Origin of the sequence: Maribacter corallii (assembly GCF_047345415.1) — a bacterium.
Taxonomy (GTDB): domain Bacteria; phylum Bacteroidota; class Bacteroidia; order Flavobacteriales; family Flavobacteriaceae; genus Maribacter_C.
The window spans coordinates 575,509-633,179 of sequence record NZ_JBLFEP010000003.1 but is presented as its reverse complement, the minus strand read 5'-3'; the positions used below and the strand labels follow the sequence as shown (position 1 = coordinate 633,179).

General features: G+C 43.6%; 51 protein-coding genes (2 of these 51 only partly in view). 10 read left to right on the top strand and 41 right to left on the bottom strand.

Annotated features, from left to right (window positions below; genetic code table 11):
* From ACKWCA_RS12695 to ACKWCA_RS12680, 4 genes are all read right to left on the bottom strand, one after another.
* A protein-coding gene (locus tag ACKWCA_RS12695) for a TSUP family transporter (RefSeq protein WP_413978577.1) crosses the window boundary here: on the bottom strand, nucleotides 1–80 show its 5' portion. 778 nt of this gene lie to the left of the window's left edge; the window shows 80 of its 858 coding nt (coding positions 1–80); its start codon is at nucleotides 78–80; its stop codon lies beyond the left edge, outside the window.
* A gap of 75 nt (nucleotides 81–155) precedes the next feature.
* Nucleotides 156–1,745 (bottom strand): L-serine ammonia-lyase, iron-sulfur-dependent, subunit alpha, encoded by a 1,590-nt coding sequence (locus ACKWCA_RS12690; protein WP_413978576.1) that lies wholly within the window; start codon nucleotides 1,743–1,745, stop codon nucleotides 156–158.
* Between the two features lie 114 nt (nucleotides 1,746–1,859).
* Nucleotides 1,860–2,573 carry a LytR/AlgR family response regulator transcription factor gene (locus tag ACKWCA_RS12685; protein WP_413978575.1) on the bottom strand — a complete coding sequence of 238 codons (714 nt, stop codon included), beginning with the start codon at nucleotides 2,571–2,573 and terminating at the stop codon, nucleotides 1,860–1,862.
* A gap of 4 nt (nucleotides 2,574–2,577) precedes the next feature.
* The gene (locus ACKWCA_RS12680; protein WP_413978574.1) at nucleotides 2,578–3,735 is read right to left on the bottom strand and encodes a sensor histidine kinase; all 1,158 of its coding nucleotides are present in this window, start codon (nucleotides 3,733–3,735) and stop codon (nucleotides 2,578–2,580) included.
* A gap of 122 nt (nucleotides 3,736–3,857) precedes the next feature.
* Between ACKWCA_RS12680 and ACKWCA_RS12675 the strand changes: the two genes are divergently transcribed.
* Both ACKWCA_RS12675 and ACKWCA_RS12670 read left to right on the top strand, forming a co-directional pair.
* Nucleotides 3,858–4,820, top strand: coding sequence for an ankyrin repeat domain-containing protein (locus tag ACKWCA_RS12675; protein WP_413978573.1), 963 nt, complete (start codon nucleotides 3,858–3,860; stop codon nucleotides 4,818–4,820).
* Between the two features lies 1 nt (nucleotide 4,821).
* On the top strand, nucleotides 4,822–6,249 hold the full coding sequence (locus tag ACKWCA_RS12670) for a serine hydrolase domain-containing protein (protein ID WP_413978572.1): 1,428 nt from the start codon (nucleotides 4,822–4,824) through the stop codon (nucleotides 6,247–6,249).
* A 461-nt stretch (nucleotides 6,250–6,710) separates the two neighbouring features.
* On the opposite strand, the gene ACKWCA_RS12665 is transcribed toward ACKWCA_RS12670, so the two are convergent.
* From ACKWCA_RS12665 to ACKWCA_RS12555, 23 genes are all read right to left on the bottom strand, one after another.
* A complete protein-coding gene (locus tag ACKWCA_RS12665; RefSeq protein WP_413978571.1) occupies nucleotides 6,711–7,472 on the bottom strand; it encodes a LytR/AlgR family response regulator transcription factor in 762 nt (253 codons plus the stop codon).
* Nucleotides 7,453–8,487 (bottom strand): histidine kinase, encoded by a 1,035-nt coding sequence (locus tag ACKWCA_RS12660; protein WP_413978570.1) that lies wholly within the window; start codon nucleotides 8,485–8,487, stop codon nucleotides 7,453–7,455. Before ACKWCA_RS12660 ends, ACKWCA_RS12665 begins: the two co-directional genes overlap by 20 nt.
* Nucleotides 8,484–9,521, bottom strand: a complete 1,038-nt coding sequence (locus ACKWCA_RS12655) for a sensor histidine kinase (RefSeq protein WP_413978569.1) — start codon at nucleotides 9,519–9,521, stop codon at nucleotides 8,484–8,486. Before ACKWCA_RS12655 ends, ACKWCA_RS12660 begins: the two co-directional genes overlap by 4 nt.
* Nucleotides 9,522–9,725: 204 nt before the next feature.
* Nucleotides 9,726–11,183, bottom strand: a complete 1,458-nt coding sequence (locus ACKWCA_RS12650; protein ID WP_413978568.1) for a hypothetical protein — start codon at nucleotides 11,181–11,183, stop codon at nucleotides 9,726–9,728.
* Between the two features lie 168 nt (nucleotides 11,184–11,351).
* Entirely contained in the window at nucleotides 11,352–12,209 is an 858-nt protein-coding gene (locus tag ACKWCA_RS12645) for a phosphatidylserine decarboxylase (protein ID WP_413978567.1), read from the bottom strand.
* A 447-nt stretch (nucleotides 12,210–12,656) separates the two neighbouring features.
* Nucleotides 12,657–13,397, bottom strand: coding sequence for a LytR/AlgR family response regulator transcription factor (locus ACKWCA_RS12640; protein WP_413978566.1), 741 nt, complete (start codon nucleotides 13,395–13,397; stop codon nucleotides 12,657–12,659).
* Nucleotides 13,387–14,475, bottom strand: a complete 1,089-nt coding sequence (locus ACKWCA_RS12635; protein ID WP_413978565.1) for a sensor histidine kinase — start codon at nucleotides 14,473–14,475, stop codon at nucleotides 13,387–13,389. Before ACKWCA_RS12635 ends, ACKWCA_RS12640 begins: the two co-directional genes overlap by 11 nt.
* A 223-nt stretch (nucleotides 14,476–14,698) precedes the next feature.
* The gene (locus ACKWCA_RS12630) at nucleotides 14,699–15,880 is read right to left on the bottom strand and encodes a serine hydrolase domain-containing protein (protein WP_413978564.1); all 1,182 of its coding nucleotides are present in this window, start codon (nucleotides 15,878–15,880) and stop codon (nucleotides 14,699–14,701) included.
* 85 nt (nucleotides 15,881–15,965) lie between these two features.
* Nucleotides 15,966–16,994: a helix-turn-helix domain-containing protein gene (locus ACKWCA_RS12625; RefSeq protein ID WP_413978563.1), complete on the bottom strand. Its 1,029-nt coding sequence runs from the start codon at nucleotides 16,992–16,994 to the stop codon at nucleotides 15,966–15,968.
* 206 nt (nucleotides 16,995–17,200) lie between these two features.
* Nucleotides 17,201–17,419: a hypothetical protein gene (locus tag ACKWCA_RS12620; RefSeq protein WP_413978562.1), complete on the bottom strand. Its 219-nt coding sequence runs from the start codon at nucleotides 17,417–17,419 to the stop codon at nucleotides 17,201–17,203.
* Between the two features lie 367 nt (nucleotides 17,420–17,786).
* Nucleotides 17,787–18,632 carry an MORN repeat-containing protein gene (locus ACKWCA_RS12615; RefSeq protein WP_413978561.1) on the bottom strand — a complete coding sequence of 282 codons (846 nt, stop codon included), beginning with the start codon at nucleotides 18,630–18,632 and terminating at the stop codon, nucleotides 17,787–17,789.
* Nucleotides 18,633–18,665: 33 nt separating this feature from the next.
* Entirely contained in the window at nucleotides 18,666–19,496 is an 831-nt protein-coding gene (locus ACKWCA_RS12610) for a DUF2490 domain-containing protein (protein ID WP_413978560.1), read from the bottom strand.
* Nucleotides 19,497–19,498: 2 nt separating this feature from the next.
* Entirely contained in the window at nucleotides 19,499–21,448 is a 1,950-nt protein-coding gene (locus ACKWCA_RS12605) for a hypothetical protein (protein ID WP_413978559.1), read from the bottom strand.
* Between the two features lie 125 nt (nucleotides 21,449–21,573).
* Nucleotides 21,574–22,299, bottom strand: a complete 726-nt coding sequence (locus tag ACKWCA_RS12600) for a class I SAM-dependent methyltransferase (RefSeq protein WP_413978558.1) — start codon at nucleotides 22,297–22,299, stop codon at nucleotides 21,574–21,576.
* 5 nt (nucleotides 22,300–22,304) lie between these two features.
* Entirely contained in the window at nucleotides 22,305–24,182 is a 1,878-nt protein-coding gene (locus ACKWCA_RS12595) for a CocE/NonD family hydrolase (RefSeq protein ID WP_413978557.1), read from the bottom strand.
* Nucleotides 24,183–24,208: 26 nt separating this feature from the next.
* The gene (locus tag ACKWCA_RS12590) at nucleotides 24,209–27,220 is read right to left on the bottom strand and encodes a WD40/YVTN/BNR-like repeat-containing protein (RefSeq protein WP_413978556.1); all 3,012 of its coding nucleotides are present in this window, start codon (nucleotides 27,218–27,220) and stop codon (nucleotides 24,209–24,211) included.
* An 89-nt stretch (nucleotides 27,221–27,309) separates the two neighbouring features.
* Entirely contained in the window at nucleotides 27,310–29,007 is a 1,698-nt protein-coding gene (gene ggt / locus ACKWCA_RS12585; RefSeq protein WP_413978555.1) for a gamma-glutamyltransferase, read from the bottom strand.
* 37 nt (nucleotides 29,008–29,044) lie between these two features.
* Nucleotides 29,045–32,179 (bottom strand): WD40/YVTN/BNR-like repeat-containing protein, encoded by a 3,135-nt coding sequence (locus ACKWCA_RS12580; protein WP_413978554.1) that lies wholly within the window; start codon nucleotides 32,177–32,179, stop codon nucleotides 29,045–29,047.
* A 29-nt stretch (nucleotides 32,180–32,208) separates the two neighbouring features.
* Nucleotides 32,209–35,247, bottom strand: coding sequence for a VPS10 domain-containing protein (locus ACKWCA_RS12575; protein ID WP_413978553.1), 3,039 nt, complete (start codon nucleotides 35,245–35,247; stop codon nucleotides 32,209–32,211).
* 188 nt (nucleotides 35,248–35,435) lie between these two features.
* On the bottom strand, nucleotides 35,436–36,629 hold the full coding sequence (locus ACKWCA_RS12570) for a PQQ-dependent sugar dehydrogenase (protein WP_413978552.1): 1,194 nt from the start codon (nucleotides 36,627–36,629) through the stop codon (nucleotides 35,436–35,438).
* A gap of 61 nt (nucleotides 36,630–36,690) precedes the next feature.
* Entirely contained in the window at nucleotides 36,691–37,842 is a 1,152-nt protein-coding gene (locus ACKWCA_RS12565) for an endonuclease/exonuclease/phosphatase family protein (protein ID WP_413978551.1), read from the bottom strand.
* A 197-nt stretch (nucleotides 37,843–38,039) separates the two neighbouring features.
* Nucleotides 38,040–39,242: a hypothetical protein gene (locus ACKWCA_RS12560; protein WP_413978550.1), complete on the bottom strand. Its 1,203-nt coding sequence runs from the start codon at nucleotides 39,240–39,242 to the stop codon at nucleotides 38,040–38,042.
* A 5-nt stretch (nucleotides 39,243–39,247) separates the two neighbouring features.
* Nucleotides 39,248–39,754 carry a TlpA family protein disulfide reductase gene (locus ACKWCA_RS12555; protein WP_413978549.1) on the bottom strand — a complete coding sequence of 169 codons (507 nt, stop codon included), beginning with the start codon at nucleotides 39,752–39,754 and terminating at the stop codon, nucleotides 39,248–39,250.
* Between the two features lie 159 nt (nucleotides 39,755–39,913).
* Here ACKWCA_RS12555 and ACKWCA_RS12550 point away from each other — a divergent pair, with 159 nt between their 5' ends.
* Entirely contained in the window at nucleotides 39,914–41,104 is a 1,191-nt protein-coding gene (locus tag ACKWCA_RS12550; RefSeq protein WP_413978548.1) for a multidrug effflux MFS transporter, read from the top strand.
* Between the two features lies 1 nt (nucleotide 41,105).
* Here the strand turns inward: ACKWCA_RS12550 and ACKWCA_RS12545 are convergent, their stop codons facing one another.
* The gene (locus ACKWCA_RS12545) at nucleotides 41,106–41,951 is read right to left on the bottom strand and encodes a DMT family transporter (RefSeq protein WP_413978547.1); all 846 of its coding nucleotides are present in this window, start codon (nucleotides 41,949–41,951) and stop codon (nucleotides 41,106–41,108) included.
* 72 nt (nucleotides 41,952–42,023) lie between these two features.
* Entirely contained in the window at nucleotides 42,024–42,344 is a 321-nt protein-coding gene (locus ACKWCA_RS12540) for a hypothetical protein (RefSeq protein ID WP_413978546.1), read from the bottom strand.
* A gap of 193 nt (nucleotides 42,345–42,537) precedes the next feature.
* Between ACKWCA_RS12540 and hpf the strand changes: the two genes are divergently transcribed.
* A complete protein-coding gene (hpf, locus tag ACKWCA_RS12535) occupies nucleotides 42,538–42,840 on the top strand; it encodes a ribosome hibernation-promoting factor, HPF/YfiA family (protein ID WP_413978545.1) in 303 nt (100 codons plus the stop codon).
* 6 nt (nucleotides 42,841–42,846) lie between these two features.
* On the opposite strand, the gene ACKWCA_RS12530 is transcribed toward hpf, so the two are convergent.
* Nucleotides 42,847–43,212 carry a hypothetical protein gene (locus ACKWCA_RS12530; protein WP_413978544.1) on the bottom strand — a complete coding sequence of 122 codons (366 nt, stop codon included), beginning with the start codon at nucleotides 43,210–43,212 and terminating at the stop codon, nucleotides 42,847–42,849.
* A 30-nt stretch (nucleotides 43,213–43,242) separates the two neighbouring features.
* On the opposite strand from ACKWCA_RS12530, the gene ACKWCA_RS12525 reads away from it, so the two are divergent.
* The 3 genes from ACKWCA_RS12525 to ACKWCA_RS12515 all read left to right on the top strand — a co-directional run bounded on the left by ACKWCA_RS12525 (nucleotide 43,243) and on the right by ACKWCA_RS12515 (nucleotide 45,067).
* Nucleotides 43,243–43,494: a hypothetical protein gene (locus ACKWCA_RS12525; RefSeq protein WP_413978543.1), complete on the top strand. Its 252-nt coding sequence runs from the start codon at nucleotides 43,243–43,245 to the stop codon at nucleotides 43,492–43,494.
* 37 nt (nucleotides 43,495–43,531) lie between these two features.
* Nucleotides 43,532–44,044 carry a YceI family protein gene (locus tag ACKWCA_RS12520; RefSeq protein ID WP_413978542.1) on the top strand — a complete coding sequence of 171 codons (513 nt, stop codon included), beginning with the start codon at nucleotides 43,532–43,534 and terminating at the stop codon, nucleotides 44,042–44,044.
* A 72-nt stretch (nucleotides 44,045–44,116) separates the two neighbouring features.
* Nucleotides 44,117–45,067 carry a TerC family protein gene (locus tag ACKWCA_RS12515; protein ID WP_413978541.1) on the top strand — a complete coding sequence of 317 codons (951 nt, stop codon included), beginning with the start codon at nucleotides 44,117–44,119 and terminating at the stop codon, nucleotides 45,065–45,067.
* On the opposite strand, the gene ACKWCA_RS12510 is transcribed toward ACKWCA_RS12515, so the two are convergent.
* From ACKWCA_RS12510 to ACKWCA_RS12460, 11 genes are all read right to left on the bottom strand, one after another.
* Nucleotides 45,064–45,492, bottom strand: coding sequence for a hypothetical protein (locus tag ACKWCA_RS12510; protein WP_413978540.1), 429 nt, complete (start codon nucleotides 45,490–45,492; stop codon nucleotides 45,064–45,066). The genes ACKWCA_RS12515 and ACKWCA_RS12510 overlap by 4 nt on opposite strands.
* A 123-nt stretch (nucleotides 45,493–45,615) precedes the next feature.
* On the bottom strand, nucleotides 45,616–45,882 hold the full coding sequence (locus ACKWCA_RS12505; protein WP_413978539.1) for a phosphopantetheine-binding protein: 267 nt from the start codon (nucleotides 45,880–45,882) through the stop codon (nucleotides 45,616–45,618).
* A gap of 23 nt (nucleotides 45,883–45,905) precedes the next feature.
* On the bottom strand, nucleotides 45,906–47,180 hold the full coding sequence (locus ACKWCA_RS12500) for a beta-ketoacyl-[acyl-carrier-protein] synthase family protein (RefSeq protein ID WP_413978538.1): 1,275 nt from the start codon (nucleotides 47,178–47,180) through the stop codon (nucleotides 45,906–45,908).
* The gene (locus tag ACKWCA_RS12495) at nucleotides 47,173–47,616 is read right to left on the bottom strand and encodes a 3-hydroxyacyl-ACP dehydratase FabZ family protein (protein WP_413978537.1); all 444 of its coding nucleotides are present in this window, start codon (nucleotides 47,614–47,616) and stop codon (nucleotides 47,173–47,175) included. The genes ACKWCA_RS12500 and ACKWCA_RS12495 overlap by 8 nt, the downstream gene beginning before the upstream one ends.
* A gap of 39 nt (nucleotides 47,617–47,655) precedes the next feature.
* The gene (locus ACKWCA_RS12490; RefSeq protein WP_413978536.1) at nucleotides 47,656–48,438 is read right to left on the bottom strand and encodes an SDR family oxidoreductase; all 783 of its coding nucleotides are present in this window, start codon (nucleotides 48,436–48,438) and stop codon (nucleotides 47,656–47,658) included.
* A 29-nt stretch (nucleotides 48,439–48,467) separates the two neighbouring features.
* Nucleotides 48,468–49,523, bottom strand: a complete 1,056-nt coding sequence (locus ACKWCA_RS12485; RefSeq protein ID WP_413978535.1) for a type III polyketide synthase — start codon at nucleotides 49,521–49,523, stop codon at nucleotides 48,468–48,470.
* The gene (locus tag ACKWCA_RS12480) at nucleotides 49,516–50,250 is read right to left on the bottom strand and encodes a methyltransferase domain-containing protein (RefSeq protein ID WP_413978534.1); all 735 of its coding nucleotides are present in this window, start codon (nucleotides 50,248–50,250) and stop codon (nucleotides 49,516–49,518) included. The genes ACKWCA_RS12485 and ACKWCA_RS12480 overlap by 8 nt, the downstream gene beginning before the upstream one ends.
* Nucleotides 50,247–51,371 carry an NAD(P)/FAD-dependent oxidoreductase gene (locus ACKWCA_RS12475; RefSeq protein ID WP_413978533.1) on the bottom strand — a complete coding sequence of 375 codons (1,125 nt, stop codon included), beginning with the start codon at nucleotides 51,369–51,371 and terminating at the stop codon, nucleotides 50,247–50,249. The genes ACKWCA_RS12480 and ACKWCA_RS12475 overlap by 4 nt, the downstream gene beginning before the upstream one ends.
* Nucleotides 51,372–51,443: 72 nt before the next feature.
* The gene (locus ACKWCA_RS12470) at nucleotides 51,444–52,139 is read right to left on the bottom strand and encodes an OmpA family protein (protein ID WP_413978532.1); all 696 of its coding nucleotides are present in this window, start codon (nucleotides 52,137–52,139) and stop codon (nucleotides 51,444–51,446) included.
* Between the two features lie 10 nt (nucleotides 52,140–52,149).
* The gene (locus ACKWCA_RS12465) at nucleotides 52,150–52,632 is read right to left on the bottom strand and encodes a lipocalin family protein (protein WP_413978531.1); all 483 of its coding nucleotides are present in this window, start codon (nucleotides 52,630–52,632) and stop codon (nucleotides 52,150–52,152) included.
* 137 nt (nucleotides 52,633–52,769) lie between these two features.
* A complete protein-coding gene (locus tag ACKWCA_RS12460) occupies nucleotides 52,770–54,746 on the bottom strand; it encodes an alpha-ketoacid dehydrogenase subunit alpha/beta (protein WP_413978530.1) in 1,977 nt (658 codons plus the stop codon).
* A gap of 127 nt (nucleotides 54,747–54,873) precedes the next feature.
* Between ACKWCA_RS12460 and ACKWCA_RS12455 the strand changes: the two genes are divergently transcribed.
* The 3 genes from ACKWCA_RS12455 to ACKWCA_RS12445 all read left to right on the top strand — a co-directional run.
* Nucleotides 54,874–55,824 carry an isopenicillin N synthase family dioxygenase gene (locus tag ACKWCA_RS12455; protein ID WP_413978529.1) on the top strand — a complete coding sequence of 317 codons (951 nt, stop codon included), beginning with the start codon at nucleotides 54,874–54,876 and terminating at the stop codon, nucleotides 55,822–55,824.
* Nucleotides 55,825–55,910: 86 nt separating this feature from the next.
* Nucleotides 55,911–57,125, top strand: a complete 1,215-nt coding sequence (locus ACKWCA_RS12450; protein ID WP_413978528.1) for a hypothetical protein — start codon at nucleotides 55,911–55,913, stop codon at nucleotides 57,123–57,125.
* 95 nt (nucleotides 57,126–57,220) lie between these two features.
* Nucleotides 57,221–57,671, top strand: partial view of a tRNA modification GTPase gene (locus tag ACKWCA_RS12445; RefSeq protein WP_413978527.1) — the 5' end (the start) only. 749 nt of this gene lie beyond the right edge of the window; only the first 451 of its 1,200 coding nucleotides appear in the window; it begins with the start codon at nucleotides 57,221–57,223; the stop codon falls past the right edge of the window.

The window sequence follows — 57,671 nt, the reverse complement described above, 5'->3', positions numbered from 1 at the left end:
TGTGACCAGAAGTCCCGGGCTAGAACAATGGAGAACCATAGGGCAAGTAAGGCTAGCGAAATCCATAGGGCAGTAATCATACGGGTTGGTTTTTGGTCACGAAATAAGAAAGAGAAAATTGGTCATACCTCATTACTATTTGGTATGGACGTTTGTTAGCACACTTTATAAAAGGTTTTGTTCGTCGTGTGTTCTCCTTTCGCCAGTTGGGCCTCGATCTTCTTTGCGGTTTTAGTGATAGCAAGTCCGCCTAATCCAGTACAGCAAAGCGTATTGGGCATGGCATCGCCTACCCGTTTCATGGTCTCTATGACCTCGTCTAATGGAATCAAGTGGTTGTAATCCGATAGCGCCATGTTGGCACAGGAGATTGCATTGGTCGCAGCCATTACGTTCCGATTCAAACAGGGAGCTTCTACCCGATCGGCAATCATGTCACAGACCATCCCTAAGCTTGACTGTAACGCCATGGAAGCCGCGGAAAGCGATTGCTGCAGTGAACCTCCCTTTAAGACGACAATACCTGCGGCTGCCATGCCGGATCCAGAGCCACATTCGGCCATACAGCCCCCGACCTCGGCGGCGAAAGTGGCATGAGCGGCAATGAACACTCCAATAAGTCCGGCTGCCAATAAGGCTTTTACCAATTCATCTTCGGATAGTTCCAATATTTTTCCAATACCGATAATCGCTCCAGGTAAGGCACCACAGGAACCAGCCGTGGGTGCTGCGACAATGACGCCCATGGAGCTCTTCACTTCCATCATGGCGGAGGTGTACAAAATCACTTGATTCAGTACCGCTCCCTCGACCAATTTTTTCCCATCCATTTTTTCCTGAAAGGTTAGAGACTGTGGACCTAAGATACGATCGGCATATTGCGTTCCCTTTAAACCCAATCTGATAGCATTTTGCATGATCTTTAAAATGGAACGCATTTTTTCAAAAACCTCTTCCTCACTGATTGCACCACGCATGCTTTCATAGGCCAGGGCCAACTCCCATAATTCAAAATTCTTATTACGATTATAGGTTAACATTTCATTACAGGTGATAAAAGGAACCTTCAAATCCTTTCGGGCCAAAACAGGAAGCACAGGATTCAATTTTTTTATACCAAGTACCGCTTCCATATCCAAAAGTGAAGTCTCTAGGTCATCTGGAATTTGCTGTCCTGATTTAATTTCAATAAAGGAAGGGTCGCCTTTGCGTAAACTTAGTTCATCGGCACTGAATGATTGTTCAATGTATGCCATAATGGAAGAAGGTGATGTACTATAGATCAAGGTTTGGTAAAAGTCCCCAGCCATGGAAACAGCCGCTCCATCGATTTCGATTACTTGGATCATACCGCCCCCAGTCGAAAGCGCGATGACCTTATGTGTCTCCCGACTATTCTTCAAAGTAATTTGATAGGTATTCGGATGTGTAGCGCCTATGGGATGTATATCTATTTTAATCTGAATACCCGCTTCCTCGATTGCAGATAGGTAGTTTGGCAAACGTTCATCGTCCGCCTCCCAGCCCATAAACCCTCCGAACAATCCCATGTCCGACCCTTGTCCTTTATGGGTAGTGGCCAACGATCCATTCGGATCGAACTCGATATATACTTCTTGAATGTCGCCGTCCATTAAATCACGACATAGCCTTCCAATACGAAGGGAAGCCGCACAATGTGAACTGGATGGGCCACGCATCACAGGGCCGATTACATCATTGAATATGCTTGGAAAATGTGCCATTTGCTAGATTTCTGTGTATACTAAATGTACGCATTAATCTGCTATAACATCAAAGTGATACGACATAAGGGTAAGCAAATACCGGATTTTGAATTCGGTATTGTTTTTTAGTAATCAGGATTTTCGCCCATTTAAAAAATGCAACACCGTCTCCTTATAACTAGCGCCTATAGGAAGTTCTATTGTATTGATTTCAACGTCTACCTTCGTAAAAGCGGTTACTTTTGTTGTATTTACTAAAAATGATCGGTGTATTCTTAAAAAGGTTACGGGTAGTTGTACTTCAAAATTGCTTATGGATTCCTTAGTGACCACGCTCTTATCGGATAGGTGGATCTTAATGTAGTCCTTCATACTTTCCACATATAGAATCTCGTCAAATTTAATCTTGATATACTTTTTGTTGGCATTGACATAGAGGTGGTCATTTCGTGGAACTTCAGGGGTCATATTTTTCATGGGAACAATCGGTAGTTGTACCATAGTCTTGAATTTATTGACCGCTTTGAGCAAGCGGACAAAGGAAATCGGTTTTAAGAGGTAATCGACCACGTCTAATTCATAACTCTCGATAGCATAATTACGATATGCAGTAGTGAATATGACCTTCGGTAGGTTCGGAACGGTCTTTAAAAAATCGATTCCGGTCAATAAGGGCATTTCAATATCTAGAAAAATGAGGTCTATCTTCTGACTTTGTAGCAAGCCTAAGGCTGCCACTGGGTTTTCAAAAGTAGCTGACAATTCAAATTCGGGGAGTTGCGCAAGATGTGTCTGAAGCACTTCTATGGCCAAAGGTTCATCGTCAATTATTACACAGGTGATCATGACGTCATGTATTTAAACTTATGGATAATCGAACGGTATAATCCGCCGGGGTTTCTACAATAGCTAGGTGGTGTGCATCAGGATACGCTAGGTCAAGTTGCCGTTTTAAATTGGCCTTGCCAATACCCTTTCCTTCGCGGATGGTATCCTTAATGATTTTGGGTTTGGTGTTGAAAATTTCAAAATACAATCGGCCGACTTCCGCCTGTAATGTGATGTTGATCTTGGCTTTTTCGACACTTCCGCTTACCCCGTGCTTAAAGGCATTTTCAACCAATGGCAAAAGCAAAAGCGGAGGTATTTGTAGCGTTTTATCCGGCGCCTCGCAAGTGAAGTTGACGTCTATTTTTCCTCCATAGCGCAAGGTTTCCAACTCGATGAATCCTTGAATAAGTTCGATTTCCTTTGAAATGGGTATCGCCGATTGATGACTTTGATACAAAATGAAATCTAGTAGCTCCGACAACTTTAAAACCACCACCGGAGCCAGGTCGGACTTCGAAAGGGTCAAAGCGTATAGATTGTTCAAGGTATTGAATAAAAAATGGGGCTGTATCTGACCTTTTAAAAATTGAAGTTCGTTGACGATCTTTTCCTTTTGTAGTTGTTCAGTGCGTTGCTTTTCCTCGAATCTCGATTTTACCGCTTTGATCAACATCATGATAAAGGCATATACATAGGTAGACGTAAAGTATACGGAAAATAGGAAGGCAGTATCTGTTAGTATTTCTGAAATGGATTCTTGAACGAAATCGGTGCGTACAAAAGGTTCCGCAATATGAACCACGCCTATTCTGCCCATCGCGGAGAAGACATAAATCGACAGTAGTAATGACAGCCCAAAACGAACATACTTCTTTTTATAGAGCAGGTGTGGCAATTGATAGTAGTTGAGCACATAGGCCGCCAATAATTGAGCCGGTAGAAAGGCAAGATAGGTAATGACATTGGGCCAGAAAGTGCCCGAGTTTAATGCAGCCAGAACGACAAATAGAAAGAAGAGGCCCAACCAAAACAAAAGGTGCGTCAACCATCTTTTTTGTAAAACCCGATCCAAGACCGATTCTTTTTTCATACCCGGCAAAAGTAGGTATTTCAACAAATTCTTCTTGCTGAAATCTATGAATGCCCATTTCCGACCCACAGCGCACGGGTATCTCATGACGAATGTTTTTAGAGGTGGCAATCCTTTATATGATCGAAAGAAAGGTAGCTTGGTCGATTTTAAAAAAAGCCCTTCCCTTCCGACCCTACATTTGGTTCATCAATTAAAAAACGAACAAGATGAAAACGATCCTTTTTCTAATTACGTATTGTACGGTGAGCATTCTGGGAGTGCGGGCACAAGACTGTGAAAATCTATTGATGGCCGTAAAGAACAACAACAAGGCCTATGTACAGCGCCTTTTGAAAACGGTAAATCCCAATTGCAGCCACGACGGGGTACTTCAGCCACGTACCCCGCTCGGAATGGCGGCTAGTATAGGTAACCTTGACATTGGAACCTTACTTATGGATAAAGGTGCCAAGGCTACCCATTACTTTCACAGGGATGCTACCCCATTAATGATCGCAGCCGAAAGGGGCGATTATGATTTTGTCAAATACCTGACGGATAATGGAGCACAGGTGAACCGAAAAGTGTCCGGCGATGGTACACCACTCATGTCGGCGGTACGTGGGGGAAACGAGGCTATTGTGGCATTGTTACTGGATTTGGGAGCTGATCCGAATGCAACGGTACCTGGGGATGGAAATGCCATAATGATGGCGGGTAAATACAATGAACCAGCGCTGTTGAAAATGCTTTTGGCCCATTCAGGCGACATAGATAAGGCCACTATTGGTGATAGCACTGCCCTTATCCATGCGGCTTCTCAGGGAAATTTAATGCTGATTCAAGTATTGGTCGACCTTGGGGCGGACGTGAATAAGGCCAGTCCCCAAGATGGCAATCCCCTGATTATGGCCGCTAAGAATGGTCATTTGCCGATAGTCCGTTTTCTTGTAGAAAACGGAGCCGAGGTAAACGTGCACGTGAAAGGAGATGAAACACCACTTATCCGAGCCGCATGGAGCGGACATCTTGACGTCGTGAAATACCTAGTACAGCAGGGGGCCGATATCAACAAAACCGTTCGGGACGGTTACGCTATTCTTTCCGAAAGCAGAAATGCCCTTAAAATGGCCAAGCATGCCAAACATGACCATGTGGTACGCTATCTCGTCAGCCAAGGGGCTAACTAATATGAAAACCATTAAAAGAGAGACCATGCGCATCAAAACCATAATTCAATTGATTCTTCTTCTTGCTTACTTCAATAGTGTTCAGTCTCAAGATGCAATTAACGCCGAAACCCAAGACGAAATAGAAAACTTGGCCGAGGCTTTTTTGGAAAAGACCAAGGCTCCGGGGCTATCTATTGCCGTTCGTAAAAATGGAAATACCATTTACGCCAAGGGATTTGGCCAAGCCAACAAAGACGCTAATATTCCGATGGATACGAGAACAAAATTGCGAACAGCATCGGTGGCCAAAGTTATCACGGCTACTGCTTTAGGTGTTTTGGCATCTGAAGGGAAACTTGATTTTGATGCTCCTATTAAAGACTATGTGCCCTATATTCCAGATGCCTTTTCCCATCTCACCACCCGTCAGCTGGCAGGTCATACAGCAGGCCTTGCCCATCGACCGAAAGGGGAACAATTTAAAAAGAAACAATATGATGACATACGGGAAACCGTCTTATTAATGAAGGCCCCTCCCTTGTTTGAAGCGGACACGGATTACAAGTATTCCACTCATGCCTATAATTTACTTGGAGCAGTTATTGAAGGGGCCTCTGGAAAATCGTATGCCGATTATATGACCAATTTCATTTTCAAGCCTTTACATATGACCCATACCGGCCCAGAGAATATTGATGCGCTGACCCAAGAAGATGCTGAACTCTATAGCATTGCAAAAGGAAAGGTACGCAAGGCAAAACGCACTAATGGAAGTTATAAGGTTCCAGGAGCAGGCTTCAGAAGTACCCCCTCCGACTTGGTCAAAATGATGGACGCCTACACCAACGGTATGATTTCGGAAAATGTGGTAACCGAAATGTTCAAGAGCCACCAGTTAAACGGTGGTAAAAAAACTTTTGTGGGGATTGGTTGGCGTTCCGCAATCGACCCTTTTGGCAATCCCGTAATTGAGCATGCCGGTAGTTGGCACGGAGCCCGAACTGTTATTGTCCATTATCCTGAGGAAGACCTGAATATTAGTCTAATGATCAATGCGGATTGCCCAGTTTTAATAGAGGAAACAGCACATCTTTTTGCACAAGTCATTCGAAATAAAAAACAAACCGTAAAGGATATGGTCTTGACGAATCAAAAAATCATGCTCACCTTGGAGACCAACGAGAAACGTGAAGTACATGAAGGGACCCTCACCATGAATACCAAAACAGGAAGGCTAAAAACCAAGAAAAAAGGGTTTTTGAGCGACTCTCCTATCTTGTATTTGGGAAGTACAAACGACTATGCCATAGCCACTTCTTATGGTCTACTGTATGCACATCTTAAGAATGATACAACCCTTGAGGGAAGAATTTTCAACTATTTCAATAGATCGGATAAAAATCCGAAAAGCGAAACACCCTTGGCGACCATACAAACAAAAGGATAATCGAGCTTTTGGTAGTACCTCAGGACCCGTAGAAAAAGTCGCCGAGATGCCGGAAGTACGTTCTGGTATCCGTGCCGAAGTTGTACACAATAAGTTATCTATTTTTTGGAGGGACGGCACCTTTTGCCACAGCACCGGTCAAAAACACCATTTACATCTATGAGCTGACTACCGCAAAGTTTACTACGGAAGTAATTCCTACGACTGTGGATGTAACATTTACCGCAAAGGTATCTATATGTAATTGCAGACCAATTCATACCGGAAAAGAAATCCTTCACGCCATGGCGGTAATCGTTTATCAAATAGTCATTATCCATTGAGGGAAAGAAACGGTTGTTGAAGGAGAACTACAAGAATAGAACGTTCGCGCTGTTGATATTTCAAAACTCCCCCAAAGCCAAACGATAAACGCTCACTGTTTTCCAATGGGGTTTTACTTGTATGCTCCTCTTGTGTGGTTATCCCATACCCTCGAACCATTGTTTGAATTGGGATACTTTTTCGCGACTGACGACGACTTCCCCATCCATTTTCGGGACTAGATTTAGTTTAAGACGCCTATTGGAATACACAATAACATCATCGATAGCATGAATTCCGATGATAAAACTCCGATTGGTTCTATAGAACAATTTGGGGTCTACAAGTCCTTCCAAGCTCTCAAGGGTATATTCGATCAGGTATTTTTTACCATTACTTCTTTTTAAATATACATCACGGCCTTCGGCATAAAAGTAGGCGATGTCGATGGTGGGTACCGAATGAATATGATTGCCAATACGCACCAAAAAACGGTCTTTATAGGTTCGTTTGCCTAGCTGGGTCGCCAAATCACCGATATTCATAGGTTGTGCCAACTGTGCCCGCATCGACTTCAATTTGGTTAGTGCTTTTGAAAGATCGGTGAAGGTCACGGGCTTTAGTAAGTAATCAATACTATTGACCTTGAAGGCATCAATGGCGAACTCATCGAAAGCCGTAGTAAAAATAACGGGCTTTTTCACATCAATTTGTGCAAATAGCTCAAAACTAAGACCATCGCTAAGCTGCACATCCATAAAGAACAAATCAACCGACTCCTGATGGTCTCGGATCCAAGGCACTGCAGCCTCCAACGAGGTCAGGGTGGCCAAGACTTCGATATCTTCGTTACACTTCAGTAGGTACCGTTGCAGCTTCTCTGCCGCTAGGGGCTCATCTTCAATCAGAACTACTTTCATCAAAGCTCAATTTTGGGATTTCTATTATTTTATAAGGAGGTTCCTCAATAATTCGCACTGAACAATCCGAGTAGAACCGATAATTTCGCGCGATATCACACAAGGCCGCATCGGTAAACCGTGCGCGCAATACTTCCTCCGGTTGATATTGTAATCGTAAACTTTCCTCGGTTTCCATGAGGTTTAGGGTAAGTTGCCGCATGGAGGTAGGAATGGTACTTCGCATGATTCGTTCTACAATGGCCAGCAGACTGCCCGGAACCACCCAGGTCTCCCCTTCCGTGAAAATGTCCAAACCGATTTTCCGATACGGTAAAGAAGATAATAAGGGCAACAACTCGTGAAGGACATTTATTTCCTCTGACAATCGAACCAATTCCCGATTCTTTTTCGCCAAAATATATCGATAGACGCTGGAGAAATGATCGGACAGCTGTTCTGCCTTTTCCGGGTTTCTTTTCATCACCACCAACAGGCATTCTAAACTTTCGAACAAGAGCTCCGGATTCACACCTCGCTTGAATTCCAGAAAGTCCTCCTCCACCTGCTGCTTTTCCGCAATTTCCTCCGCAACACGTTCCGTATTTACCTTATATAGAAACTCGTGGCTTACGTACAAGACCATATAGATGAAGGTTATCACTGAAAAAATACTGTTGAATATCACAAGTTCCTTAGTATTGGGCGTATAGGCCAATACCATTTTGAAATAGGCATACATTGCTCCGGTGACTAAAAAGATTCCTATAGCCAACGTAGATGCGATTTGCACTGTTAATTTCCAGAAATACGTAATGTCTAGTTTTAGTCGCTCGAAAAGCACTAAGGAGAGGCGGGAATACTCCTGAATCAAATACGCCAAACCGATACATACATAGAGCTCCTCCCCCAAAAAAGCTTCCTGCAATTGCCCAATATTGTTATTGACCAATAAAATCAACAAGTACACCAAAGTGCCACTGAACAAGGGGCTCAAGAGGCGAAATAATGGATGATGTACAAACAGTTTTTTCATGTAATAATAGGCAGTTGTACCTTAAAAATATCGGTGTCGGTCACTTCAATGGTTTTGTCGGTCAGCAATTCATAACGTGAAGCAATATTTCGAAGCCCTATCCGCAATGATTCCATTTTGGGCCGCTTGGCGGTTTTATTGTTCGTTACGGTTATTTTTCCCGTATCGGCCCCGATCGTCAAGGTCAAGGGTGATGAGGGTCCCATAACGTTGTGCTTCACCGCATTTTCAACCAGCATTTGCAATGTCAAAGGAGGTATTTTACTTTCTAGTACCTGGGCGGGAAGGTTTAGATCTAAGGTGAGGTATTCTCCGAAGCGAGTACGAATCAAAACGCAATAGCTATTGACAAAAGTCAGCTCCTCTCCGACAGTAACCAAAGGGTCATCATACTTGTTCAAGACATACTCATACGAGTTACCCAACGCCCGTATAAACGTTTCGGCCTTTTCGGTGTCTTTCTGAAACAAAGAGGATAACGTATTCATACTGTTGAACAAAAAATGTGGACTTAATTGCGATTTCAATGCATTGAGTTGTAGTTGGGTCTGTTTGCGTTTTAATTGAAGTGCCAACAATTGTCCTTTTGAATAATGGTAATACGAATAAATGGCAAAGTAAATGACATTGTAGACCAGAGCGGCGCAGAAAAGCAGAATTCCGATTTTGATCAGAACATCATTGGTGTCTTCTACAAAGAGCGAGGATTCCGAATACAATCGCTCGTAGCCCCAAAGGGTCCCGTAGACTAATACAGCGCTTAAGAGCGTATGGATGAGTATACCGGCGAGTAGACGCAGACCAGGCTGTTGCCGCCACGGAATCATTGTATTTATCGCAGAATTACTGAAATAGGCTGTATAGGCAATACAGATTCCTAAAATTGCGGTATATAGAAGTTCCCAAGTATTCTGAAAACCATTAAAGTGAATAAACCCATAGCCGAGGTAACCTAGTAGGAACCCGATTGGAATCAAGAGCAGATGCTTTCTCACGTGTGGCTGGTATAAAAAGTCTTTTGAAATCCACTTCATGCAACCAAAATACTCATTATTATGCTTCTATAATACGAGTACCTTGGTGCTTGCAATGAAGGCTCAAGTAAATTAGCTTGGAGCAAGCCTGTCTGCCGACAAAGCCAGGCTCATGAGATATTATAGGGGAAATAGGTTAACATATCCACTCCCAACTATCAGACGGGCAGGCAAGTGTCGGCCCATGACCATCCGATGATCTGATTATTGTATGGCTCGTATGGCCTTCCCGTAATGTAATTCGGATGAAATGCTATTGCAGGCCTCGCGGTAGGCCTCCTTGATGGTACTATCACCGTTCCGTACCGCTGGGGCAAAAGAAATCAAGGTATTCGATTGGTGGTGATCGGACCCGATACTCCTGGTCGCATCGAGAATTTGGGTCAGTTCCCCATCGGTAAAACGCTCCTTTGACAATTCATTGAAGACCGAAGATTGATGAACATCCGATGACATTCCCTTTAAGGCCCGTAGTAGTACCGTCAAACTTTCTCCATCCAAGGCCTGTTTTTGAACCACCTTTTTCAAGACGGTGGCCTGATGATGGTCTGAACTCATATTATCATGCGCTAGTTCAAGTAATTCCCCTAAGGAGTTACTATCAAGCTTGTTATCCAACAATTCAGATAGAACGCTGGCACAATGATGATCTGAACTGATATCACTCATCGACCTTAGAAAAGCACTATACCCGCTTTTCGATAGCTCTGCGGTAGCAAGTGCGGTTTTTAAGACCTGGGCCTTGTGGTGATCAGAGTTGATATCACGGGAAGCCGAAATCAAAAGTTCAATGTTCTCGTTGCTCAACGAACGGTTTTTCATCACTTCCCTGAGTACGCTAGCTTTATGATGGTCTGAGTTGATATTCTTGGTAATCGCAAAGAGGGATTTCATTTGTGCTTCGGAAATATCTCCGTCACGAATGGATCTTTTAAGCACATCTGATTGGTGATGATCCGAGTTGATTTTCCCAGTGGCTTCAATATAGGCGGCTGTAGTGGCATCCGAAGTTAAAAAGGCCTTCGTATTGTGCTTTAGGATCTGTGCTTGATGGTGATCAGAGTTGATATCGGAGCCCACTACCCTTAATATGGATATCAAATCGCTATTTTGGGGGTTCTTGTCCAGCAGTAATTTGATATAGGCCGATTTGACATAATCACTGTCGATAAGATCCACTTCCCTTAAAACAGCAGTAGTTCCCCCTTGGGTATAAAAGCGATCAACCCGTTGCTTGGCAGCAAGTGTTGATGAGCGCAATACATCGGGAAGTACTTCCGCAAGCCATGCTTTTCCTTCATTGGCAAAGGGTTCCTCCGAACTGCCGATATAGTATTTCTTGATGAGTCGTCCGTTGTTATCCGACTCCATAAAAATGCGCCTCCGACTACCGAATGCCGATTTTTTAATTTCCATATACCCCCCATTGGATATGGCGATGACGTCCTTATCGTCATCCGAGAGTGTAATTTCCCCCTCGTATTCCAATGAGAAACTATGGCGCTTGCCATTTTTAACCGAAATGGTCGTCTTGCCATTGCGGCTATTCACATTAACCGATGTATGCTTCGATTGGGCCTGTGAATTTTCCGTCGAGAGTAGCAATGCTACCAACAGCAACTTAAGAAGTAATCCCGTAAAAAATTTGGTTACGTTGATCATGATTGTTCGTTTTTTGATTGATGATACCGCAAAGATGATTGGTTTTTCAATACTGTTCAAACGAAATGTAATGAACTGAACGATCGCTGTAGTGAATTGTACACCCCGTATCCCCTACCTACATCAGAGGGACAGTAACAAGAGGGTAAAAAAGGGAAATGGATAACCTTAGTAGGTATCGCCAACGGCCACGAAACTATTTTTTACATGGTATCGTGGTGTCAGCGGAGCCGCCATACAACAGGTAGACCCTAAATAGAACAAAGCGATCTGCTCTAATTTTTGAACCTTGACGCCCACCTGAAGATGATCTGGAAGGGCTATCGTGCCCACTGCAGGACCACCAACAATGGACAAGTACCAGGTACGCCCTTTGGTATCTACAATGTCAATGTTATAGCGTTCATTGCGAAGTGCTGGCAATGATGGGTTTTGTTTATAAATCCAAGGACGAAGCACGATTAAATCACCAGGCACATGTTGAATTCGACTGATTGTACCGGTAATGGGCGCGTGGATACGATGATAGTTTTTATTGTGCAAAAATACATTTGTGAAGAAATAGTCTTTGGGTATGGCATGATCCCCTACTTGAAAAATAGAAGCGATACTTCGTTTATCGGACTTTACTCTTGAAATAGCGGTAGTTGCCACAGTGCCCATATCACAAAGTAGACCTTCGCAAGGCCAAATGTAGGGGCTTGTATTCTTCGGAAGTGCTCGAAATTCCCTTGTGAAAAAGTCCTGAAAATTATCAAAATCTTTCTTGCCATTGGGAGGTTTGAAGTGTTGCAAATAGTTCTTGTCACTATAGTTGATTCTTAAATAGGGCTTGATGATCTTCTTGGAGTAGGGTTTGGTATAGATAGATGAATACCACGCGGACAGTCTACGTTGTACCATGCTCGGCAAACTACCCCATAGTTGTACAGAAATAAATTGATACATGGCAGCCCGCCATTGCGGTACTTTAAAAACAGTAAAATGAATGTTCGATTCGGGCGCGGCGTGTGAGATAAACTGCATAGATTACACTTTTTAATTAAAGGTGCTCTTAGCTCGCGTCCAACTACCACTAACGCTTAAAAACCTTGAGTAAGAACACCTTATTTTGGGTTGATCACATATTCCCATGCATGTTTCGTGCTATTGGTGGTATGCGGTTGTCGAACGTCTTTTAAAACGTGATGAAGGTTTTAGTATAAAGACTGTCCGTTTTTAATTGATAGGGTAAAGAAAGGATGTTCTGTAGCTTTAGTCAAGGCAATTTAGCGAATGACCCGCTTTATTGCGGATATGACTTTTGAGGGGCGATTTACGACGAAAACCGTTCAAAATCGGCCGTTCGGCGCTTTAAAAGTCATTGACCCTTCATTTAAGGAATGCTTAACAGAAAAGAATGTGAAAAAATGGAACGACCCCTCTTTAAGGAAGGATAAACCTATTGAAAAAGTGAAAAAGGGAGCGACGTTCTTATTTCCGTAACATGTCCAAGGCTTGAGATCGGTAATTTCGTCCAATAGGAAGTTCACGACCCTTAACCTCGACCATAATGTTGTTATAGGCCGTAATATGCGTAAGAGAAATGATATAAGACCGATGTATGCGCACAAAATGTGGTTTGGGAAGCTTTTCCGCGAGATAACTAATCCGTTGCGAAGTGACCACCTCTTTGTCCTCTAAATGAATGATGACCTTATCATTTAGGCTTTCAAGGTATCGAATACAGCCCAAGTCTAATTTTACCACCTTACGGTCTGACTTGATGTAGAGAAATTCGGGTTCAGGTGATGCAGGCGGATTTTTTCCCGAATCCTCCTCTCCCTCGGTAATGTGTTCATTCTGGGGGCCTTGAAGGTATTTGTTCACTTTAGAGATCGTCTTCAAGAAACGCGTCAAGGAAATCGGCTTTAGAAGATAATCGATTGCATCAAGGTCAAAGGCCTTTATGGCGAATTCCCTATAAGCCGTGGTGAAAACCACCAACGGTGGGTTCTTAATCGATTCGATAAGCTCCAAGCCCGTTAGCTTGGGCATTTTTATATCCAAAAAAACCAGTTGAATATGCCCTTGCTGTATGTATTCAAAAGCCTCTAGGGCATTGCCACAACTGGCCACCACCTCCAATTGGTCGATCTGTTGTGCATGGGTCACCAAAACATCCCGGGCCAAAGGCTCGTCATCGACAATGATGCACTTTATTTTATTTGACATTCTCTTTTCGCATTACTTCCGATATAGTACTTAAATCGATGGTCAACTTTGCCAAAAAGCTATCTGTTTCTTCCAGTATCTTGAGTTCATATTTTTCCGGGAAGAATAGCTCCAGCCGTCTTTTTACATTGGTCAGTCCGATATTCTTGTCAGCATCAAGGCTTTCTTCGACCTGAACCGCACTTTTACTATTTTCCACCATGAACACCAAATGGTCTTTTACCAATTTGATATCGATAGTGATCCATGAATCATTGATTTCATTGTCCGCGCCATGTTTAAATGCATTCTCCACAAAAGGTAACAATAATAGCGATGGAATCAAGGTCTCCGTATTATCTATCGATTCCGAAACCTCAATGCTGAGTCCTTCTTCATAACGAATACGTTCAAGGGCAACTAAATTCATCAATTGTTCCCATTCCTTTCCAATGGAAATAAAACGTTCATTACATTCATACAGCATATAATCAAGAAATTTTGACAGGCCCAAGACCACCTCAGGGGTCTTTTTGGATTGTGATAACGAAAGGGAATAAATACTGTTCAGGGTATTGAATAAAAAATGTGGATGGATCTGTGCTTTTAAAAACTTGAGTTCGGTGGCTGCTTTTTCCTTTTCCAGTTCCTTGTTGATCTTGTCTTTTTGATAGTACGTTAACTGCAACTTGATGGCCATTGCTACAAAAACAGGGGTATATACCGCTACAACGGAGTTAAATACCTTGGGTACGTACAACATGGGAGTTCTCCAATATTCTTTTTCAGGGCTAAACCAGTGGTAGATATAGGTCCAGACCATATAACGGTCCATCATCCCCATTGCGACCGCCAAAATGATGGATAGTATGACGTACTGCACCGTTTTTTTGGGGTATAAAAACTTCGGCATTAAATAATACAGCGTAATATAGGTAGGGATCATCTTCCAAGGCAGAAGAAACAACAATTGCTGAAATTGTGCCCAATAATCCTCATCATAGCTACCCCACATCAAGGTGTATAGCGCAACGTAGCACATCCAAAAAAGGATGTGGTAATAGATTCTGTTTTTACTATGTAAGACCTTATCGATCATTCGTAATGATTCAACAGCAATTTCAGGTGAAATTACTAATATCCGATTAGCTTATAAAATAAGGAAACCAAACAACCTCCTTTTGACCGTTAACGTACATTTTATGCCCGTAAACGTTTTCTTGAAAGGTCTGATTCGGGAAAACGTCCTATGATCTATAGCCTTTTCGACCAAGGTAAGATTAAAACGGATAGCTCATTTTGGGGTAGTACCTCAAAATCGATCAATTGACCATTTCCGACACTAAAGTGATGAAATCTTCAAAGGTATCCGTGTTGTAGTTGAAATCCAATGGGTCGGCGCAGCGAACCGCGACGAGCTCTTTCTCCGGAATTATTATCAGATAGTTGCCGCGATAACCTTGTGCATAGTAGGCTATAATCTCCTTACTATAGATTCTTTTGCTCGAGGTAACCGATTCGGGCAGTTCATGATTTAATATTTGGTTCCAAGAATCACCGAAAACCCTATTCAAGGCGTTATAAAAGTCAATTTTATTTTCATATAAGACCCCTTTCAAGGGTCTAATTTTTTTTAAAAAGTCTTTTGACACTCCTGCATCAAGCCAAGAGTTCCAAATTTCCTTATCTATGATTCGATATTCATATTTGGGTAAGCGCCACCATAACAAGCCCCATATTGGAGTGAAGTCTTGCCCTTGTGACAAAGATTCCCCGATCCAATCTTCACTGACCAACCGTTTGCCATCATAGACCCCCTTTTGCAATACAAGCTGCCCAAATTTTAAAAGATCCGATGGTTTTATGATGAAAGCACCATGGGTCGTCGGATTCCCTTGTTCATCTTGTACCCATTTATAATCGGAAATATTCAACGCCTTGAAAAAGGTATCTACAAAAAAATGATCAAAACGTTTCCCAGAAGCTTTTTCCACCACCCCTGCTAACAAGGCGGTGGCCTTATTGCTATAAAATACGGTACTGCCCGGTGAATTTGTCAATTCTGCCGCCAAGGCCAAATCGATTACATTGCTTACTTTATAGGTTGGTGGCGGTTCCAGTTCGATACTGGCGTTGGCATAGTCTTGTAAACCGGAAGTGTGGTTGAGCAGCATTCGAAGCGTAATCATTTTCTTTTGCCCTTGTCGCCATTCCGGAAACAAACTGTACACTGGTTGATCGAGCGAATCCAATTGGCCGTTCAACAAGAGATTTCCAATGGCAAGACTTACTAACGACTTTCCTGCCGAAGCGATATACATCGGTTTTTCCGGGGTGCCGAAATGGTCTTTATAGATAGTTTTTCCCCGTTCCGTGATGATAACGGCATCGGAATGGGTCTCTTTTGCCCTTATCTTTATTTTCTCTAAAACAGGCTCCTTTATCTGCTGAGCATTGAGGTTATGTACAATTGTGGATAGTAAAACATAAATGGCTATTCGCATGAACGTACGGTTTGATGACGTCCAAAACTAAGAACACCCCGCCGGAATTTGGTTGCCGAAGACATTGCAGGATATCCCCTGTAATCTAATGGTGCTTTTTCAACTGTTTTAAGTATTCGTTCGGAGAGGTCTTTTGTAACCGTTTGAAAATCCTATAAAATGACACATAGTTCTTAAAACCACAGGCTCCCACAATATAGTCCAACGAATATTCTTCATGAAGCCCTTGATGCACCTTTTCCAGGACGGTCTTTAGGCGATGCTCATTTACAAAGTCGTAAAAATTCTTGTCGAACCCCTTATTGATTACCATCGAAAGTTGAGATCTACTCCATCCGATTTCATCGGCTAACATCTGTAATTTCAAGCCAGGATTGAGATAAGGTTTGTTCTCCGTCATAAACTGACCTAATTCAGATGTCAACAGCACGAGTTGGCTTGTTTCGACTTCATTCTTAGGAGTGTTATCGATTTTTGATTCCATCATATAACCGGTATCTCGCAATGCCAGTACTGAGATAAGGATAAAATGAGGAATGAAAGAGAAAAGAATGTAGAGTATTTTATCTACAATCAGCGTATCCGAATCAAAATACTGAATCCCCAATGAAATGGGAATAGCGGTGATAAAAAAACTGGATAAGAACACCTGTTTGTTGGCAAACAGCTGTAATTCCACCTCGTTGGTCGCATATTCATTGTATAGCTGTACTTTATGCTTTTTATTCAGTATAAATGTTTTTACGGAATAGTATGCCGCAAATAAGAGATAGCCCAAAACTAGGATCGGGGGATCATTGATTCCCTCTTGGTGGTACATGGCCAACTTATCTGTATTGGGCATGGTAATCGTTGGAAGAAGCAGTACCAAAATACTAAGCGGAAGGATGAAATGAAGATACCAGTACTTCGAACTACCCGTTAATCGTAACTGAAAACAATACACCAAAGGAAGAAGAAAGAAAAAGAGCGGACTGGTCACGAATAAAAGCTCGGGATACTCCGCCTCTAAGTTCGAAAACCGGATGATGCGCTCCATTAAGATGAGCGCTACAGCCATCAGGAATAAAAAAAGCCAGAGGGAAATCCCATGTCCATAAGTTCTTCTTCTCATCACCAATAGTGTAATGGAAATAAAGGCATTAACAATACCTCCGAAGATTATGAGTGAAGACCAATCAAAGGACAAAGCGCTCTTACTTAAATGATACTATTCTAAAGTAAGCTTATTTTTAAATAAAAACCATTGGTTTTTGGTCTATTCAACAGAACGTAACACAAGAGATCTAAAATTGTTAGGATGTATTTTCCGCACCAAAGCTAATCCACCTCACTAAGGAAATGGTCAATTGGCCAATCAATAGGTTCTTCCCATTCACCTATGGGTTCATTGGTATCCGGACTATCAGTAAAGGAATACTTAATGAAATTATTCTCCAGAAAAATGGAAATTCTTTGCAATTCCTCTATTGTGCCTTTAATTTCTATTTTGGCCATGAGAGCTTCCATCATATCGGCTTGAGCATCCATACGCTTCATTTTTTTACGGGTTAGTATTAAAATGTAACGGGACGTTCATTAACAAAGGCAATTGAACACCTTCATGTGACCGGCTTAAAAGGTTCATAAGGAGGTATTGTAGTGACTCCCCCCTTCTTTTTGAAAGCTATCTCTTCTATAATGTCATTTGAATGAAAATATTGTAAGTCTCCAATACTATTTGTTGTAATGCGAGATTTGCCTTTCATTATAGCATATTAAAGACCTACAACTGTAATAATCGTTGGGTTTTGGCAGTAAATAAGCTTTGAAAACAAGAAGGAGACACTAGTCGTGTCTCCTTATCTATAATTTAATTCCATTAATTTGTGTCCCTTCAAGTAGTGAAGCCCAATGACATCGTATATTACCGCTTATTGACCTCTACCAGTTTATCATCATTCCATTCCCCACCTGCGATGATATCCCCATCGGTTCCAAAGAATTGCCCAGAACCACTACGCTTGTCCTCTTTCCATTCCCCGGCATACTTCTCACCGTTCGGCCAATAATACGTGCCAAAACCGCTTCGTTTGTCGTTTTCATAGTCTCCTACATAGTACTCACCATCAGGCCAATAAAAAGTACCTTCACCTTGACGTTGATTGTCCTGCCATTGACCTTCGTATCGACTTCCCGTATCCAATAGCGCGATACCATACCCGTTGGCCTTACCATTTTTAACTTGGCCTATGTAGTGCAATTGATTTCCCTTCTTACTTTTGAATTTCAAGTATTCACCAAACGACTTCGTGTTCATTTGACGCTTTAGTCGCGCTAGTTGCACCTTTGTTTTTTCCAAAGTGAAATTGAGTGAGTCGTATTTTCTAACTTCCTTGGGAGTAGCCGATTTTTGCTGTGATAAACTATCCATCCGAGATTCTAAATGGGATTTACTGGATACCGCTCCCATTTGGTCATGCAGTAATTTCTCCGCCAAGGCGATACGCAATGGTATTCCCATTTTGTTTTCTTCGCGCGTTTGCATGGAAGCCGTATAGCTTCGGATAGCCGTATCATAGTCACCGCTTAGCAACATGGAGTCGATTTCGGTGAGTTGTTCATATTCACTGACCTTCTCTGTCAATTCCGTCTGCTTTACTTCCGATTCCGTAAGCTGCTGCTGTAATCTAGTCGATTTTGTTAGAAAAAATAGTGCCCCGGCCGCGGTAATGGCCAAAGCGAAATAGAGTAGTGTATTTTTCGTTTTCATATGTAAGCTCGATAATTCGTTGATAGATACGAATTAATCGGTCAAATGGATTTCGGGAAGCTTATTTTTTACCCTTCTAAAGTCTGGAGAGAAGTACATGTGGAAGCGCATGGTCCAACCTTGCTTGTAAATACCGCCATTACTTAGGTCCTGACCCTGCGAATACATGAGTCCGGCAGCAAAGGTGAGGCGTGGGGTCGCAATATACCCCAAGGTAGTCGTTAGACGCAAATCTTCCATCGGACTGGCAACAACAGCCTTGCCGCTCTGCATGATCAATTCCGCTTCAGGGGAGACATAGAGTGTTTTTGGTCTCAATTTGTGATCATTCAATGGAATTTTGGCACGAAACATATACCGCCACCGATTTCTGAAGATGTACTCACTATTTTCGGCGAAACCTTGCGTCCAGCGATGTTCAATGCGAATACGATGATAGATCATGGCCGTATAAAGTGGCATCGCAAATTGATATTGGTGCCAAATACGCCATTCGGGAACTACGTTCCGGTCGACAGAATCCTCATCGGTATTGAAATTGATCCGCACTACCCCACCGAGACTGAAATTGGTCTTTTTCGAATAGATATAGCCAATGGCATGACGGTTGTATATCTGTGCAACTTGCCCAATGAAAGGAGTATCCTCCGTTTCTTGAAAGCGAAAATGGGTTTGGGCGTCCCAGAAAAATCGTTTACCGATCCGAATGTTTCCATAGGTGTTGAACCAAACTTTAGTGGAAGGATCTTTGTATTTTGACAGTAGGGGAAGTACTTCCTTATCTTCCTCCTGTCCGTAGGCCCCTCCACAAGAAATCCATAGGAAAGCCATAAGCCAAATAAAAATCGAAGTCGTGTGTCTCATTTCTATTTTTCTTTGACCGTGGTTTGTCGATGAAGTAATTCCAAAATCGCCCCAGCATCTTTTTCGCGACGTAGCTTGCGTTCCAATTTTCGGGTATCTTCCTCACGTAGAATAAGCATTCGCTGGTTGGTATGGATGATCTGATTGTTCAATCTTTCAACCGTATCACAAGTGAGCTCGGTTTTTACTTGACTCAGGAAGTACGGTACTAGAACATTGAAATAGGCCGCAGTGATTCGCCTTTTTACTTCTTCGTCCATCACTGTCGCCATAAACGGATTCCATATGGAATCTTGATACAATACTTCGATTTCTTCCTTTTGCTGTGGGAGCGCTATAAGCGTCTGGGTCAATTGCGTCAATTGCTCAAGGCAAGTTTTCAAGGAAGTGCCATAGCTCAATTTTTCATCGGCATTTTTCATAGTGGCGTACTGACTTAAAGAAGCATCGGCCAATCTTTTGATTTCTTGAATCGGGACTTTATAGTCTTTTGGAAGCGTTGTCAAAGCTGAATCGATTTGCCGCACCAAGGATTCATTCAGGGCTATGAGGTCTTCTTCCAACCCGTTCAACTGTTGTTGCCGCTCCTCATTGGTCAATTGATCTGAAAGTGTCTCCTTGATCTGTTCAAGACCACGTCGTGCATAAGCACTTAGTCTACCGATACTTGTAAGATCATTTGCTTCAAAATCATCTGCCTTAAAGTCGGCCAAGGCGAATGTTCGTGTCGTACCGGAACTATCGGCAACGATTTGAAGTTCAGGGCTTGGTTTGCCATTGGGCCACAGGGTTTCTATGAATTTAGACCGGTCCACATATTGCAGGATATCCTGCTCGGCATAGGAGACGAATTTTTCAAGAGGTTTTAAAAATCGTTCGTCGATAAGTGCAACAGCATTGTAATTATACAGCGCTTCGTTATCGGAACGTTTTACAATATTGAGATGGCTGTTCTTGAGCAAAGCACTGCCAATGGCCTTTGCAGCTAGAAAGTCGGCCGATATGGTCTTTACTTGGGCCAATTGTGCCGTGTCCATAGGGAAATAGGGCACCTTGACCATAAAATTAGGTCGTAGATTCGAAGGCCCCAATTGCAAAAGCACCGTATCCATTTTGCGGTAATAGGATTCGTTTTCCGCCAGTAAATCCGGTATACCCGTCTGTAACGCCATCGAGGTACCGTTCGCCCTTAACATAGTGCGCACAACCTCCAGATACCCATTGGATAATGGAATCACCTTCTGTTCATCGGATGCCGTGGTAAAGACTTCTACCTCTTGGCTTTTCCCATCCTTTACTACTACCATTCGTCGCAAAACCCCTTCCTCAAAAAACCAACTTTCTACATCTTCTAAGGCATTTATAGTATAAGAGGTCCACTCATCATGTGCGAGCCCGTTTCTTAGGAAACGGCCGACCAAGGTCGCTTCCTGATTTTCAATTCGAAAGTTTTGTTGTGGAATACCCGTCGCGAAGGTAAGGGCGCTAGCGAACAGCGTATTTTGGATCTTAGAGTCCTTGATTTGGTTGACGGTGTACTTCCATGGTCCATCGGGGCGTCCATCAGTCAGTGTACCGGTACCTTCTTCCTGTATTCCACTGATCAAGACCCGGTATTCATAATCGATAACTTCACTACGGCTATCCGTTTGAAATTCTCCAAACTGAAATCCCCAAGAACCGGTTGGTGCGCCCTTGTCAAAACTTCCTTTGAACAAGAAAGAAGCGTCCTCTTTTTCCAGAAGGGCCTCTAGGCTAGAGCGCTGCACTTGAAATGCCCCGTCAAACAAGGTATCTTGGGCAGAGATAATATATTGGTATTGCGCCTTACCCAGATAAGGACCAACTTGCATAGGACCTTCATACGATTGTCGTTCTTGCCCGAAATTCGTCAAACAAGAAAACAAGATGAATCCCAATAGCCCAAGTCGTTTTCTATGAAATGGTATCATTCGGCAAAAAAAGTAAATTTTAATCATATTTCGAGGTATAATACGAAAAAGTGGGGCGTTCGGATTTTAGAAGCCCCGCTTTTTATTGAATACGCTATTTCAACAGGAAAATATTAAGGAATTCTCTATTCTTTAACGAAGATGAGGCAATGCTGCCATGGAAGGTTTCCGATATTCCGCTGAAGTTTGAAACCTGCGCTACCCATTTCGCGCACCGCCTGTTCTTCGGTCATTTTGTGTACCCTTTTAATGGGCACGGCGTCGTCTTCGCCACGATATTCGATGAGGAAGATCCGGCCCTCTGGACGTAAGGCTTTTTTCATGGAAGCGATTATCTCAGCTGGATAGTCGAATTCGTGATATACATCGACCATCAGTATTTTATCGATGGAATTTTCGGGTAAATTGATATTTTCCGCACTTCCTTTTACCGTAGTAACGTTTTGCAGCCCGATTTTTTTCTTCTTTTGTTGGATGGCCTCCAACATTTCATCTTGAATATCCACAGCATAAATATGACCTTTGCGGGCTAAAGTCGCCATTTTAAAGACATGATAGCCAGAACCGGCGCCGATATCGGCAATCGTATCCTCCTCCGAAATACCCATATTCTGTAGTAAGGTAGCGGTGTTTTCCTCGGCCTCTCGTTCGGGGCGTTCCAACCAACCGATACCTTGAAAACCCATGACATGTGCGATCTCACGACCCATATACCATTTTCCTATACCATTGGGGTCGCCCTTCTTATATGTATATATCTCTTTTGGTTTTTGTTCACTTGTCTGGCCAATACACTGCAGACCCAACGATAGAAAACCCAATGCGAACACAACCCCCAATCGCTTTATCATATTACTTATTTACGAATCGGCAGTTTGATATGTGAAGGATATTCCTTCGAGTGATGGATTGTATTTCGGGCCACGACACTTTCGCTCTCGTCATAATTGTTACCTCCAGTGTTTAGATTTCGGGCAAACCTCGGAAAATTACTACTGGAAACCTCAATCCGTATTTTATGTCCTTTTTTGAAGAAGTTACTGGTTGCCATGGGGGTCAGGTCTACTTTGTACACCTTTCCTTCTTCCATGAACACTTCTTTATCGTAGCCTTCTCGGTACCGTATTCGCTGTATGGTTTCGTCAAGATTATAGGCTTCTCCATTGGGATGCACATCGATAAGCTTTATCGTCAGATCAGTGTCTTTCACATCGGAAGAAAGATACAAGGTCGATTCAATAAAACCGCTTACTTCAACTCCTTCTTCCAAGGCCTCGGTCGTGTAGACTAGTATATCGGTTCTGCCTTCGCGAATGCGTTGGTCAAAAGCACCTCCTTTTACAGCATTACCCGTACAGCACACATTACCACCCAAAGATGATACGGGATTCATCGGGTCATAGGTAAACGTATCAGGCATGTCTTTTGAAGGTCGCTTTCGGGTAAGTTTACCGCTACCCACCAAAGTATTGGCATCCCCATTACTATCAAGGTAAAAGGTTTTCATTTTTGCGTTTTTCGGAGGCCATTGTTCAGAGGACTGCCATTGGTTACTGCCCATGGTATAAAACTGTACACGCGGGGTTTTTTCCTTGAAGTCATTGGATTCCTCTTTTAACCAAAGATCCCACCAAGAATAGATTTGCTCTTGGTAGTTGAGTCGGGCATCCCCAACACTCAATTCCCCAACGATGGTATTCTCCGTGGCACGGGTGTACGCGCAGTGTAAGGTCGGTGCGATCACGAGATACTGGTTATCCCGAATACGAGCATCTTTTGAATTGTTATGCACATGATTGAATAAGGTCAAGTTGGGGGTAATCGAAACATCGTACCAAGAAGCGAACCAAAAACTGGGTATTCCTATTTCCATCGTATCATGATAGAGTCCACCTTCGTACCATTGGGGATCATTCGGCTTTCGTACGACCATCTTGTCAAAAATCTCCTTTTTTCCATGAATATTCTTTAATATATCCTGAATAGGCAAATGACTTAAAGCCTCGGCCATGTCTATAGGAGGGTTTTCAGGTGCTAAATCATAAAATCTAGAAATACGGATTAAATCTTCTTGAGTAGCACCAGCGGGAATGCGAGGTTTGAACTTGTCGTGTTCTACCCCGTACAACCATGAAAAGAAAAGCAATTGTTCTGCTCCTCCTCTATACCAATTGCCTTGCTCAACGATATCCCCAACGCTTCCTACTCCCGCTCCAAAGCCTTGTGGGACCATAGCTGCATGTGCCGGATGATCCAAAGCGGCCACTGCCATTTGCCATTCCGCTGTGGACGAACAACCGTATGTGCCGATTTTTCCGTTCGACCATGACTGCTCTTTCATCCAAGTAAATGCATCATAACCATCGGTCAAGGGTACGCCGAGAATATCCCACTCCCCTTCCGAAAAGTACCGTCCGCGTTCATTTTGAACGACATAGGCATACCCCCGACTTACCGCTTCATATGCCCGTTCCGCAGTTCGGGTGCGTCGCTCACCATCGCCCCACGAGTTAAAATTATAAGGGGTTCTAGAAAAGATGATGGGTACTTTTTCATCGGTTTTCGGGCGATAGATATCCGTAGCCAGACGCACTCCGTCACGCATGGGCATCATCACTTTTTGATCGATAGTCGCAATCGTTTCCAATTTTGACAAAATATCCTCCTCTTGGGATAACCCCGTCTGAAGACCAAGAAGTACGAAAAAAAGGAATATGGATTTTTGTGTGCTCATAAGCTATAGATTTTAGTAGTACCGCCTTATGCTCCTACTTGTTTTTTTAATTCTTCGAATTCCGTGGCCAATTGTTCATAACGCTGGCTGCCATCCGCTCCAATGATCTGGTCTGCTCCGTTAATCATGTAGTATAGATATGCTATTTGGGCTACCAACATTTGTTGAGGATACGCTCCTTTATCGTTCTTTAGTTTTTTTACAGCTGCTTCGATAGTCGCCAATCGGGCTTCTTGACCGCCGTTCCCTTTTAAGGACTTGGCCTCTTTTTCTAGGTCGGCTTGAAGTTTTCTGGCCTGGGAAAGTAAATCGATCACCTGCCGCTGCATATCAAGTTGTCTGGCAATAGCCGCCTCATCCAACCCCTCTTCCTTTACCCTGGGATCGATAAGGATATCGAATTTTTGCATTAACGCTTTACCATTCACCGTCAATTTTGCCGTATAAGTTCCGGGAGGCGCCATAGGCCCGTTCTTAAAACGTTTCTTGGCGTCCTTGTCCCAAGCCCCTTTTTGCTGTAAATCCCAAGCAAAACGATGCATTCCCTTTTGATGCCCTAACTTTTTGTTGACGTAACGGAAGGTGGCGCTTAGGTTCATATCCTCCACTTCGGTTACGGAAGAATTCAATTCGGTACTATCGCTTAGGATGGTCACCAAGGTTTCGTCCTTTGCGCTTAGGATTTCCAATTTCAAAGCATCGACCGATTGTGGGAGATAATAATCGACATATACGCTGGTTCTAGGATACTCGGGAAAAGCATCATCCGACCGTACCTTAGGGTATCGGAATCGAACCGTAGCATCAGGTTTGAATAAATGCGCGGTATCGTCTAGGGCGGTAATCTTCATATCCCGTAAGGCCGTGATATCATCCAAAATCCAGAATCCCCTGCCCATAGTGCTAAGTACGAGATCACCACGGAATATCTTGAGGTCGGTTATCGGTGTCACGGGAAGGTTTTGTTGGAAGCTTTTCCAGGTTTGCCCATCATTGAAGGAAACGAACATGCCGTATTCGGTTCCGGCATACAGCAAGCCTTTACGAACAGGGTCTTCGCGAAGTACACGGGTCGTATGATCTGCTGGAATACCATTGGTCTCGGTACTGATCAATTCCCAGTGGGCACCATAATCATTGGTTTTATATAGATATGGGCGTTCATCTCCTAAAAGATGTCGGTCAACTGCGATATATGCTGTGGCCACATCGTGATTTGAGGGGGCGATGGACTCTACACGCCCTCCTTTGGGCAATTTCTTTGGGGTGACATTCGTCCAGTTTTGACCGCCATCCTTCGTTAGGGAAATCACCCCGTCGTTAGAACCTGTCCAGATCAGGCCCTTCTTGATTGTTGATTCCCGAATGGAATATAGGGTACTGTAGTACTCCTCTCCAGTGATATCACGGGTAATCGGACTTCCGGAAATCACTTGTTTATCGGGTTCGAAAGCCGTAAGGTCCGGAGAAATGGTGTTCCAGATCTGTCCGCCATTTATGGTTTTGTGAAGGTATTGTGAACCATGATATACCGTGTTGGGATCATGTGGGGAAACATGTACTGGAGCCACGCGCTGAAAGCGATATTTCAAGTCTTTAGGATTATGGCCATAGATGTTCGAAGCGCCCACATAATAGCTTTTTTCGACCCCTGTTTGTTTGTTGAAAACACCAAACCTCCCCTTGCAGTTGGCATAGACCGTTGTATGATCTCCGGGTTTTGGTACCGCAGGGCCCGTTTCGCATCCTCCGGCATTAATAATCCAACCTGTTCCTGGATTTTGAATTGCGCTCGGCGGGAAACTTGGAACGGCGATGGTAGAATAATTATCCTGCTGTCCTGCATATAACCAGTACGGATATTGGTCATCTACTTCTACCTGATATAGTTCAGCAGTCGGTTGGTTGAATTGTGTAGACCAGCTTTTTCCACCATTAAAACTGACATTCGCTCCTCCATCGTTCGCCTGAATCAACAGATCCGGGTTATTGGGATTAATCCAAATATCATGGTTATCCCCGTGGGGCACGCTCATACGTTTCCAAGTCTTTCCCCCATCGATGGACTTCAACAAAGGATTCGCGTTGGAATACACAATATCAGGATTGGTAGGGTCGAGCTCAACATTGGTGTAATAGAACGGACGATTGACCAGACCAAGGTTGTCAGAAAGGTGCTCAAAGGATTTGCCTTGATTCATGGATTTGTAAAACCCTCTTTCCTTCTCCGGAGCTTCTATGACGGCACAAATAATACTGGAATTGGTCGGGGACACCGCCAAATCAATTTTACCAATGGTACCTAAAGGAAGTCCTTCTTCCAATTTTATCCAGTCTACCCCTCCATTTACGGATTTGTAAATACCGCCCTCTTCCTTTGATCCTCCTGAGATAATGGTCCATGGTTTTCGTTGTGCTTTCCATGCGGCGGCATAAATGACATTGGGGTTTCCTGGCAATAATTCTAAATCGGAAAAACCGACTTCATCCGAAAGGAACAGCATTTTTTGCCAGTGTTGTCCTCCATCGGTGGTTTTATATATTCCCCGTTCGGCATTCGGCCGAAAGGCATTACCAATAGCCGCTACCCATACAATGTTGCTATTGGTAGGATCGATTTCCACTGCTCCGATTTGGCCTACGTTCTTTAGACCGATATGCTCCCAGGTTTGTCCTCCGTCAATGGATTTATACATACCCTTTCCAGAAATGACATTACTCCGAAGTCCATCCGAACCAGTGCCCACATAGACAATGTTGGGGTCGTTGGCAGCCACTTCTATAGCTCCAATCGAAGGTGTGGAGAAATAGCCGTCCGATACATTGTTCCAAGTGGTGCCATAATCCTCGGATTTCCATACACCCCCGCCTGATGCCCCTAGATAAAAGGTGCCTGGCAGCAAATGGGTTCCGGTGGCCGTAGTGACTCGACCCCCTCTTTCAGGACCAACGGTTCTGTATTGGAAGGCCGAAAAATCTTGCGCGCCCAACCATGGCATACTTATTAAAAAAGATAGACAAAAGAATTTGATGCTCATAAAAAAATCAGTTTATAGTTCACTTGTATTTGTTTGAAAGTCTAGCTTTATAGGTTATTGCAACCATAAAGCTATGAGGCACCATCACCTTAGTACCCTGAGGCCTGTCCGTCTTTCCTCGATTCAGAGGCCCCAGCATATACTTTTTGAGTCCAATCGACCCCAATGGCTTGATACCCTCCATACATACCAACTCCAAAACCGATACGATGACCTTTTTTTCTTAATTCTCTCAAAGTTTCTGGGTGAAAACCAGTCTCGAGATTCAGTGTGCCCCCATTGGTCATTGTTGAACCTGTGGGTTGCGAACTTCCTCGGTGTCGCATCCGCGGGGCATCACCCGCTTCTTGCAGGTTCATACCGAAGTCCACTAAATTCACCACAATCTGTGCATGACCTTGGGGTTGCACCGCACCACCCATGAGTCCGAAGCTCACCCAGGGCATTCCATCTTTGGTAATAAAAGCAGGAATGATGGTATGAAACGGCCGCTTGCCCGGTTCAAGGGCATTGGCATGCGATTTGTCTTGCACATTGAACATTTGCCCCCTATTTTGAAGCACAAAACCTAGGCCATCAGGTACCATGCCGGAAGCAAATTCCGAATAGATACTTTGAATGAGGGAAACCATATTGCCCTCTTTGTCCGCCACGGTCAAATATGTGGTATTCCCTGTTTCTATTTCCATGTCTCCTGCCGGGTAAGTATCCGCAGCCGCGTCCATTTGAATCAACGCTTTCCGTTCCGATGTGTATGCTTCAGAGAGTAAGGCTTCAATAGGGATTGTATTAAACTCAGGGTCGGCATAAAACTTAGCCCGGTCTTCGTAGGCCAATTTTTTGGCTTCCGTGAGTACGTGAAGGTACTCTGGACTACCGAAACCCATGGAAGCGATATCAAACCCCTCCAATAGGTTCAACATTTGCAGGGCCGCCGTTCCTTGACCGTTCGGTGGAAGTTCCCAGACTTCAACCCCTCTATAATTGATCGAAACGGGCTCTACCCAATTCGATTTGTGCTTCGCCAAATCGTCATAAGACAGAAACCCTCCGTGTTTTTTCATGTAGTTGTCTATCGTCTTCGCGATAGCTCCCTTATAAAAGGCGTCACGTCCTTTTTTTGCGATTTTTTCATAGGTCGCGGCCAAATCGGGATTTCGAAAAACCTCCCCTTTTTGGGGTGGTCTTCCTTTGGGCATATAGGTTTCAGCAAAACCAGGTTGATCTTTTAGGTCTTCATAATTGGAGCCCATTTCATAGGCAATGACCTCCGAGACAGGAAATCCTTCCCGGCCGTAATCAATAGCGGGGGCCAGCAAGGTCTCCATGGGTAGTTTGCCAAACTTTTGGTGCAATTGAAACCAGCCATCTACACAACCCGGAACCGAGACGGGTAAGGGACCATAGAACGGAACATAGTTCATCTCCTTCTCGATAAAATAATCAATAGATAAGGACTGAGGAGAACGACCACTACCATTAAATCCGTACAGTTTTTGATCTTCGGCACTCCAGACAATCGCAAAAATATCACCACCAATCCCACAGCTCGCAGGTTCAACAAGTCCGAGCATAGCGTTTGCCGCTATAGCAGCATCCATGGCGCTACCTCCTTTTTTCAAGATGTCCACCGCAATTTGGGTCGCTAAGGGCTGACTCGTAGCGGCCATGCCATTTCTGGCCAGAATTTCAGAGCGTGTAGTGAAGGTCTCCCCGGTCAGGCGATCTTGACCTTGAACTATTGGTAAAACCAACAATAGTAATAGGGTGGCATATAGATGTTTCATAGTGTTTTGTTTCATTTTTTCGGGGTCATATTCTTCATTATTTCGGCCAATACAATCCGGGTAGACCGCCTTCTTCTAACAAAGTATTGTATTGGATGACATCATTGTTTTTAAGGTTCTGTAAACTCGATTTCAAGCCGTCCCATTGCCCAAGATAGTCCTTGGCGACATCGCGAGTACCTTGGGTGACCGGAAGATTTCCTTTTCCGGTGCGGTTTAAGAAATCCTTGAACTTGATCAAAAGACGCGCTTCGAACATATAGTTACTTTGGTAGGTTCGCATTTCTTTCTGTAAAATATTCGCAATCCAATCATCGATTTTTTCATTGAGTGCTGCTCCCTGCTCTTTTAACTTGGCATCATCGGTTTCGCCGAGTACAAAATTCAATTGTTGTTTGATTTTTCGTAAATCCCGGACTCCTTTCGCCATTTCCGTTGCTCCTCCATAGATGGCTTCGGAAATACCATTGCGTTCTATGTAGGCTTCCGCGGCATTGGGAATACTATTTTCGATACGTGGATCGATTTTGATTTCGAAGTCTTGGGTTTGATTGAATTCCCCCACGGTCAATCGTACAGAGTAGTTGCCCGGAGGCGCATTATAGGCTGTCAAATCGCGATTGGTGGTATACAGTTCGGTCAAGCAATCAAAGCGTCCGACTTTCATATTCCAAGAATATCGATGAGCACCTTTCTTTCGCTTCAATTGAGGTTTGACCAACGTATCACATCCTATTCTAGGTTTATCGGAGTATTCGGAATGAACGATGGCCCCTGCACTGTTCCTAATTTCGAGGGACATGGGCACATTCATTGCTACTTCCTTGTTCAGCACATAATGAATTTGCGCCCCGGCTGGGGGATTCTCCCCAAGACCTCCATCAATACTATAGGCCACCGAAAGCTCGGCATTGAAATCGTTGGGTTTATAGAGGTAGTAATCCGACTTGGCCATTTCATCGGAAATCTGATGCAAGGGTGTCAAATCGTCTAAAATCCATAGCGCCCTACCTTGTGTGGCCACCACTAGGTCTTTTCGCTTGACCCGTAAATCGGTAATCGGTACCTCCGGCAAATTATTCTGTAAGGGCAACCACCTCGATCCATCATCAAAGGATACGAAAACACCTGTTTCCGTGCCGGCATACAGCAGTCCTTTACGGTCGGGATCCTCACGAATGCTGCGAGCAAAAGTATCCCCCGGAATACCATTGACGATTTTCGTCCAAGTCGCACCGTAATCATTGGTTTTAAAGATATACGGACTGAAATCGTTCAATTTATAGCCAGTAACGGCAATATAGGCCGTGGCCGGGTCATGGGGAGAAGGTTCGACTACGTTAATGATACTTTCCTTGAGTCCCGCAGGGGTGACGTTAGTCCATGTTTTACCTCCATCTTGAGTTAGGTGGACCAAGCCATCATCAGACCCTACCCAGATAACACCTTCCTTCAATGGTGACTCTTCGATATTGAAAAGGTTGTTGTAACTCTCGGCGGTAATCTGTTCGTTGCTTATCGGTTCGCCCCCTTTGCCCTGATGGGCTTTGTCATTTCTAGTGAGGTCTTCGCTCAACACCTCCCACGTGACCCCTCTGTCAGCCGATTTCATTACATATTGCGAGCCATAATAAATGACATTCGGATTGTGCGGAGAGACGATGACCGGCCCATTCCAATTCGCACGGTACTTCAAGTTTTTAGGCTGTTCGCCCGTCACCCGCGTTGGATAGGGCATCACCATACGGGTATTATCGATGTCACGGTCCCACTCCACAAAATTGCTGGCAAAATAAGTAGAGTACACATATCTAGGATTGTTCGGGTCAACTGCTACGGTTGACGATTCCCCCGCCCGCATGACGTCCCAATGCATTTCACCTATACCATCGTCTACAACACGATTGTCGATTGCAATGGTGCTGTTATCTTGCTGTCCTGAGTAGATGCGATAGGGATACCCGTTATCCGTAAGCAGCCGATAAAATTGCCCTGTAGGCTGATTGTACATAGTCGACCAGGTCTCCCCCCCATTAAAGGTAACCGATCCTCCCCCATCATTGGCATTGACCATGATGTCATTATTATCGGGGTTGATCCATAGATCGTGGTGATCGACATGACTGCCTTTGATGCCCTTAAAAGTCTTACCCCCATCGATCGACTTCATGGCAAAACTGTTCATGACCCATACCTCATCCTCATCAATCGGATCCGCAATAATGTGCATATAGTACCAAGAACGTGCATAAGTGGTCGCATCATTGGTCATTTGCGTAAAGCTTTCACCAGCATCCTCAGAACGATAGACACCTGCTTTATCTCCTAAGGCATCAATAGCGATGTAAACAATATCAGGGTTTGCCGGTGAAATGTCTACACCCATTTTTCCTTTGAGCTCTGGAAGTCCTTTCGTGATTTCCTTCCAATTTTTACCGCCGTCCGTGGTCTTATAAATGCGACTGCCGGGACCCCCGCTATGTACAATCCAGGGTTTTCGCCAAAATTCCCAAGAAGCTACCATCATAAAATCCGGATTATCGGGGTCGACCGTCATATCTACTATGCCGGAATTCTCATCTACATAAAGGATTTTCTCCCAAGTCACCCCTCCGTCTTCAGAAAGGTAGACACCGCGTTCCTCGTTGGGTCCCCAAGGGTTGCCTTGAGCGGCCACATATACCTTATCGGGATTCTCGGGATGCACATACACATCGCTGATATGCCGCGTTTGCTCTAGACCAAGATGCACCCAGGTTTTTCCGGCATCTGTAGACTTGTACAAGCCGTCTCCGTGTGAGGTCTTTACCCCACGCACTGGTGATTCGCCGGTACCCACATAGATAATATTCGGATTGGATGGTGCTGGAGTGATATCGCCGATACCGGTCGTATTGAAATACCCATCGGAAATGTTCTTCCAAGTGTTCCCGCCATCCGTGGTTTTCCAAACACCTCCGCCAGTCGCTCCCATGTAATAGGTGAAAATATCATTTGGGACGCCGGAGACTGTCGTAGAACGTCCTCCTCGAAACGGGCCGATATTGCGATAGGCCATGGATTCATACAACGACTCCGATAGTATTGGAGCCACAGTTTTCTTCTTGCGCTGCGCAAAGAGCCCTGTAGTCAATAGGGCCAGCACAACAACTGCGTAATTTTTGAATTTCATATGTTCTCATTTAGTAGTCTCATGAATCATTAGTTGGAAAGGGTCTTCCAGCGCACCGTCATCTCCGCGGTGCGTTTTTCAAGTTTGGTAACGGCATTTTGGAGAGCTTCGGTTGGTCTAGCGTCGGCATTCTGCAACACCACCAACAAATAGAGCAGCTTTTCCTGAAGTCCAACAACGGTTTCCTTTTCTAGAGGGGACACTCGAATACTTCCGTACAAAGGGTCTCCATTAGTGGGTAGTCCTTCTCCCCTAAACGCCTTTAATGAAGTACTCTTCTTAGGCCTTGTGCGTCCGCTGGCCAATTTCGCGTCGATAGCCTCCCGAATATCATAGAGCTCAATATAGGTATTATAGACCGATAGGGAAAGCGTGGTCTGCATATTCAAATCATCTACTGTAAGCTTGGAACGCGGATCTAAACGTACCCGCATCTTTTGCTCGCTTACCGCTCCATCCACTGTCAACCGAATGGTATAGGTGCCCGGGGCTACAAAAGGGCCGACCGGCCCATCTGGTGTACTATTTTGCACGGCAGCAATGGCATAGCTGCGTTTCGCTCCTGGCGGATCCGCATATCTTAAGTTCCAAATATAACGTTGGTGCCCTTTTTGCGAGGAAGGCTTTACTAAGGGCTTCATCCAGTAGGTCGGGTGCGGTAATTGCGTAGTATCCGGCTGCTTCAAGATGGCATCACTGCGAAAGGTGTTCACCAACTCTTTTTGCGCGTTAAAAACCTCTAGAACTACCTCTTGGGCGTCCTTTGGCAAATAATAATCGATAATCGCCCCGTCGGGGGGATTTTGTCCTGTGGGTTCTTCCGGCGGTAATGGGGTGTCGGCGAACATATTATCACGTACTCGTGTTGCCAAACTGGGCTGAAATAAATAAGGTTTGTCCTCAGAAACCTTTGCAAGTTCACGAAGCGCACTGAAATCATCCAGTATCCAAATGGATCGTCCGTGGGTACCGACTACCAGATCATTGTCGTGAATAACCAAGTCTCGTATCGAAGAAGCGGGCATATTCATTCGCAACGACTGCCAATGGTGACCATCGTCAACAGAAAAATAGACCTCCCGTTCGGTGCCCGCAAACAACAACCCTTTTGCAGAATGATCTTCACGCACTGTATTCACCGGACCCATAGGATTCATACCCTCAGAAATCAGTTTCCAGTTCTCTCCAAAATCGTGGGTGCGGTAGATCAAAGGTCTCATATCATCTTTTCGGATAGCGTTAACCGCGATATAGGCCGTTCCTTCGTCAAAGTGACCGGCATCGATTTGTGAGATTTTGTCCCATGCACCAATGTCCGGAGGAGTAACATCAGTCCAATTTGCCCCCCCGTCACTGGTGAAGTGCACTAAACCGTCATCGGTACCTGCCCAAATAATATGCTTATTCAAAGGGGAAGGTCCTAAGGCATAGACAATGGCCCGTTGAGGCATGTTCTCCATGGCCTTGGTTTTATAATGCCCGACACTCAAGGGCACTTCCGGTTGTTTTCGGGTCAAATCGGGACTGATTTCCTGCCAATGGTTTCCGCCATCCATGGTTTTGAAAACGATATTGGTGCCGAACAGGAGCATTTGATCATCCGCTGGATGGAATAGTAAGGGCATGGTACGTAGAAAACGAACCTTGCCCGAACGCAATACTTCCGGCGCGACTACCTGTGATTGCCCTGTTCTTTTATCATATTTAATGACCCGTCCACCATAAATGATATTGGGATCTTTGGGGTCTGGGGCGACATAGGCATATTCATCGGCTCCGACTCCCATAAATTCCCGAAATGAAATCTGCCCTCCATTGCTCCTACTCGCTACAGCAATAGCGCCACTTTCCTGCTGCCCGCCATAAACCCAATACGGAAACTGGTTGTCGGTACTGACATGGTATAATTGGGCTGTAGGTTGATTGTACCATGAACTCCATGTGTTTCCACTGTTGACCGTTACGACGGCCCCTTGATCGGCAGCGAACAACATAATTTCGGGCTGTAGCGGATTGATCCAAATACGATGGTAATCATCTCCGCCAGGAGCTCCCTTGAGAGAGGTCCAGTTCTTACCGCCATCCATAGACTTATATGAAGCAATATTGCCTACGTACAGCACGTCCTCATTTTTTGGGTGTACTTTGATCTCGGCAAAATCACTACCTCTTCCCCAAAGGCGATAGTCCGCATTGATCAGTGACCATTGTTCACCACCATCTTCACTCTTATAAATACCACCATTTTCTTTGGCGTCAACGGTCGCATATATTTTTTTGGAATTACTGGGAGCAATAGCGACTCCGATTCGACCTAGTCCGTCTTCGGCCGTAGGTAATCCTTGAGTGATTTTCTTCCATGTGCTTCCGCCATCGATAGATTTGTACAAGCCGCTATTTGGTCCGGAAAATTTTGCATTCTCCCAAGGTCCTTCCTGGTGTTCCCATAGATCCGCAAAGAGAATTTGAGGGTCATTGGGGTCGAACTCGACCTGTACTGCACCCGTATTTTGGTTGATATACAGCGTCTTTTCCCAATGAGCCCCCCCATCGGTAGAACGAAAGATGCCACGCATTTCATTAGGACCATACGGATGGCCAAGGCCAGCCACGAACACAGTATTAGGATCGGTAGGATGAACGATTACCCGGCTTACCTGCTGTATATCGTCCAAACCGATATGCTTCCAAGAGGTGCCACCATCCTCCGATTTGAAAAGGCCATCCCCTACAGCAAGATCAGGACGGTGCAAGCCTTCTCCCGTTCCGACATATATGATATCAGGGTGACTTGCCGATACGGCCAAATCACCTACGGAACCTGTTGGGGCGTCGTCGAAAATGGGGTTCCACGTACGCCCATAATCATCCGTTTTCCAAACTCCACCATTGTTATGCCCAAAGAAAAAGACATTCGGTTGCGTGGGTATTCCTATGGCCCCTACTGTACGCCCTCCGCGAAAGGGGCCGATCATACGATATTCTAAACTTTGAAACTGGAATTCTTCAACTTGTGCCCAAAGACTGCACGATAGCATCATGCATAAGACAATTGTAGCGGTTCTCATCTTGGGTTGGTTTTCTGTTCTTGAGACGAATCCCTCTAAAGTAGTGTTTTTATCGATTTTTTTTATCAATTCCTTCCTTCCATTTTTCACAAAAAAGAGGACTTCTTTTTGTGAATATCGACTTGAACCGTTCCTGGAGAAGAAGTATCGGTAATCTAAATTTTCTCTAAAATACCACGGGTGGCGTGCTACGAATTTTCCGCGGTATAGGTAACACGGTAAATGGCGTCTCCAAAATCGTCAGAAATCAACATTGATCCGTCATCCAAAAACAACAAATCTACCGGACGACCAAAGCGTTCTTGTTCCGCCTCATCAAGCCAGCCTTCCAAAAAAGTTTCATAGCCGACCGCCTTATTATCGGCTAACTGTACCAAAGTGATTTTATAACCCACTTTTTTAGAACGGTTCCATGATCCGTGTTCCGCAATAAAGGCGTATTGTCTGTACTTTTCGGGAAACATATCCCCCGTATAGAATTTAACGCCCAAAGGCGCTACATGAGCTCCCAATGCTTGAACCGGAGGAACAAAATCGGAACATGGTCGTTGATCACCGAATTCCGGATCCTTAACCGTACCACCATGACAAAACGGGTAACCGAAGTGTTGTCCCGCCTCGGTCACGCGATTTAACTCACAGGGAGGAATGTCGTCTCCTAACATATCACGCCCATTGTCAGTAAAGTACATTTCCTTAGTTTCGGGATGCCATGTGAAACCAACTGAATTACGCACCCCATGGGCGTAGATTTCACGGTTTCCACCATCAGCATCCATGCGGGTGATTGTGGCAAATCGTTTATCGCTCACTGTAGAATCACAAATATTACAAGGGGCTCCCACCGGAACATATAATTTATCATCCGGGCCAAAGGCAATATACTTCCAGCCGTGATGGAATTCCGTTGGGTAATCATCATACACGACTTTTGGCTTCGGAGGATTTTCGAGCCGGGTCTCAATACTATCATAACGTACCAAACGACCGACCTCGGCTACATATAACGATCCGTCTTTAAACGCAATTCCGTTGGGAACTTCCAGCGTAGTGTCGAGAACCATGACCTTGTCGGCCCTAAAATCCTTATCACGGTCTTGAATAGCATAGACTTTATTCTCGTTGCGTGTACCGACAAAAAGGGTACCATCATCGCCCATAGCCATGGAACGTGCACCGTCAATACTATCGGCATAAACTTCTATCGAAAAGCCCTTAGGAAGTTTTAGTCTGTCAATGGGAAGAGCGGATGCCGGTTCATCATATTGCACCAGCGGTTCTTCTTCCGTAATTTCGTCTTGCTTTTCTTGTTTACAGGCCTGTACTACCAGCAGTACGGCAATCAAAAAAGTCAATTTAGGGACGATGGATATCATTTTCATAATTCGTATTTTTAATCTAAGTGGCCTAAAAATACGACCTAAAAATGGTATCCCCTAATTCTTAGAAGTCATCCAATTTATTTCGGAGAAACTCTTCACTACTGTCGGACTTTATCTCTACCCAAACCGGAAGGTGGTCGCTCATTTGGTCGCGTTTCCAATAACGATTGAAATAATAACTAAAGGCATCATCGTTGATAAGGTTACTGGGGTCGTCTTTATGGGCCAACATCAATTGATGGTATTTTTGGATCTCAGCAGGATCGTTACGGTATACATAGTCGAAAAGATTGAAAACGCCACCGCTTTGCATACCATTGGCATCTTGAACCAATTTAAAATAGTCATCGACATTAAAGAATATCCGATCATAGATTTGACTTAGACTGGTGTTCGTGAACTTTCCCTTAAGCCCATCGCTTTCAACAAAACCTTCATCGGTAATTAATTTTACGATATCCTCATCTTCTTTATGAAGATTGGTATCCCCTAATATGATCATGTTTCGGTCTTCATAGGCCGAGGTTTCCATTTTTTCCTTGAGTACCTCTATAAGGAGTCGAACTTCCTCTTTTCGGATTTCCTGGTCGGTAGGACCGCTATCATTTGCATCATTTCCGGGATGTAGATGTACACTTACAATCGAAAACTTCTTCCACTCACTCTCAAAACCAGTGAAAGTCGGCGTACGTTTCAATTGACTTATAATCGGATTGTCGTCGATAAGATCTGGGGGTATCACCAATTCTCCCGATAGTCCGGAGTGGGTCACACGATCGGAATTATACATAAACCCAAAACGCTCGTCATTGCCCCATGTTCCTTCGGTCACATCACTCAAGGTATGTTTCCAGTTACTGCCCAAGAGCCGAAGTACTTTTTTAAATTGGGTAATATTACTATTGACTTCTTGAACGGAAACAATATCAAAGGCATTGATAATCTCTGCAATATAATACAACGATTCCGCCGTTCTATCCTTGATCGTTCCAAAATTTTTGATGTTCCAAGACGCCAATAACAAGTTGGCACCAACCCTTTTATGGGGTACATGTTCCGCCAACCCTTCCTTTAAACGCAGGAGGTTCTCAATGGTCCGTTTTTTATCGGTGTCGGAAAGTAATCGTTTGTAATTGTCTTCTGGGTCGAGCATTGCCAATGCATACCTGTCATTGCTCAATTCACTATCAGGCCTTAGGTCATTGTACCACATAATTTTGTTTTTATTAGTTAACTAAAAAAGAATTATGGGGGAAGAATGCACCCTAGTCGAGAACACTGAATGATTAAATATACTACATAAACACAAGAAACCATGTACGATGTATTCAAATCGATTCTTTGAGCTGGGATTTAATGAAGAGGAGGCCCCGGCGCCGGCGGAACTTATATCCTACTATTTCCTGTTAATTACAAACTTTTCGTCAAAACGGAAACTGTTTTTACCTGGGTCATTGTTTCGGATACCTCGGTCCATGCAAAGAGTACGGATTTGCCGGAGTGCTCCATTTGAGGAAATCCGGATTGACGAGATGAATTTATTTCCGTAATTGTTTCAGGAGGCGATAGTCTTCCTTCGGCAGTTGCCTTGACGACCTTGAGATACGCTTTTTCCCCTTCTCGCTCTACATAGCTCACCAGAACGGTTTGTGCATCCAACAAAACGGCATCCACGCGACCGATAACACTAGAAGTACCCATTGAAATCGGTTCTTGAAACGTGTTTCCGCCGTTATCGGAAAAGGCCAGTTTTACTGTTGGCCGTTTGCCAGCCTCGGTAAACCAAGCTACGGCCAAGGTATTTCCTAATGCAACCGCCTTTGGGCCGTTTACGGGGCAGCCATTTATTTTCCAGTTATCATGGTAAACGGACTTGGGCGCTGTCCACTTTCCATTCAGCTTGCGAACGATACTGATATCCCTGACTTCATCCTCAGATCGATCGCGGTAAACAACTATCGGTCCATTGGCCGTAATGGCGGCCCCGGTTTGACAACAGTCACATGTTCGTGGATCTAGAAGGTTCTCATTGGTTATAGTCCCATCTGAAGCTACGACGGCTGCTCGAATGGACATTGGTCCGCGCTGCCCCTCCTTTTCGACAGTATTTCTGCCATCTAGCCATGTGACGAAAAACGAGGCATTATGATACGGCAAGGCAGTCACAAAGCCGTGTTCCGTAGGCGTCCCATCGTCATGTAGTGGAAGTCCGATTTGCCAATCCATCCCCTTTGGTTTCAAATTCATTTTGATATCATAGGAATAGGTGTCTTCGGCCGATTTCTTTAAAATATGGGAAAAGAAATTACCTTCATTCTCAACAAAAGCGGGAAAATCGGCCCAATTCACGAACCAATCCGTTCCGTTTGCGATGTCATATGGTTTTTGCCAGGTACCGTCTTGAAATTCGGCATAGCGAAAAAATGTCCGTCCATCTTTCTGTTCTTCTACCCATGACAAGGAGGTTTTTCCTGAATTGGAAAACAAATAAGGTAAAGAGCTATGTTCTCCACAGGGGGATTCAATAGGTGTTACTTCCAGTTTTTTTTCATGGATTTCTTCCGCACATGACAGATTCAAAACCATAACCATTACCGAACACCAACCTTTCAATCCCACTATTTTATGGCCTTTAAGTGATCTAACACCTCTGGAGAATCCCATTCCGTAGCGCCATCGATACGATCACTGATCGTGCCCGATTCGTTATATATGAATGTGGCAGGCAATGCATTTACCTTCATCTCTGCCAAAGAACCGTTGAATTTCAGAAACCTAAAATCGAACTTCTTTTTTTCCTTGAATGCTTTGATCTTTTCCATAGATTGATCGGAGGCCAACAGGAATACATAATTCTCGGCAGCTAATTTCTCTTGGGCACGCAATAGCGCAGGCATTTCTTCGATACAGGGTCTACACCAGGTCGCCCAAAAGTTCAGAAGTACTTTTTTTCCTTTAAAATCTTCTAGCTCAACGGCATTACCGTTGATGTCCTCAAACGTACTGCTCACTTTAATCGAGGTCGTTTTCTTTTCCTTCACCTCCACAACATTCTTCTCCGGTTTTTCCTTGCAACCCAAAAACAACACCATGAAAACGGCCAAAAACGCGCGCATTTTTTTCATATGATAGCAATCATGAAATGGTTTGAACTTGAAAATTACTCCCTTTGGATCAATTAATCAAATAATAAAAAATACTTTACCAAATCATTACTTGTGCCGGCCGATTTAGACCATTAAAAGCGTTATTTTTGCGGGATGCTAAAAAGGAGACTTCCCCAGATGGAATTCGTTTTATTGATGGCATCATTGATGTCGGTGGTGGCATTGGCCATAGATGCGCTTTTGCCTGCCATGGATATCATTGGATTATCGCTAGGAGTTACCGACCCCGTGGAAAATCAATCGCTCATCATCATGATTTTCTTGGGCTTGGGAGCGGGTCCGCTTCTTTTTGGTCCCATTTCGGATAGTTGGGGTCGGAAACCGGTCGTTTACATCGGTTTTGCCCTTTTCATTATAGCGAGTTTCATTTGCATCTATGCCCAGACTATGGAAGTTATGATAGCCGGTCGCATCTTACAAGGCGTCGCGCTATCGGCACCAAGAACGATAAGTATCGCTATGGTGCGTGACATCTACAGTGGTGATTTCATGGCCCGGATCATGTCTTTCATTACGGTGGTATTCTTATTGATTCCGACCATTGCGCCTGCCATGGGCAAATGGATATTAGACAGCTACAATTGGCAAGCCATTTTCTATGTGCAGTTGGTTTTCGCCGTACTCATTTCGTTGTGGTTCTGGCGTCGGCAGCCGGAAACCCTGGCAGTCGCCCAGCGCATTCCTTTTACAAAGACGATTTTTTACGACGGACTGAAAGAACTCCTGAAATATCAAAGAACGATGGGTTTTACTTTGATTTCAGGCTTTATCGTAGGATCGTTTTTGGTGTATCTGAGTACGGCGCAACAGATATTTCAAGAACAATATGACTTGAAGGAAGAGTTTCCCTTTATTTTTGCCGGCTTGGCTATCGCTATCGGTACATCTACTTTTTTGAACGGAACCTTGGTTTTGCGATTTGGAATGGAAAAAATGGTTACGACCTTTTTGCTTGGCTATTTCGTGATTTCGGTCTTGTATGTACTACTCTATTTTAAGGGGGGAAATCCTTCGGTTGAAGTGTTACTCTTGTTTTTCGGACTTCAATTCTTTGCGATCGGCTTCCTTTTTGGAAACCTTAGGGCGTTGGCGATGGAACCCATAGGACATATTGCGGGAATCGGTGCGGCAATCACTGGTTTTATTTCCACACTGATGTCCGTTCCCATAAGCACATTTATCGGTAGGTTTGTGACCACCACGGCCCTGCCCTTGTTTATCGGATTCTCTATTTGTTCACTACTTTCAATTGGTATTCTATATTACTTAAAGCTAAAAGCGAACAGTGAGGTGGTACAGCATACCTAGTTCAACTAGCGTACTTGCCTTTGTACCATAGATTCAGTAACAGACCTGATATGATCAGCGCAATTCCAACAAAGCTCCAAACGGAATAGGTCTCTCCCAAAAAACCAACCCCTACGATGATAGCGAAGACAACTTCTACATACTTAATAGGCGCAATTACGTTGGTCTCCCCCATTTGAAAGGCCTTGGTCATGAAAATTTGTCCGTAATAACCAAAGATACCGAGGCTAAAGAGCAGGACGAAATCGGTCGCTTTGGGCGTGACCCAAGTGAAAATGGCTCCTATACCACCAACAATGGTCGCGATACACATGAAATAATTGACAATGACGACCGGATGTTCGCTCAATCCTATTTTTCGGATGACGATGTAGACCAGACCACTAAGAACCGAGGCTGACAATACTAAAATCAATCCAATAGGGGAAATGGCATCATCGAAACCCTTAAGGACCAAAACGCCCACAAAGGCGACTACGAAAAAGATCCATTGAATGGGCCTTACTTTTTCCCTTAAGAACAAAATAGCAAAAACGGCAGCGAAAATTGGGGCAATATAGCGCAGGGCCACGGCAGAACCAATGGGCATATAGTGAACGGCAATAAAAAATAGAAGCATTGAAGTAGAACCAAGTACACCTCTGAGTAGCAGTAATTTTCGATTTGTACCTAAAATGGGAATCCCCTTGGAAATCAAGAAACCGAAAGTAAAAAAAAGAGAGCCGAGCGAACGGAAGAAAACAAGTTGGTAGCCACTATACTGTGTGAGGTACTTCAATAGCCCATTCATACCGGTAAAGGCTATAGTACTAAGAACCATAAACAGTATGGCCCTTTTCAAGTGCATGCCCGGAAACAGTTTAACATCGGGCAAATATACGGAAGGATTATACTACTCCAGGTAGATTTATATTCAGTCTTAGTGGTTTCTTGCCCCTACGATGTACTCTTCGACTCCCTTTTGAATCAAACTGAACTCTTGAAACTGTTGTTTGGCCCGATCCATATAATTGCTAAGACTGATTTTATGCCCCTTAAGCGATTGTAGAATCTCTTCGTGGGCATTGCTCAATCTTTCAAGTTTATATTTCAGCGTCTCGCAGCGTTCGAAAAGACTTGGAGTACGTGGCTCGCATGTGTAGGAGCTTAATGCTGATTTCATTTTGAGAAGGTCCGTTTGGTTGCGCTCTAAACGCATCACCAAAGAGCTTTGATTAAGTTCTTTTAAATCTGATTTCATGGAATTGGGCTTTTAGGTTGTACATTTCGCGACAAATAGGTACCTTAAGTTACGAAAAAAAAGAACATCAAGATTATTGTAATACTCAGAAAATCAGACTTTAACAATATATTATTTATTTTTTAACCATTTAGATACTCCGATTTGCGTTTGAGTAATATGCTCCTTAACTTAAAATCTAACATACCCCTGTATGAATATCAACTTTGAATATCACGGTGTAAAAGCCAGTAATCGTCTTGAAATTTTGGCTGCTGAGAAGCTGGACAAGCTATTGAATAAATACCATTTTGTCATTCGTGCGGATGTCTTCTTCAAAAAAGAAAACACTAGCGAACCGGACACTGGAATGATTTGTAATATGCGATTAAGTACGCCGGGGCCTCGACTTTTTGCAGAAGCAAGTAATGCCTCATTCGAAGCGTCTATTGCTGAGGCCGTATCTGACCTTGAACGTCAACTGGTTAAAAGAAAGGCCAAAATGAAAGCCTATTGAGGTGAATTAATTTTCTTCTTGATCGGCCATATCAGAATCCTCGAATTTGGTATCGACGATGAATTTGTTCAAACGAACGGAAAGGGGATTGTATTTCAAATCGTGAAGTAATTGTTTCCTTTTTCTATTCGAAATCTCAATGGTATCTAGTACGCCTAACGTGTACTCCGCATTCTTGATGCGTTTGTTTTTCATTTCGGCCCGTTCGGTTGCAGAAACTACATACCCGGGTTCAAAACGTTCCATTATTGTATGCTTCTGAATTTCGAAGTCTTTTTTCAACACGATCGACTTGGTTTTTTCTTGGGCCGAAAGCTGGGTCAATGCGAAAAATACAATGCAAAAACCAACCCTGTTTTTGAGTGTTTTCATGATTTTCATCTATTGTTCTCCTAACAAGGTATGAAAAAAAAACGCGTTAAGGTATTTTCAATGAATTCAAGGCATTTCGTCAATATTTACGATACTTTTATCGGCAAAAGGATAACGATCTCCTTGTTGTATAGGTCCATCTTAAGAGGTACTGCGGTTTTAATGATCGATTATATCCGTATTATTTTTGGCATTCATTTTGAAGCCTATCTAGTACTCAAGGTAGTTTCTTGGGTCAAAAGGATAAAGGAAAGGCCTCAGTTGATACATTTCCTTCTTTAAAATTATAAATTGCGACTTTATTTTGAAAATCACTGTTATGAAAAAATTGATACTCATTCTATTCCTATGCTACTCTTGGTCCGTTGCATTCGGACAGAACCAAGGCGTCTTAACCGGTGCGAAAATTTCTTTTACGTTTGTTTCGAAAAAAGTCGACGGAAGTTTGGATGGGTTCAACTCCACTTCTCGAATAGACACGAGTGACATTACGAATTCGAAGTTCGAGGGCTCCGTAAAAACCGAAACCTTGGATTCAGGAAATTTTCTTCGGAATTGGTCGCTCAAAGGTGGAAAATATTTTGATGTCGACACCTACCCTACTATGAGGTTTAAAAGTAGCTCCGTAACTGGAACCCTTGATAAATTTCAGGTTGAGGGACAATTGACCATTAAGGAAATCGAAAAAACCATTACTATTCTTTTTACTAAGGAGGGGGATCGAATTATTGGAACCACAACTATTTTTTCTTCAGATTTTGGTATCACTGTGATCAAGAAAGGTCGTGAAGCCAATAAGGTCGTCATAAAAATGTCTTTCCAACTCAAATAGGCCCCAAAAAAGCCAGTTGTGAAGATTTCTTTAGGGAAATGATACGTAACTTCGCGCCAAATTTTTTGCGATATGTGGGTTTGGATTATTTTCATCGCTTTCATTTTGGTGTTCTTGGCATTAGACCTTGGTGTTTTCAACAAGGAGAATCATGTGATCAAAACAAAGGAGGCGAGCATCTGGACCGCTATTTGGGTGACGGTGGCCTTAAGCTTTAGCGGGGTCATTTATTGGCTCTTTTCTTCTGGACTAGTCGATAATCCCACTGGCCTTAGTCCTAGTAATGCAGTTCTAAAATATGTCACCGGATATTTAATCGAGCTTTCGCTTAGCGTAGATAACATTTTTGTGATCGCTGTTATCTTTTCCTCCTTTAAAATTCCTCCAATCTATCAACATCGTGTGTTGTTCTGGGGTATCTTGGGTGCTATTGTCTTTAGGGCTTTGATGATTCTATTCGGAGTGGCCTTGATTACCCGATTCGAATGGATCATCTATGTCTTTGGAGTGTTCCTCCTGTACACTGCTTTCAAAATGTTAAAAGGTGAAGATGAGGAATTTGACCCTAAAAAATCGTTTGTTTTCAGACAACTAAAGAAAATCTATCCGATTACAGGAACCATTCAAGGCGATGAATTTTTCGTGAAACGCATGGGAATTAAGGCGGCAACACCCCTATTCGTTGCGCTTATTGTAATTGAGCTTACCGATATTCTCTTTGCCTTAGATAGTATTCCCGCTATCTTGGCCATTACAGCCGACCCATTTTTGGTGTTCAGTTCAAATATTCTGGCGATTATGGGACTCCGGTCCATGTACTTCCTGATTTCAAGAATGTTGGAGAAGTTTCGTTTTATCAACTATAGCCTTGTGGTCATTTTGGCGTTCGTGGGTTTGAAAATGTTGCTTTCCCATCAACTACATCTGCCTGAATGGGTATCATTGACGGTCATAACCGTAGCACTTGTCGGTGGTATCATTGCTTCTCTGGCGATTCCGGAGACCTCAAAAACGGATGCCTAGTTTTTTGAAAAAACCGCGCTGTAAATTTTTTGGACACCCCAGTTGCCCAATGGAAAATAAAGTGCAAAGAATAGCGCCATAGACAGCGCGAAGTTACGTTCACCGAACAACCGATCCAACAAATTATCGGGATAGGCATACGATGTTTGCAGTGCATATCCACCAAATTCCAATAGGCACATTGCGATAAGTCCGTATGCATATTGCACATGAAAAGGTAGGTTACGCAACAGGAGTGATATAGGTACCATATACAAGATATAACAGGTAATCACTTGCCACCAATAGGTGAAACGGGCGATTTCAAACTCGGCTCCTATCCAGTTCATGGTTAATCCCCATGAAAAATACACCAGACAATACGTTAAAAGCAGCTTTTGGTCAATTTTCAGTTTTACTTTAGCCCACTGGAAGAATTCAGACATGATTCTTTTTTGTTTTATACAATTCATAATCGATAAGGCCTGCGCTTCATATAACCGCAGCTGACATTCTTTTTAAACACCATTTGTGCTTGGCCCTTCGTCTATCTTTAATGATTTACGGTTCTAAGCTTTATCGGAAATTTTAGTCTCAATAATCTGAAGTGCATCCGAAACGGTCTGCATTTGGTCCATATCCTCGTTTTCCAAGATGATGTCAAAGGCATCTTCCACGTCGAGCACGATGTCCACCAAATTGGCAGAATTAATATTTAGCTCATTGATAAAATGACTTTCCGAAGAAATCGCATCTACGGATACATCTTCGGGAAGGTAGATTTTGATAATCTCCTTGAGTTTTTCATAGCGCGATTCATCCATTAGCAGTTCCATTTTTCATTTACTTAATTCAACTATCAGTCGTTAAAGGCACTAAAAATAACACAAGCATTAACATCCCCAAAACCAAAACTTGCCTTTGCGATGATCTTTGGACGATATCTTTCCGTTTTTCTGGGTATTCTAGATGATGAAACATGTGCTTCTATCTCTTGATTGAGGTCTTCACAATTCACGTTGCCAAAAATCACGTTCTCCTTGAATTGTAGCACCGCACCAACGCATTCGATGCTTCCTGCCGCAGCCAAGCAATGCCCAACAAGCCCTTTGAACGAATTGACATACGGAAAATCAGTTCCGGACCGTTCCAGGGCCCTACTCCAATTCTTAAGCTCTAGGGTGTCTTTTGACGTGGCCGTCAAATGCCCATTGATCAGGTCGATTTCCGTTTTTTCGACTCCGGAATTCCGTACGGCTTCCTCGATGCAGCGTATGACCGCCTCACTATTGGGTGCGGTCATTGAACCTTCTCCACGTTGCCCACCACTGTTTACCGAACCTCCTAAAACCTCTGCGTAAATCGTTGCATTGCGCTGTTGGGCACTCTCCAAGGATTCCAATACCAAGGCCCCTGCTCCACTACCCGGAACAAAACCGGCTGCCGTTGCACTCATGGGTCTACTGCCCTTTGTAGGACGTTCATTGTATTGTCGTGGAAGTATGCGCATGGCATCGAATCCACCCCAGACATAGGGCCCACTATCACTGCAACTCCCCACAAGCATGCGTTTTGCCTTGCCTGATTGAATACGATCGTAAGCCATTAGAATCCCTTCCGTACCTGTTGTACAAGCGGAAGAATTGGTAGTAACCTGATTTCCGCATCCTAAAATACCACCCAAATAGGCACTGATACCACTGGCCATGGTCTGCAGCACGGTAGTACTTCCCAAACGCCTGACCTTATGGTCGTCTACCAAATGAATGGACTCACGAAATTTATCCACCCCAAGAATGCCCGTTCCGAAAATGATACCGGTATCCCAATCAGGACCTGTCGATCGGTCCATTTTGAGTCCCGCATCCTTCCACGCATCGGTACCTGCAATGACTCCATAAACAATACCACTTGCATTTAACCCCCTTAGCTGTAATGGAGTAAAATAGTTGTTCGCCAGATTATCGGGAACAAGAGGCTCCGCAGCGATCTGACAGCCGAAACCAAGGTCTTGTAATTGCGGTTGAAAGCGGATGCCACTTTTACCGTCTTTAAGGCCTTCGGTGAAATCATGGAGTCCAATTCCATTCGGGGCACATACCCCTAAGCCAGTGATGACCACGCGTCTAGGCATTTCCTTCATTTTTAAACATTCCTGAAATCACCCCCTTACAGATCAATTCACCTTCTGAATTATGCATCTTCACTTTACACTTTAGTTTATGAAAACGAAAGTACTCCTTTTCGGATGTGACGGTTACCTGTTCGTTCGGAACTACCGGAAGGTAGTATTCCATTGCCGTACTCGTCAAGGCGATTTTCGTCTGTGCAGAGGCCTTGCCGTCCAACAAAAAAATTCCCAAACATACCAGTCCGATCTGTGCACAACATTCGGTCAATAGTACTCCTGGCGTGACGGCATAATCTTTAAAATGTCCTCGAAAAAAGTCCAAATCCTCTCGAAACGTATACTTTCCTTTGGTGCCATCGGCATTCACTTCCAACAGATGATCGACAAACAGAAAAGGTTTGTCATAAGGCAATGCTGCAATGATTTCATTGGTTGTCATGAGGTCTTCTTTTGTTTTTATTCAATCTTCGATCTGTAATTAGCGTAAACTTTCACCTCCATCCACAGTGATGATCGTTCCGGTAATCCATTTTGCTTCATCAGTTGTTAGTAGGTATACTACATTGGCCACATCTTCAGGGGTGGTTAGGCGTCCGTTCGGATTGCGTACCAAAGCACTTTTCCGTAATTCCTCATGTCCGGGAATCATGGTGAAGGCATTCGTCACGGTCGTTCCGGCCTGTATGCAGTTGGCTTTGATTCCATAAGGTGCAAATTCCAAGGCGATATTTCGCGACAATGCCTCAAGCGTCACCTTGGCTGCGGAAACGGCGGCATAACCAGGCCAGGCCTTGGTATTGCCTTCGCTGGTAAAGGATATGATTCTGGTATCGGGAGCGAATAAATTCATAGTATGCAGCTGTTTTACCCAATCATATAGGCTCAAGGCCATGGCGTTCAGGGTGATTTGAAAGTCTTGGTGATTCAATGTGGCTTCCGATTCTGATTGCATGGGTTTTAAACTTCCCTTGGCAATACTATGTACCAGAACCTTGATTTTGTTTTGATCCATTAACCCCTGAATCTCTTCTAAAAAAAGCGTTCTTTTTTCTGCATTACCGGCATCAATATTGAAGCATTTTAGGATAGCCCCTTTCGAGGTGATTTCCTCAAATTCCGCATTTATCACTGGCATATCGGAACGTCGGTCTCGATGGACGACGATAATTTGATACCCATGAGAGGCCAGTTTCTTAGCTGTTGCCAAACCCAACCCACTACTTCCTCCAAGAATTAAGGCCCATTCTTTTTTTTCAGTCATTCCTTAAATTTATTCTTCCCCGTTCGTAGTTACCATTCTAATAAAACGCGTTGCGCCGAAAACCCAGGACCAAAGCTTAAAAGCAGGCCCTGCTCCCCTTCTGGAATACCTTTTTTCATGAAACGCTCTAAAACATATAATACGGTAGCACTGCTCATATTGCCATACGCTCGCAATACCTCACGGGTATCATCTATATTTTTTCCTAATTTACCGAACAATTCTTCAACTGTCTGAACAATTTTACGCCCGCCAGGATGAAATATAAGATGATCTACTGCTTCAATTGAACTGCCGTTGTCCTTTAAAAAAGGGTGAATGATCCCGGGGAAATGAAAAGCAATCGTTTCGGGTACCGAGGGGTCTAGTATCATGCGCAGTCCATGATTGGTCAAATCGAATCCCATGAGATGGGTAGCATCTTTAAAATGGTACATCTCCTCACCCACTATTCGAGGTCCTTTTGCATTTGCTTCCGACGAAAGTAAGACGCAAGCTGCTCCGTCGCCAAAGATGGCCGCGCTAATCATATTGGCCATGGAATGGTCTTCCAATTGAAATGTGGCCGTTGGACTCTCGACTGCTACTAAAGCTATTCGTTTATCGGGGTTCGATTTTAAAAAATTATGGGCGTATATCAACCCTGAAACCCCAGCGGCACACCCCATCTCAGTTACAGGAAGCCGCACCACATCCTTACGCAAATCCAAGGCATTGATCAAATAGGCATCTAGCGAAGGAATCATTATACCGGTACAGCTTACCGTAATAATATAATCTAGGGAACTCGCCTCCCATTCGCTTTGTTGTAGCGCTTTCCGCAATACGGCTTCGCCTAATTTTTTGACTTCACGAACATAGATGGCATTCTTATCCTCGAAAGAAGTATGTGTGAAGACCTCTTCAATACTCATAATACCATATCGTTTGTCTACGGCCGCACCTTCAAAAATCTTGACTACTTTTCGTCTAAAACGGTCATCTTCATTGGCTAACCAAAGGTCAACAAATGGAATAATCTCTTCCGTGCTGCGACAGTATTCAGGGAGTTCCTTCGCCACGGTAACTATTCGGGTCTCATTCATATACTTTTCCAATTCGATTTGGCTGCATGACCCATACATAGCGAAACGCCCATTTCCAGGACACATGGTGTCTTACTAAGGGAAGACTTTTCGCATAAGACAGCAGATCAGATTTGACGAATCCTTTACTAATGGAAATCAAACCATCAATTTTAGCAACTTTTGTTTTTATAAAAATACTACTAAAGAGTTGAAAGAGATAGTAGGCCAAACGACTGCGATGCAAATCGTTTATTACAATACCTATTTTTCCTAATTCAACGAACTTATTCAAAAATATGGGGAGTTGTGCCTCTGTAAAATGATGCATACAGAGGGTGTTGATCAAAATGTCACAATGAAATCGTTCCGTTTCAAGTTTCAGGATATCCTCATGTCGATACTCGATTTGAGGATAGTGTACAGAAGCTTCTTCTGCCAATTGTAGCGCCTCATGGTTCAAGTCTATACCGATCAAACGCACACGGATTTTTTTTTTATCGCAGAGTTTGGCAATTTCCCGAAGCATCGTCCCATCGCCACAGCCCATGTCAACAACAGTGTATTCTTTTTTTGGATGTGCTTCCATTAGCTTCGCCACGGCGGCGGTCGTAATTTTATTGCCCCCTAAAACCCGATTGACGCGATTAATATCGGCGAATACGACCCGCAGTCGATCTACACCTTCCTGAAAATCATCCATGAGTTCGGGTTCCGTACTGCGTTCGCTAAGATCCTTTAGTTTCATATAGGTTTACCATGTGTAAGCGTTATGATTCGGTTCAATACATTTGGAAAACGAACTGCAAGCCCTACGCCCAAACTAGCCGCTTTTTGATTTAGTAATAGTGCTTGTAATTTTCTGCCTGTACGCATTCTTTTCTGAAATGTTCGATTCCATAGTTTGCGATATTCATTCTCTAATCGAGCCCTATTTCGGTTCTGACTTTTAAAATAGTCGCAGATTAGTTCGGAAGCTATCTTTGCAGAGTGAATCGCCATTGCCATGCCATTACCACAAAGGGGATGAATGAGTCCTGCCGTATCTCCACACATCAATATATGTCGCTCTACGGGCGATTTCGAGTGGAATGATATCTGGGCTATAGTCAACGGTTGCCCAAAAAGTGGTTGTGCCTTGTTTAAAAATTCATTTAAGAAGGGATTCTCGGAAATGATATTTGTATTGAAATCGGCAATGTTCTTTTCTTTTTTAAAGCTTTTGTACGATGCCAAATAACAGAAGTTGACCACTCCGGTCTCCGTTTTGGACAACCCGCCATACCCGCCTTTAAAATTATGGAGCGCTACCAGATTATCTGGAAATTCATCATAACGATAATGTGCCTTTACACCCAACCAAGAAGATTTTTGATGTATAAAAGTCCTGTTCAAGTTCTTATCGAGTGTATTTCGTTTTCCATAGGCTCCAATGACCAGCTCACTGTTGAATTCCTCGCCAGTTCCGGTACGAACCTTAAAACGGTCCTCATTGTATTCGACCGCCGTGACTTCACCAAGGAAAAAATCGACGCCTGAATCCATGGCTTTTTTATAAAGTAGGTCGTCAAATGCAAAACGACTGATACCTATTCCACCCAAGGGAAGTTCGGCATGCACCGATTTGCCTTCCGGAGAGCTCAGTAACAATGTATCTATGACTTTTGGTCGCAGACCTTCAAAGGAAACTCCTAAGGATTGCAAATAGGGTATTACTTCGTTGGAAACATATTCACCGCAGACTTTGTGATGGGGGTAGGTTTTTTTTTCGACCAGCAATACCGAATGGCCTTGTTGGCGTAAATGTAAAGAAGCGGTAAGCCCGGCAAGTCCGCCTCCAACAATGATGACCTGGTAATTCTTCTTCACGAAGGAAAGATAAGAATTAAAAAATCCCGACGCTTCCGCCGGGATTTAAAATTATGTTCTTGTTCGTTGACGCTATTGCCCTGCCTTTCTTTTGGCCTCGTCCTTTAATTCCTCGTTTGCCACAATAGCCAGTTCAACCCGTCTGTTCTTACTTTTTCCTTCCGCTGTCGAATTATCGGCCTTAGGTTGCAGTTCACCATACCATTTTGTGGTAAAGCGTCCGTTACTGATGCCTTGTGCAATGAGATAATTGGTCACAGATTCTGCTCTTTGTTGAGATAACTTCATGTTGTAATCTTCAGGTCCGGCACTATCGGTATGGCCTTCTACCAAGATATACGACTTGGGGTATTCCTTGAAGATTCCCGCCAATTTGTTCAATGTTTGGGCTGAAGTGCCTTTCACATTTGATTTACTCGTATCAAAATACACTCCCGCTTCTTCATTGAAGGTCACATTGATCCCTTCACCCACACGGGTCACTTCCGCACCGGGAATTTCTTCTTCGATACGTTCGGCCTGTCGGTCCATTCGGTCACCGATAAAGCCTCCTGCAACTCCTCCCACTACGGCGCCAATAATCGCACCCAAAGCCGTATTGTTGCCTTTGCCCACATTATTACCCAGAACACCACCGATTACGGCGCCGCTGGTAGCGCCCACTACGGCTCCCTTTTGTTTATGATTGGCATTCTTGACGGTGCTGCAACTAAATAATACAGCAAAGGATAAGACAGTGAGTATACTTTTTTTAAGATTATTCTTCATGGGGGTTGTTTTAAGATTTTTTATTGAATTTATAAACGATATTGATGACTTTTCCATCTACAGTGGCATTCGATTTCAACACCATAGTCTCGGCGGTCAGTGTAGTGATGTTCAATCGATACCCAAGCCCGGTTACATCTTTGTTCTTTTCATCGATTCGCTTGAACTGTAATTGACTGGAATAATTTTCAGGACTGTCAACCACCGACCAGCGAATAAATCGATCGCCACCGGTACAAAGTGATGAAGAGGCAATTGTGTAGCGCCCTGTGCTATTGTTGTCCCTGAAAAACCAGTCACTACCTTCAAAACAAATGTCGTCGGCATCATTAAAAATGACGGATTTGAAGTTTCCCGTCCCATTTTCGTACGAAACATCTTCAAGGGTCCAAGTACCACTTAGTAAGTTCCGTTTTTCCTGAACGGCCTTTGAAATGGAGCAAGAGGAAACGAGCATTAAGAGTGCAATCAGAAGGAAAAAATATTTATTCATTAAATCAGAATTTAGGGGTTTCAGCTATATACGACAGAATTGAACGTCTGGTCTTCCGAAAGAACGTTCATTACCAAAAAATATGACAGAGGAAGCATGAAAATCGACAAAATACATAAGGTATATCAGGGTAACCTTCAATAGGCGACCAGTTGTAGCAATGCCTCTTCAAAACGCTCTTTTGGCAGGTATTGCTCTTCCAGGTTCTTGGCAAAGGGAATAGGCGTCTCAAGGCTGGCTATCCTTCTTACAGGGCCATCAAGATATTCGAATCGATTTTCCATAACCAAGGCCGAAATATCACTGGCGATTCCACCAAAAAGGCTATCTTCCTGTAAAATGATGAGTTTACCTGTTTTTTCCACGGAGGCATAAACGGTTTCGATATCTAGGGGTTGCAAGGTACGCAAGTCAATCAGATCAGCGGAAATATCTGGATGCCTTCCCAGGGTTGCCAAGGCCCAGTGTACACCGGCTCCGTAGGTCACCACGGTAATGGTATCCCCTTCTTTAAGCAGGCTTGCCTTGCCGAAGGGTAAGGTATAGTAATTCGTTGGCACATCTTGATAAATGCTTCGATACAAGGCCTTATGCTCAAAAAAGAGTACGGGATTGGGATCATCGATAGCCGCGGCCAATAGGCCCTTCGCATCGTAGGGAAAGGCCGGATAGACCACTTTCAGGCCCGGAGTCTTTGTAAACCAGGCCTCATTCGTCTGTGAGTGGAAAGGTCCGGCTGCTACTCCGCCTCCACATGGCATGCGAATCACAACATCAGCCTTCTCGTTCCATCGATAGTGCATCTTTGCCAAATAATTCACTATCGGATTAAAACCAGTACTCGCAAAGTCGGCGAATTGCATTTCCATCACGGCCTTCATACCATTAATTGACAATCCGGCTGCCGCTGAAACGATTACAGACTCGCAAATAGGCGTATTTCGAACCCTTTCCTTGCCAAAAGAGTCTACAAAACCTTCGGTAATCTTAAATACGCCACCATAATCGGCGATATCTTGTCCCATGAGCACCAGATTGTCATGTAGCTCCATGGATTGGCGTAGTCCTTCCGATATCGCATCGACCAATCGAATACTTTTAAGGTCCGAACCGGGTTCGACCGCTTTGGGGGTATACTGTTGGTATACATCCTCAAGTTCGCGTTGCTTGACCACTGGAACGGTTTCTTCTTCAAACGCTATCTTTAGATGTTCGTCTATTTCAGTACTTATTTTCGCTTTTCGATCGGCTATGATGTCATCAGTGAGTATACCTTCTTTCAAGAGATAGGATTCATAATTCGCAATAGGGTCTTTGGCAGCCCATTCCTCCATCAAATCATTCGGTACATATTTGGTGCCGCTTGCCTCCTCATGGCCCCGCATACGGAATGTCTTGAACTCTAACAGTACCGGCGCAGGGTTTTCACGCATTCGCTCGCAAAGGGTATTGACTTTTGAGAAGACCTCAAGTATATTGTTTCCATCAATGACATGGGCTTCTATACCATACCCCTTTCCCTTGTCGGCCAGATGTTCACACCGATATTGCTCGCTGGTGGGTGTGGAAAGTCCATATCCATTATTTTCAATACAGAACAAAACAGGCAAGTCCCATACAGCCGCTATATTCAGTGCTTCGTGAAAATCACCTTCACTAGTACCACCTTCACCCGTAAAAACAGCGGTCACCAACTTTCGTTTCTTAAGTACATTGGCTAAAGCTATTCCGTCAGCTACCCCGAGTTGTGGTCCGAGGTGTGATATCATGCCTATGATGTTGTAGTCTTGTGTTCCGAAATGAAAACTACGGTCCCTTCCTTTGGTAAACCCCGATGCCTTTCCTTGCCATTGAGCAAATAGGCGATGTAAAGGAATGTTCCTGGTGGTGAATACCCCTAAATTTCGATGCATGGGCAGTACATACTCCTCATTCCGCATGGTGCTGGCGACACCCACCGAAATGGCCTCTTGACCAATTCCACTGAACCACTTTGATATCTTCCCCTGCCGAAGCAGTATCAACATCTTCTCTTCGATCATCCGAGGTTTTAGCATTCGCTCATAGAGTTTGAGCTGTACTTCTTGGGGTATTCCTTTCGTATCGTATTGCATGTTATATTTTAAAGGTCATAGTGCAAAAATCGGGATAAATGTAACAAAAAAGACCACAAAAGTGAGTTGATATCAGCTCGCCCATACAATATTTATTAACTTTGGATCCAACTTCAAAAGTAGTACTATGAGCGCAGTACCCAGTGTAGATTTACGGGATTTTACTTCAGAAGAGCCTGCTAGAAAACAAAAGTTCATTCGAGAAATAGGCAAAGCTTTCGAGGAAATCGGTTTCGTCGCCTTGAGTGGACACTTTTTGTCCCAGGAATTGGTGGATACCCTTTATGGTGAGATCAAGAAATTTTTCGAGCTCGACCAGGAGATTAAAGACAGGTATGAAATTCTTGGTATTGGAGGTCAACGAGGATACACTTCATTTGGAAAAGAACATGCCAAAGGACGCAAAGAAGGTGATTTGAAGGAGTTTTGGCATTTTGGGCAATATGTAGAGGACAATCCGAAATTAGAAGCTGAATACCCTGCCAATGTAACGGTTAGCGAGCTTTCCGATTTCAATAGTGTTGGTGAGGAAACCTATAAAATGTTGGAGAAAACGGCAAAATACGTGCTTCGGGCCTTGGCGCTGCATTTAGATTTAGAAGAATATTATTTTGACCCATATATCAAAAACGGCAACTCTATTTTGAGACCTATTCATTATCCTCCCATCAAGGAAGAGCCTAAAAATGCAGTCCGTGCGGCCGCACATGGCGATATCAACCTTATCACCCTACTTATGGGAGCCCATGGCAAAGGCCTACAAGTGATGAACCATGAGGGCGAGTGGGTGGACGCCATCGCAAGACCAGATCAGTTGATGATCAATGTGGGTGATATGTTATCGCGATTGACCAATAACAAGTTGAAATCGACCATACACCAGGTCGTCAATCCGCCCAAGGAGCTTTGGGGTACTTCCCGTTATTCCATCCCCTTCTTTATGCATCCCATTAGCGAAATGCCCTTAAACTGTTTGGAAGATTGTATTGATGACGCCAACCCTAAAGGTTTCGAAGATATTACGGCCGGTGCATTCTTGAATGAACGGTTGATCGAACTGGGATTGGTAAAGCCCTAGTAGGGTTTTTCCATTTTTTACATCAGAATTAAATGAAACAATTCCCCTATTTTTGCGTTTGAACCTAGAACCTGACTTATCAATTCATGACCAAACCTCTATTGGCACTGCTCTTCTGTTGTTTGTGCCTTACCAGCAATGCTCAGATAGCCTATGAAAATGCCTATTTCATCACCAATTCCGGGGAACGAATAGACTGCCTAATCAAAAATGTCGATTGGAAGAACAATCCAGATTCATTTGAGTACAAAATTTCAGAAAATGGGCCTCTCGAAAAGGGTTTGCCCCTGAATGTCAAAGAATTCGGGTTCTCTGATGGAACCAAGTTCATCGGCACCAAGGTGAAAATCGATAGGTCCTCGGACTTGACAGAAAAACTCAGTTACGAGAAACAACCTGATTTTAAGGATGAAGCCTTGTTTTTGAAAGTATTGGTTGAGGGCAGTGCCAAGCTTCACGGGTACACCCAAGAAGGGTTACGACGTTTTTATCTTCAAATGGGCAATGATGCAATTGAACCTTTGGTCTACAAAAAGTATAGTACAGATGATGCTATTATCCGTGAAAATGTGGCTTTCAGGCAAAAACTGTTGAACACGCTTGAATGCAATTCGGTTTCAAACCAAGAAATCGCGAATATAAAGTATACGACCAAGACTTTGGTGAAGTTATTTCAGCGGTACAACAAGTGTATGGATAGTGGTTACGAAATTGAAAGGCCTGAACAAAAAAAGACAAAATTAAATCTTTGGCTGAACCCGAGTGTGACATCCAATAATTTTAAGGTTTCCAATGGATTGGAAACTCAATATACTTTCGATTTCCCCAGTACTATTGGGCTAAGACTGGGAACTGCGTTAGAATTGGTTTTGCCCTATAATAAGAATAAATGGTCGGTGTTCGTTGAACCCACATATCAAAAGTATACTTCTGACCGTCAAGTTGAGAGATCATTTAATTTTTCTGAAGGCGACATCTTCGATGCGAGCATAACTTATAGTTCAATTGAACTTCCTGTAGGAGTACGACATTACATGTTTCTGAATGATCTTTCAAAACTTTCGATTGAAGTCGCATTTGTACACGATTTCACTATGAACTCAAACATCAATATTGATCAAACCGATGATTTGACCATAGACTCCAATGAAAATTTTGCTTTCGGAATCGGGTATGTCTTTAAAAATACGTTTCAATTCCAAATTCGGTATCAGTTACCCCGGAACATTTTGGATAATTACGTCTTTTGGTCATCCGAGTTTACAACCCTGAATTTTACTCTTGGCTATCGTCTTCTTTGAATGACAATGTAATTGATATCATTTTAATTCCTGCAGCGTAATCGACGCCAAAAATCGAAATAGGTTTTCAAAACAAAAAAAAACGGAATAGTCTTATGATAAAAAAATCGTCTCTCTTTTTTCTTATCTGCCTTTTTTCTCTGTGTGCCCACGCTCAAATCGCGTTCGAAAAGGGTTATTTCATTACCAATTCCGGGGAACAAATAGACTGTCTGATCAAGAACTTGGATTGGAAGAACAATCCGGATCGCTTTACCTATAAAATATCGGAAGAGGCGGATGCCCAGACCAAAACAGCGCAAGAAATAAGTGAATTCAAAGTGGGCAACTATAAATTCATCAAAGCGGTAGTGCAAATAAATAGATCTTCTGATTTAGCGGCTAGATTAGAAGGTACGCGGGAAGTCAAGTCTGAAGCGGAAGAATTGCTGTTGCAACATTTGATCGAAGGGAACGCAAACCTCTACTATTATGAAGAAGGTAACCTTCGACGCTTTTTCTATGCCCGGGAAAGTTTAAAACCGAAACAACTGGTCTATAAAAAAT

Excerpts from the sequence above, each read along its gene's own strand:
- ACKWCA_RS12690 (WP_413978576.1), bottom strand. The coding sequence starts at position 1,745 with ATGGCACATTTTCCAAGCATATTCAATGATGTAATCGGCCCTGTGATG.
- ACKWCA_RS12685 (WP_413978575.1), bottom strand. The coding sequence starts at position 2,573 with ATGATCACCTGTGTAATAATTGACGATGAACCTTTGGCCATAGAAGTG.
- ACKWCA_RS12680 (WP_413978574.1), bottom strand. The coding sequence starts at position 3,735 with ATGAGATACCCGTGCGCTGTGGGTCGGAAATGGGCATTCATAGATTTC.
- ACKWCA_RS12675 (WP_413978573.1), top strand. The coding sequence starts at position 3,858 with ATGAAAACGATCCTTTTTCTAATTACGTATTGTACGGTGAGCATTCTG.
- ACKWCA_RS12670 (WP_413978572.1), top strand. The coding sequence starts at position 4,822 with ATGAAAACCATTAAAAGAGAGACCATGCGCATCAAAACCATAATTCAA.
- ACKWCA_RS12665 (WP_413978571.1), bottom strand. The coding sequence starts at position 7,472 with ATGAAAGTAGTTCTGATTGAAGATGAGCCCCTAGCGGCAGAGAAGCTG.
- ACKWCA_RS12660 (WP_413978570.1), bottom strand. The coding sequence starts at position 8,487 with ATGAAAAAACTGTTTGTACATCATCCATTATTTCGCCTCTTGAGCCCC.
- ACKWCA_RS12655 (WP_413978569.1), bottom strand. The coding sequence starts at position 9,521 with ATGAAGTGGATTTCAAAAGACTTTTTATACCAGCCACACGTGAGAAAG.
- ACKWCA_RS12650 (WP_413978568.1), bottom strand. The coding sequence starts at position 11,183 with ATGATCAACGTAACCAAATTTTTTACGGGATTACTTCTTAAGTTGCTG.
- ACKWCA_RS12645 (WP_413978567.1), bottom strand. The coding sequence starts at position 12,209 with ATGCAGTTTATCTCACACGCCGCGCCCGAATCGAACATTCATTTTACT.
- ACKWCA_RS12640 (WP_413978566.1), bottom strand. The coding sequence starts at position 13,397 with ATGTCAAATAAAATAAAGTGCATCATTGTCGATGACGAGCCTTTGGCC.
- ACKWCA_RS12635 (WP_413978565.1), bottom strand. The coding sequence starts at position 14,475 with ATGATCGATAAGGTCTTACATAGTAAAAACAGAATCTATTACCACATC.
- ACKWCA_RS12630 (WP_413978564.1), bottom strand. The coding sequence starts at position 15,880 with ATGCGAATAGCCATTTATGTTTTACTATCCACAATTGTACATAACCTC.
- ACKWCA_RS12625 (WP_413978563.1), bottom strand. The coding sequence starts at position 16,994 with ATGAGAAGAAGAACTTATGGACATGGGATTTCCCTCTGGCTTTTTTTA.
- ACKWCA_RS12620 (WP_413978562.1), bottom strand. The coding sequence starts at position 17,419 with ATGAAGCGTATGGATGCTCAAGCCGATATGATGGAAGCTCTCATGGCC.
- ACKWCA_RS12615 (WP_413978561.1), bottom strand. The coding sequence starts at position 18,632 with ATGAAAACGAAAAATACACTACTCTATTTCGCTTTGGCCATTACCGCG.
- ACKWCA_RS12610 (WP_413978560.1), bottom strand. The coding sequence starts at position 19,496 with ATGAGACACACGACTTCGATTTTTATTTGGCTTATGGCTTTCCTATGG.
- ACKWCA_RS12605 (WP_413978559.1), bottom strand. The coding sequence starts at position 21,448 with ATGATACCATTTCATAGAAAACGACTTGGGCTATTGGGATTCATCTTG.
- ACKWCA_RS12600 (WP_413978558.1), bottom strand. The coding sequence starts at position 22,299 with ATGATAAAGCGATTGGGGGTTGTGTTCGCATTGGGTTTTCTATCGTTG.
- ACKWCA_RS12595 (WP_413978557.1), bottom strand. The coding sequence starts at position 24,182 with ATGAGCACACAAAAATCCATATTCCTTTTTTTCGTACTTCTTGGTCTT.
- ACKWCA_RS12590 (WP_413978556.1), bottom strand. The coding sequence starts at position 27,220 with ATGAGCATCAAATTCTTTTGTCTATCTTTTTTAATAAGTATGCCATGG.
- ggt (WP_413978555.1), bottom strand. The coding sequence starts at position 29,007 with ATGAAACATCTATATGCCACCCTATTACTATTGTTGGTTTTACCAATA.
- ACKWCA_RS12580 (WP_413978554.1), bottom strand. The coding sequence starts at position 32,179 with ATGAAATTCAAAAATTACGCAGTTGTTGTGCTGGCCCTATTGACTACA.
- ACKWCA_RS12575 (WP_413978553.1), bottom strand. The coding sequence starts at position 35,247 with ATGAGAACCGCTACAATTGTCTTATGCATGATGCTATCGTGCAGTCTT.
- ACKWCA_RS12570 (WP_413978552.1), bottom strand. The coding sequence starts at position 36,629 with ATGAAAATGATATCCATCGTCCCTAAATTGACTTTTTTGATTGCCGTA.
- ACKWCA_RS12565 (WP_413978551.1), bottom strand. The coding sequence starts at position 37,842 with ATGTGGTACAATGACCTAAGGCCTGATAGTGAATTGAGCAATGACAGG.
- ACKWCA_RS12555 (WP_413978549.1), bottom strand. The coding sequence starts at position 39,754 with ATGAAAAAAATGCGCGCGTTTTTGGCCGTTTTCATGGTGTTGTTTTTG.
- ACKWCA_RS12550 (WP_413978548.1), top strand. The coding sequence starts at position 39,914 with ATGGAATTCGTTTTATTGATGGCATCATTGATGTCGGTGGTGGCATTG.
- ACKWCA_RS12545 (WP_413978547.1), bottom strand. The coding sequence starts at position 41,951 with ATGCACTTGAAAAGGGCCATACTGTTTATGGTTCTTAGTACTATAGCC.
- ACKWCA_RS12540 (WP_413978546.1), bottom strand. The coding sequence starts at position 42,344 with ATGAAATCAGATTTAAAAGAACTTAATCAAAGCTCTTTGGTGATGCGT.
- hpf (WP_413978545.1), top strand. The coding sequence starts at position 42,538 with ATGAATATCAACTTTGAATATCACGGTGTAAAAGCCAGTAATCGTCTT.
- ACKWCA_RS12530 (WP_413978544.1), bottom strand. The coding sequence starts at position 43,212 with ATGAAAACACTCAAAAACAGGGTTGGTTTTTGCATTGTATTTTTCGCA.
- ACKWCA_RS12525 (WP_413978543.1), top strand. The coding sequence starts at position 43,243 with ATGAAAAAAAAACGCGTTAAGGTATTTTCAATGAATTCAAGGCATTTC.
- ACKWCA_RS12520 (WP_413978542.1), top strand. The coding sequence starts at position 43,532 with ATGAAAAAATTGATACTCATTCTATTCCTATGCTACTCTTGGTCCGTT.
- ACKWCA_RS12515 (WP_413978541.1), top strand. The coding sequence starts at position 44,117 with ATGTGGGTTTGGATTATTTTCATCGCTTTCATTTTGGTGTTCTTGGCA.
- ACKWCA_RS12510 (WP_413978540.1), bottom strand. The coding sequence starts at position 45,492 with ATGTCTGAATTCTTCCAGTGGGCTAAAGTAAAACTGAAAATTGACCAA.
- ACKWCA_RS12505 (WP_413978539.1), bottom strand. The coding sequence starts at position 45,882 with ATGGAACTGCTAATGGATGAATCGCGCTATGAAAAACTCAAGGAGATT.
- ACKWCA_RS12500 (WP_413978538.1), bottom strand. The coding sequence starts at position 47,180 with ATGCCTAGACGCGTGGTCATCACTGGCTTAGGGGTATGTGCCCCGAAT.
- ACKWCA_RS12495 (WP_413978537.1), bottom strand. The coding sequence starts at position 47,616 with ATGACAACCAATGAAATCATTGCAGCATTGCCTTATGACAAACCTTTT.
- ACKWCA_RS12490 (WP_413978536.1), bottom strand. The coding sequence starts at position 48,438 with ATGACTGAAAAAAAAGAATGGGCCTTAATTCTTGGAGGAAGTAGTGGG.
- ACKWCA_RS12485 (WP_413978535.1), bottom strand. The coding sequence starts at position 49,523 with ATGAATGAGACCCGAATAGTTACCGTGGCGAAGGAACTCCCTGAATAC.
- ACKWCA_RS12480 (WP_413978534.1), bottom strand. The coding sequence starts at position 50,250 with ATGAAACTAAAGGATCTTAGCGAACGCAGTACGGAACCCGAACTCATG.
- ACKWCA_RS12470 (WP_413978532.1), bottom strand. The coding sequence starts at position 52,139 with ATGAAGAATAATCTTAAAAAAAGTATACTCACTGTCTTATCCTTTGCT.
- ACKWCA_RS12465 (WP_413978531.1), bottom strand. The coding sequence starts at position 52,632 with ATGAATAAATATTTTTTCCTTCTGATTGCACTCTTAATGCTCGTTTCC.
- ACKWCA_RS12460 (WP_413978530.1), bottom strand. The coding sequence starts at position 54,746 with ATGCAATACGATACGAAAGGAATACCCCAAGAAGTACAGCTCAAACTC.
- ACKWCA_RS12455 (WP_413978529.1), top strand. The coding sequence starts at position 54,874 with ATGAGCGCAGTACCCAGTGTAGATTTACGGGATTTTACTTCAGAAGAG.
- ACKWCA_RS12450 (WP_413978528.1), top strand. The coding sequence starts at position 55,911 with ATGACCAAACCTCTATTGGCACTGCTCTTCTGTTGTTTGTGCCTTACC.